This window comes from Streptomyces sp. NPDC101219 (genome assembly GCF_044767675.1).
Lineage (GTDB): Bacteria > Actinomycetota > Actinomycetes > Streptomycetales > Streptomycetaceae > Streptomyces.
In genome coordinates, this window is record NZ_JBIWOK010000008.1 from 327,167 (window position 1) to 384,070 (window position 56,904).

48 protein-coding genes, 10 tRNA genes and 1 other RNA gene (1 of these 59 running past the window's edge) are annotated in these 56,904 nt (G+C 72.7%); 27 read left to right on the plus strand and 32 right to left on the minus strand.

Going from position 1 to position 56,904, the window contains the following annotated elements:
• Positions 1-574, plus strand: partial view of a tyrosine-type recombinase/integrase gene (locus tag ACIRPP_RS18720; protein WP_403643777.1) — the 3' portion only. Its footprint begins 701 nt before the window's first position; 574 of the gene's 1,275 nt are visible here — the last part of the coding sequence; its start codon lies off the left edge, out of view; it ends in the stop codon at positions 572-574.
• Between the two features lie 37 nt (positions 575-611).
• Here the strand turns inward: ACIRPP_RS18720 and ACIRPP_RS18725 are convergent, their stop codons facing one another.
• The 5 genes from ACIRPP_RS18725 to ACIRPP_RS18745 form a co-directional block, all read right to left on the minus strand.
• Positions 612-1,352, minus strand: coding sequence for a TIGR02391 family protein (locus tag ACIRPP_RS18725; protein WP_403643780.1), 741 nt, complete (start codon positions 1,350-1,352; stop codon positions 612-614).
• Between the two features lie 129 nt (positions 1,353-1,481).
• Positions 1,482-1,566 (minus strand) — tRNA-Ser (locus tag ACIRPP_RS18730).
• Between the two features lie 45 nt (positions 1,567-1,611).
• Positions 1,612-2,043 (minus strand): tRNA adenosine(34) deaminase TadA, encoded by a 432-nt coding sequence (gene tadA / locus ACIRPP_RS18735; RefSeq protein WP_403643978.1) that lies wholly within the window; start codon positions 2,041-2,043, stop codon positions 1,612-1,614.
• Between the two features lie 56 nt (positions 2,044-2,099).
• Complete coding sequence (locus tag ACIRPP_RS18740; RefSeq protein WP_192231548.1) at positions 2,100-2,639, minus strand: hypothetical protein; 540 nt, start codon at positions 2,637-2,639, stop codon at positions 2,100-2,102.
• Between the two features lie 358 nt (positions 2,640-2,997).
• Positions 2,998-3,252, minus strand: a complete 255-nt coding sequence (locus ACIRPP_RS18745) for a hypothetical protein (protein ID WP_403643782.1) — start codon at positions 3,250-3,252, stop codon at positions 2,998-3,000.
• 135 nt (positions 3,253-3,387) lie between these two features.
• Between ACIRPP_RS18745 and upp the strand changes: the two genes are divergently transcribed.
• Complete coding sequence (upp, locus tag ACIRPP_RS18750) at positions 3,388-4,023, plus strand: uracil phosphoribosyltransferase (protein ID WP_403643786.1); 636 nt, start codon at positions 3,388-3,390, stop codon at positions 4,021-4,023.
• Positions 4,024-4,080: 57 nt separating this feature from the next.
• Here upp and ACIRPP_RS18755 read toward each other — a convergent pair whose 3' ends face one another.
• The gene (locus ACIRPP_RS18755; RefSeq protein ID WP_403643981.1) at positions 4,081-4,689 is read right to left on the minus strand and encodes a LytR C-terminal domain-containing protein; all 609 of its coding nucleotides are present in this window, start codon (positions 4,687-4,689) and stop codon (positions 4,081-4,083) included.
• A 165-nt stretch (positions 4,690-4,854) separates the two neighbouring features.
• Complete coding sequence (locus tag ACIRPP_RS18760; RefSeq protein ID WP_004943146.1) at positions 4,855-5,151, minus strand: type II toxin-antitoxin system VapB family antitoxin; 297 nt, start codon at positions 5,149-5,151, stop codon at positions 4,855-4,857.
• Positions 5,152-5,255: 104 nt separating this feature from the next.
• On the opposite strand from ACIRPP_RS18760, the gene ACIRPP_RS18765 reads away from it, so the two are divergent.
• Positions 5,256-6,923, plus strand: coding sequence for a helicase HerA-like domain-containing protein (locus tag ACIRPP_RS18765; RefSeq protein WP_403643789.1), 1,668 nt, complete (start codon positions 5,256-5,258; stop codon positions 6,921-6,923).
• 34 nt (positions 6,924-6,957) lie between these two features.
• Here the strand turns inward: ACIRPP_RS18765 and ACIRPP_RS18770 are convergent, their stop codons facing one another.
• Positions 6,958-7,578 (minus strand): HhH-GPD-type base excision DNA repair protein, encoded by a 621-nt coding sequence (locus tag ACIRPP_RS18770; RefSeq protein WP_403643792.1) that lies wholly within the window; start codon positions 7,576-7,578, stop codon positions 6,958-6,960.
• A 530-nt stretch (positions 7,579-8,108) separates the two neighbouring features.
• On the minus strand, positions 8,109-8,831 hold the full coding sequence (locus tag ACIRPP_RS18775) for a siderophore-interacting protein (protein WP_403643795.1): 723 nt from the start codon (positions 8,829-8,831) through the stop codon (positions 8,109-8,111).
• A gap of 77 nt (positions 8,832-8,908) precedes the next feature.
• Here ACIRPP_RS18775 and ACIRPP_RS18780 point away from each other — a divergent pair, with 77 nt between their 5' ends.
• The 3 genes from ACIRPP_RS18780 to ACIRPP_RS18790 all read left to right on the plus strand — a co-directional run bounded on the left by ACIRPP_RS18780 (position 8,909) and on the right by ACIRPP_RS18790 (position 13,811).
• Positions 8,909-11,047 carry a penicillin acylase family protein gene (locus ACIRPP_RS18780; protein WP_403643984.1) on the plus strand — a complete coding sequence of 713 codons (2,139 nt, stop codon included), beginning with the start codon at positions 8,909-8,911 and terminating at the stop codon, positions 11,045-11,047.
• A complete protein-coding gene (locus tag ACIRPP_RS18785; protein WP_403643798.1) occupies positions 11,040-11,645 on the plus strand; it encodes a GNAT family N-acetyltransferase in 606 nt (201 codons plus the stop codon). Before ACIRPP_RS18780 ends, ACIRPP_RS18785 begins: the two co-directional genes overlap by 8 nt.
• A gap of 225 nt (positions 11,646-11,870) precedes the next feature.
• Positions 11,871-13,811, plus strand: a complete 1,941-nt coding sequence (locus tag ACIRPP_RS18790; RefSeq protein ID WP_403643801.1) for a copper resistance protein CopC — start codon at positions 11,871-11,873, stop codon at positions 13,809-13,811.
• On the opposite strand, the gene ACIRPP_RS18795 is transcribed toward ACIRPP_RS18790, so the two are convergent.
• From ACIRPP_RS18795 to ACIRPP_RS18805, 3 genes are all read right to left on the minus strand, one after another.
• Positions 13,801-14,661 (minus strand): DUF72 domain-containing protein, encoded by an 861-nt coding sequence (locus ACIRPP_RS18795; protein ID WP_403643804.1) that lies wholly within the window; start codon positions 14,659-14,661, stop codon positions 13,801-13,803. The two genes, ACIRPP_RS18790 and ACIRPP_RS18795, sit on opposite strands and share 11 nt — an antisense overlap.
• 64 nt (positions 14,662-14,725) lie before the next feature.
• Complete coding sequence (locus ACIRPP_RS18800; RefSeq protein WP_403643807.1) at positions 14,726-16,450, minus strand: SpoIIE family protein phosphatase; 1,725 nt, start codon at positions 16,448-16,450, stop codon at positions 14,726-14,728.
• Positions 16,451-16,798: 348 nt separating this feature from the next.
• Positions 16,799-16,886 (minus strand) — tRNA-Ser (locus tag ACIRPP_RS18805).
• A gap of 72 nt (positions 16,887-16,958) precedes the next feature.
• Between ACIRPP_RS18805 and ffs the strand changes: the two genes are divergently transcribed.
• From ffs to ACIRPP_RS18835, 6 genes are all read left to right on the plus strand, one after another.
• An RNA gene (ffs, locus tag ACIRPP_RS18810) (signal recognition particle sRNA small type) lies at positions 16,959-17,057 on the plus strand.
• Between the two features lie 59 nt (positions 17,058-17,116).
• Complete coding sequence (locus tag ACIRPP_RS18815) at positions 17,117-19,396, plus strand: DNA polymerase III subunit gamma and tau (RefSeq protein ID WP_403643810.1); 2,280 nt, start codon at positions 17,117-17,119, stop codon at positions 19,394-19,396.
• 98 nt (positions 19,397-19,494) lie between these two features.
• Positions 19,495-20,814 (plus strand): phosphoribosylamine--glycine ligase, encoded by a 1,320-nt coding sequence (gene purD / locus ACIRPP_RS18820; protein ID WP_403643812.1) that lies wholly within the window; start codon positions 19,495-19,497, stop codon positions 20,812-20,814.
• 517 nt (positions 20,815-21,331) lie between these two features.
• Entirely contained in the window at positions 21,332-23,188 is a 1,857-nt protein-coding gene (locus ACIRPP_RS18825) for a hypothetical protein (protein ID WP_403643815.1), read from the plus strand.
• 272 nt (positions 23,189-23,460) lie between these two features.
• Positions 23,461-24,957, plus strand: coding sequence for a N,N-dimethylformamidase beta subunit family domain-containing protein (locus ACIRPP_RS18830; RefSeq protein ID WP_403643818.1), 1,497 nt, complete (start codon positions 23,461-23,463; stop codon positions 24,955-24,957).
• Positions 24,958-25,168: 211 nt separating this feature from the next.
• Complete coding sequence (locus ACIRPP_RS18835; RefSeq protein WP_403643821.1) at positions 25,169-26,068, plus strand: phosphoribosylaminoimidazolesuccinocarboxamide synthase; 900 nt, start codon at positions 25,169-25,171, stop codon at positions 26,066-26,068.
• 56 nt (positions 26,069-26,124) lie between these two features.
• Here the strand turns inward: ACIRPP_RS18835 and ACIRPP_RS18840 are convergent.
• From ACIRPP_RS18840 to ACIRPP_RS18875, 8 genes are all read right to left on the minus strand, one after another.
• A tRNA-Gly gene (locus tag ACIRPP_RS18840) sits at positions 26,125-26,197 on the minus strand.
• A 22-nt stretch (positions 26,198-26,219) separates the two neighbouring features.
• Positions 26,220-26,834: a response regulator transcription factor gene (locus ACIRPP_RS18845; protein ID WP_164334373.1), complete on the minus strand. Its 615-nt coding sequence runs from the start codon at positions 26,832-26,834 to the stop codon at positions 26,220-26,222.
• Positions 26,831-28,123, minus strand: coding sequence for a sensor histidine kinase (locus ACIRPP_RS18850; RefSeq protein WP_403643987.1), 1,293 nt, complete (start codon positions 28,121-28,123; stop codon positions 26,831-26,833). The genes ACIRPP_RS18845 and ACIRPP_RS18850 overlap by 4 nt, the downstream gene beginning before the upstream one ends.
• Before the next feature lie 38 nt (positions 28,124-28,161).
• The gene (locus ACIRPP_RS18855) at positions 28,162-28,977 is read right to left on the minus strand and encodes an ABC transporter permease (protein ID WP_403643824.1); all 816 of its coding nucleotides are present in this window, start codon (positions 28,975-28,977) and stop codon (positions 28,162-28,164) included.
• On the minus strand, positions 28,974-29,954 hold the full coding sequence (locus tag ACIRPP_RS18860) for an ABC transporter ATP-binding protein (protein WP_403643827.1): 981 nt from the start codon (positions 29,952-29,954) through the stop codon (positions 28,974-28,976). The genes ACIRPP_RS18855 and ACIRPP_RS18860 overlap by 4 nt, the downstream gene beginning before the upstream one ends.
• A gap of 148 nt (positions 29,955-30,102) precedes the next feature.
• Positions 30,103-30,178 (minus strand) — tRNA-Gly (locus ACIRPP_RS18865).
• 79 nt (positions 30,179-30,257) lie between these two features.
• Positions 30,258-30,329 (minus strand) — tRNA-Gly (locus tag ACIRPP_RS18870).
• A 224-nt stretch (positions 30,330-30,553) separates the two neighbouring features.
• Positions 30,554-30,871, minus strand: coding sequence for an Lsr2 family protein (locus ACIRPP_RS18875; RefSeq protein ID WP_164338824.1), 318 nt, complete (start codon positions 30,869-30,871; stop codon positions 30,554-30,556).
• A 365-nt stretch (positions 30,872-31,236) separates the two neighbouring features.
• On the opposite strand from ACIRPP_RS18875, the gene purS reads away from it, so the two are divergent.
• The 9 genes from purS to purM all read left to right on the plus strand — a co-directional run bounded on the left by purS (position 31,237) and on the right by purM (position 40,352).
• On the plus strand, positions 31,237-31,500 hold the full coding sequence (purS, locus tag ACIRPP_RS18880; protein WP_010045045.1) for a phosphoribosylformylglycinamidine synthase subunit PurS: 264 nt from the start codon (positions 31,237-31,239) through the stop codon (positions 31,498-31,500).
• Positions 31,497-32,177, plus strand: coding sequence for a phosphoribosylformylglycinamidine synthase subunit PurQ (gene purQ, locus ACIRPP_RS18885; protein ID WP_403643831.1), 681 nt, complete (start codon positions 31,497-31,499; stop codon positions 32,175-32,177). Before purS ends, purQ begins: the two co-directional genes overlap by 4 nt.
• A complete protein-coding gene (gene purL, locus ACIRPP_RS18890; RefSeq protein ID WP_403643834.1) occupies positions 32,174-34,432 on the plus strand; it encodes a phosphoribosylformylglycinamidine synthase subunit PurL in 2,259 nt (752 codons plus the stop codon). Before purQ ends, purL begins: the two co-directional genes overlap by 4 nt.
• A 150-nt stretch (positions 34,433-34,582) precedes the next feature.
• Entirely contained in the window at positions 34,583-35,083 is a 501-nt protein-coding gene (locus tag ACIRPP_RS18895; RefSeq protein WP_403643836.1) for an ArsR/SmtB family transcription factor, read from the plus strand.
• 42 nt (positions 35,084-35,125) lie between these two features.
• Positions 35,126-35,962, plus strand: coding sequence for a M23 family metallopeptidase (locus ACIRPP_RS18900; RefSeq protein WP_403643839.1), 837 nt, complete (start codon positions 35,126-35,128; stop codon positions 35,960-35,962).
• Between the two features lie 9 nt (positions 35,963-35,971).
• Positions 35,972-36,769, plus strand: a complete 798-nt coding sequence (locus tag ACIRPP_RS18905; protein WP_403643842.1) for a sterol carrier family protein — start codon at positions 35,972-35,974, stop codon at positions 36,767-36,769.
• 254 nt (positions 36,770-37,023) lie between these two features.
• Positions 37,024-37,650 carry an META domain-containing protein gene (locus ACIRPP_RS18910; RefSeq protein WP_403643845.1) on the plus strand — a complete coding sequence of 209 codons (627 nt, stop codon included), beginning with the start codon at positions 37,024-37,026 and terminating at the stop codon, positions 37,648-37,650.
• A 62-nt stretch (positions 37,651-37,712) separates the two neighbouring features.
• Positions 37,713-39,239 (plus strand): amidophosphoribosyltransferase, encoded by a 1,527-nt coding sequence (gene purF / locus ACIRPP_RS18915; RefSeq protein WP_164338831.1) that lies wholly within the window; start codon positions 37,713-37,715, stop codon positions 39,237-39,239.
• A 33-nt stretch (positions 39,240-39,272) separates the two neighbouring features.
• Entirely contained in the window at positions 39,273-40,352 is a 1,080-nt protein-coding gene (gene purM / locus ACIRPP_RS18920) for a phosphoribosylformylglycinamidine cyclo-ligase (protein WP_403643848.1), read from the plus strand.
• Between the two features lie 108 nt (positions 40,353-40,460).
• Here purM and ACIRPP_RS18925 read toward each other — a convergent pair whose 3' ends face one another.
• Together ACIRPP_RS18925 and ACIRPP_RS18930 are read right to left on the minus strand one after the other, a co-directional pair.
• Positions 40,461-40,712 carry a DUF3073 domain-containing protein gene (locus tag ACIRPP_RS18925; protein ID WP_164338833.1) on the minus strand — a complete coding sequence of 84 codons (252 nt, stop codon included), beginning with the start codon at positions 40,710-40,712 and terminating at the stop codon, positions 40,461-40,463.
• A 319-nt stretch (positions 40,713-41,031) separates the two neighbouring features.
• A complete protein-coding gene (locus ACIRPP_RS18930; protein ID WP_403643851.1) occupies positions 41,032-42,120 on the minus strand; it encodes a Leu/Phe/Val dehydrogenase in 1,089 nt (362 codons plus the stop codon).
• Between the two features lie 248 nt (positions 42,121-42,368).
• On the opposite strand from ACIRPP_RS18930, the gene ACIRPP_RS18935 reads away from it, so the two are divergent.
• Positions 42,369-43,211: a hypothetical protein gene (locus ACIRPP_RS18935; RefSeq protein WP_403643854.1), complete on the plus strand. Its 843-nt coding sequence runs from the start codon at positions 42,369-42,371 to the stop codon at positions 43,209-43,211.
• Positions 43,212-43,762: 551 nt separating this feature from the next.
• Positions 43,763-43,969, plus strand: coding sequence for a developmental transcriptional regulator BldC (gene bldC / locus ACIRPP_RS18940; RefSeq protein ID WP_003949541.1), 207 nt, complete (start codon positions 43,763-43,765; stop codon positions 43,967-43,969).
• Between the two features lie 491 nt (positions 43,970-44,460).
• On the opposite strand, the gene ACIRPP_RS18945 is transcribed toward bldC, so the two are convergent.
• The 7 genes from ACIRPP_RS18945 to ACIRPP_RS18975 all read right to left on the minus strand — a co-directional run bounded on the left by ACIRPP_RS18945 (position 44,461) and on the right by ACIRPP_RS18975 (position 51,295).
• Entirely contained in the window at positions 44,461-44,706 is a 246-nt protein-coding gene (locus ACIRPP_RS18945; RefSeq protein ID WP_403643857.1) for a DUF6274 family protein, read from the minus strand.
• 318 nt (positions 44,707-45,024) lie between these two features.
• A tRNA-Asp gene (locus ACIRPP_RS18950) sits at positions 45,025-45,099 on the minus strand.
• A 92-nt stretch (positions 45,100-45,191) separates the two neighbouring features.
• Complete coding sequence (gene hrpA, locus ACIRPP_RS18955; RefSeq protein ID WP_403643860.1) at positions 45,192-49,166, minus strand: ATP-dependent RNA helicase HrpA; 3,975 nt, start codon at positions 49,164-49,166, stop codon at positions 45,192-45,194.
• A gap of 116 nt (positions 49,167-49,282) precedes the next feature.
• Positions 49,283-49,356, minus strand: a tRNA-Phe gene (locus ACIRPP_RS18960).
• A gap of 24 nt (positions 49,357-49,380) precedes the next feature.
• Positions 49,381-49,455: transfer RNA gene (locus ACIRPP_RS18965), tRNA-Asp, on the minus strand.
• 37 nt (positions 49,456-49,492) lie between these two features.
• Positions 49,493-49,565: transfer RNA gene (locus tag ACIRPP_RS18970), tRNA-Glu, on the minus strand.
• A gap of 80 nt (positions 49,566-49,645) precedes the next feature.
• Complete coding sequence (locus ACIRPP_RS18975; RefSeq protein ID WP_403643863.1) at positions 49,646-51,295, minus strand: metallophosphoesterase; 1,650 nt, start codon at positions 51,293-51,295, stop codon at positions 49,646-49,648.
• An 84-nt stretch (positions 51,296-51,379) separates the two neighbouring features.
• Between ACIRPP_RS18975 and ACIRPP_RS18980 the strand changes: the two genes are divergently transcribed.
• From ACIRPP_RS18980 to ACIRPP_RS18995, 4 genes are all read left to right on the plus strand, one after another.
• On the plus strand, positions 51,380-51,730 hold the full coding sequence (locus ACIRPP_RS18980) for a metallopeptidase family protein (RefSeq protein ID WP_164333463.1): 351 nt from the start codon (positions 51,380-51,382) through the stop codon (positions 51,728-51,730).
• An 84-nt stretch (positions 51,731-51,814) separates the two neighbouring features.
• A complete protein-coding gene (locus ACIRPP_RS18985; RefSeq protein WP_403643866.1) occupies positions 51,815-52,357 on the plus strand; it encodes a hypothetical protein in 543 nt (180 codons plus the stop codon).
• A gap of 288 nt (positions 52,358-52,645) precedes the next feature.
• The gene (locus tag ACIRPP_RS18990; protein ID WP_403643869.1) at positions 52,646-54,829 is read left to right on the plus strand and encodes a DEAD/DEAH box helicase; all 2,184 of its coding nucleotides are present in this window, start codon (positions 52,646-52,648) and stop codon (positions 54,827-54,829) included.
• Between the two features lie 156 nt (positions 54,830-54,985).
• Positions 54,986-55,058, plus strand: a tRNA-Lys gene (locus ACIRPP_RS18995).
• A gap of 104 nt (positions 55,059-55,162) precedes the next feature.
• Here ACIRPP_RS18995 and ACIRPP_RS19000 read toward each other — a convergent pair.
• From ACIRPP_RS19000 to ACIRPP_RS19010, 3 genes are all read right to left on the minus strand, one after another.
• Complete coding sequence (locus ACIRPP_RS19000) at positions 55,163-55,840, minus strand: hypothetical protein (RefSeq protein ID WP_403643873.1); 678 nt, start codon at positions 55,838-55,840, stop codon at positions 55,163-55,165.
• A complete protein-coding gene (locus ACIRPP_RS19005; protein WP_403643876.1) occupies positions 55,837-56,121 on the minus strand; it encodes a hypothetical protein in 285 nt (94 codons plus the stop codon). Before ACIRPP_RS19005 ends, ACIRPP_RS19000 begins: the two co-directional genes overlap by 4 nt.
• Before the next feature lie 63 nt (positions 56,122-56,184).
• Positions 56,185-56,613, minus strand: a complete 429-nt coding sequence (locus ACIRPP_RS19010; protein ID WP_403643879.1) for a hypothetical protein — start codon at positions 56,611-56,613, stop codon at positions 56,185-56,187.
• Positions 56,614-56,904 lie beyond the last annotated feature (291 nt).

Consider the following 56,904-nt stretch of genomic DNA (forward strand, 5'->3'; position numbering starts at 1 on the left):
GGTTCGTCGCAGCCGTCGGCGCCCCCGCTACGCCCACGGGTGCGGTGACACCTGCCGCCGGAAGCCTGGCTACTGCCCGCAACGTCGGCGGACGAACCCCGAGACAGCCGACACCAAGTCCCGTGCGGGGCGGCGCGCGGTTGGCCTCCCCGCTCAACTTGTCGACCTGCTCAGGGTCCACCGCACCAAGCAGGAGGCCGAACGCGCGGCGGCCGGCGACGGTTGGGCCGACGAAGGATGGCTGTTCGCGACGCCGACCGGCAGGGGCACGTCACCCCGCACGGACTACGACGACTGGAAGGAGCTGCTCGAAGACGCGAAGGTGCGAGACGGCCGCCTGCACGACGCTCGCCACACCGCCGCCACGGTCCTGCTGATCCTCGGAGTCTCGGAGCGGGCCGTCATGGGGCTCATGGGGTGGTCCACCACGGCCATGGCCGCGCGATACCAGCACATGGTCGACTCTGTCCGAAACGACGTCGCCCGACAGGTCGACGGCCTCATCTGGAAGCCCATCGAAGGCGGGTCGACCGACGATGATGGCTCCGCTGGAACGCGAGTGCCAGCCACATGAGGGAAGGGGGCGGGCCGTCAGACCTGCCCCCGCTGCTTCAGGTGATCACGTGGCACTGGTCGACGAGCCGCGCAAACCCGCTGAATGTGGCCAACTGCTCAAGCGCCTCCTGCTCCGGCAGGTCACTCACTCCGTGTGCCGCAGGGTTTCGGAACGCGGAGTACGCCCCTTGTCCGAGCAGGAGCGCGCCACGCTGGCGGCTCTTTACGTCAGGGTCCCTGGGATCGCCCGGCATTCGGAGACGCGGCTTACCCGGCTCCGGAGCGTTAGCACTCAGCGCCTCCGCCACCAAAGCAGCGTCAGTGACGTCCCGACGGTCGAGTTTGTTCTGAAGATGATCACTGATCGAACTGGCAGCTGCATGCACTGCTGATCGGAAGTGCTTTGACTCCCAGAACGTACGGGCCGCATCCCACACCCAGGGGTGGAGCTGGTCGGCGCGCAGGGCAGGGGCGTCTGGCGTCAGACGGACTGCCCACTCGTCCATGTCAGCGAGCATTCCGAGAGCACGGCGCACTTGGTTTACAGCTACGTACTGTCCATGCCCGCTGTCGAGGTCAATGTCCTTCGTTAGCTCCGGGTCGAGGCAGCCAAGGATCTTCCTGATCGTGGGCTCGGCTTTGATCATCTCGGCACGAAGCGCCGGAAGCTCAGGATTAACCTGGCGTGGCCGATCGTCGACGGAGAGCACGTACGACCTAGGCGCCTTCGCCGCCAGGTACTTGGTCACAAGCGCATCGAACGCCTCTAGCCGTTGTCGCATCCAGTCACGATCCACACAAACAGAGTAGGGGTGGAAGTGTGGATCAACAGCCGATTTTCTGCTCAAGGTGACCAACTGAGACGGAAACTGAGACGGACGCGGAAGAGGCGCCCGGTTCGATGAACCGTGCGCCTCTTCTACCAGCGGTAGCGGTGGGATTTGAACCCACGGTGACTTGCGCCACACTCGCTTTCGAGGCGAGCTCCTTCGGCCGCTCGGACACGCTACCGAGGGAGACCTTACAGCACGGTGGGCAGTGGTCAGAAATCAGTATTCAGCGGTTCCGGAAGAACTCCGTGAGCAGCAGGGAGCACTCGTCGGCGAGGACACCCTCGATCACCTCGGGGCGGTGGTTCAGGCGCCGGTCGCGGACGACGTCCCACAGGGAGCCGACCGCGCCGGCCTTCTCGTCGCGGGCGCCGTAGACCACACGGTCCACCCGGGACTGCTGCACCGCGCCCCCGCACATCGTGCAGGGCTCCAGCGTCACCACCAGGGTGCAGCCGGTCAGCCGCCATGCGCCGAGCCGGGCCGCGCCCCGGCGCAGCGCGAGGACCTCGGCGTGCGCGGTGGGGTCGCCGGCGGCCTCCCGCTCGTTGTGGGCGGTGGCCAGCACGGTGGTGCCGTCCGGGCCGAGCAAAACGGCACCGACGGGAACGTCCCCGCCCCGGACGGCGCGTGCGGCCTCGTCCAGGGCGAGTCTCATCGCGGGCCGCCAGGGGTCCCGTACGGGGTCCGGCGGTCCTGGGGTGGTCGGCACGGTCAGCGGACGGTCTCCAGGACCTCCGAGGCGCCCAGCACCTCGGCGATCTCGTTGAGGGCGTCCGAGGACATCGAGCGCAGCTCCTTCTCGCTCACCCCGAGGTCCTCCAGGACCTGGGCGTCGCCGACCGGGCCGTGCGGTACCGCCTCGGCGGAGCCCGCGGCGGCGGGGCCGTCGGCGTCCTCGTCGTCGTCCGGTTCACCGTCCTCGGTGCCGTCGAGGTCGAGGGCGTCGAGGTCGGCGCCGTCGTCGCCGGGTTCCCGGCCGAGCAGCTCGTCGGTGAGCAGGATCTCGCCGTAGCTGCTGCGGGCGGCGGCAGCGGCGTCGGACACGTAGATGCGAGGGTCCTCCTCGCCGTCCACGCGGACGACACCGAACCAGCCGTCCTCCTGCTCGATCAGCACGAGCACCGTGTCCTCGTCCGGAGAGGCCTCCCGGGCCAGGTCGGCCAGATCGGACAGGGTCTCCACATCGTCGAGCTCCGTGTCGCTCGCTTCCCACCCGTCTTCGGTGCGCGCGAGCAGTGCGGCGAAGTACACCGTGACTCTCCCACTGGTCATAGGGCGTGCCGGTTGGGGGTCCCCCCGGCGGAGGTTGAGGGCGTGGAGTGCTCCGAGAGCCCCGCCCACTGGGAATCGTGGCAGAAACAAGGCCGTCAGGGGATGTCTTCGACTCCCTGTGTCCCGCAGTTTTGATCGGGTCTTGTCCGGGCGCCCGTGGAGTCACCGGCGCGCCGGTGAAGGCCACCGGCGGTCCGCCGCCACCGTGTGGGCCCTCAGGTCCGGATGGTACGCGGCCGGGTCGTCCCCGCGCGCGGGGCGCTTCGGCGGACGGGCGCGGTTCTTCCCGGTCCTCCCGGGCCGTCGCCCCTGTCCCGCGGGGGCGGCACCGGCCCGGCTACCAGCGGAACGTGCGCATGCGCATCGCGTGTCGCAGCCGGGCCGCCTTGGCGCGGCGCGGCTGGACCCGGTCGCGCAGGGCGCGCGCCTCGGCCAGTTCCCGCAGGAACCGGGCGCGTCGCCTGCGCCGCTCCGCCTCCGTCTCGGCGGCCCGCTCCGCGGCGGTGCGCGGGTCGGTGCGCGGCGCCGTGCCGTCGGCCCCGGCGCGGGCCGTGGGCCTCGACGGATCACGTCGGGCATCCTGCTCTGGCATCGTTCACCACCCCAGTCCGTCCCTCCCACCTTCCCCCGGACGGGCGGTTTGACGCCAGTGATCGGGTGGTGATGCCGCAGGTGGCTTGCCCTGCGGAGGGACACCGGGCCCTCCGCGCCCGGTTAGTGTGGGGGCATGCGTCTCCACGTCGTCGACCATCCGCTGGTCGCCCACAAGCTCACCACGCTGCGCGACCGGCGCACCGACTCCGCGACCTTCCGCCGTCTCGCCGACGAGCTGGTCACCCTGCTCGCCTACGAGGCCACGCGTGACGTGCGCACCGAGCAGGTCGACATCCAGACGCCGGTCGAGCGGACCACGGGCGTCAAGCTGTCCCACCCGCGCCCGCTGGTGGTGCCGATCCTGAGGGCCGGCCTGGGCATGCTGGACGGCATGGTCCGGCTGCTGCCGACCGCGGAGGTCGGCTTCCTCGGCATGATCCGCAACGAGGAGACGCTCCAGGCGTCCACGTACGCCACCCGGATGCCGGAGGACCTCTCCGGCCGTCAGGTGTACGTGCTGGACCCGATGCTGGCGACCGGCGGCACGCTGGTGGCGGCGATCCGGGAACTGATCGGGCGGGGCGCCGACGACGTGACCGCCGTGGTGCTGCTGGCCGCGCCGGAGGGCGTGGAGGTCATGGAGCGCGAGCTGGCCGGCACGCCGGTGACGGTGGTGACCGCCTCGGTCGACGAGCGGCTCAACGAGCACGGCTACATCGTGCCGGGCCTCGGGGACGCGGGCGACCGCATGTACGGGGCGGCCGAGTAGCCGTCCGTCATCCGGCGCACGCCGGGGGGCAGCACTTCTGTCCGGTGCCCGCCGGGGTCAGCACTTCTTCCCGGTGGGGGCCGGCTCGGGCTTGTTCAGCGCGGTCAGGGCCCGGTCGGCGGCCGCACGCTCCGTCAGCCGGGTGAAGCCGTCGCCGATGATGAGGTCCACCTCGGTGCCCTTGCGGGCCGCGTCCGTGCGGGGCTGGGCACCGGCGAGCTGCGTGCCGAGCACCGGCAGCGAGGTGTTGAGGGCGGCGGCGGGGCCGAGCAGCACACCGGTGCCCTTGACCTTCTTGTCGTACTCCTTGGTCGCGTTGCCGACCTCGCCGATCTTGAAGCCGCGCTTCTTCAGCTCGTCGGCGGTCTTCTTCGCCAGCCCGCTGCGGGTGGTGGCGTTGAGGACGTTGACCGTGATCCCGCTCGGCGCGGGGAGCGCCCTGGGGCTCGGTGAGGGGCTCGCCTTAGCGGCGCACGCCGCCTTGGTGCCGACTGCGGAGGCGGGGTTGCCGCCGCCGGTGAAGACGTCGATGAGCTGCAGGGTGCCCCAGCCCGCCACCCCGAGGACGGCGACGGAGGCGGTGCCCAGGACGACGAGCCTGCCGCGGCGCCGGGGCCTGCGCATCCGCGGGTACTTGTCACCCCTGATCCGGTACTGGCCGCCCATGCCCGGAGGAGTCAGCATGCTCATGGGCGCAGCGTAGTGCGCTCCGGCGGCAATGCCTACCAGATGATCATCCGACTGCGGGCATGAGCATGCGAAAGAACCCGAAAGGGCCAAACCGCTTTCGGGGTGGTGGGGTGCGAGGTGTTCCGGCCGGCTCGAGGACGGTCAGTCCAGCTCGAGGACGCGGGCGTGCAGGACCTGGCGCTGCTGCAGTGCCGCGCGGACGGCGCGGTGCAGGCCGTCCTCCAGGTACAGGTCGCCCTGCCACTTCACGACGTGCGCGAAGAGGTCGCCGTAGAACGTCGAGTCCTCGGCGAGCAGGGTCTCGAGGTCGAGTTGCTGCTTGGTCGTCACGAGCTGATCGAGGCGGACCGGGCGCGGCGCCACGTCCGCCCACTGCCGGGTGCTTTCCCGGCCGTGGTCGGGGTACGGCCGGCCGTTTCCGATGCGCTTGAAGATCACACGGAAAGCCTACCGGTCAAGAGCTTCCCGGCGCAGCCATGGCGCCCCAGTGCCACGCTGGAAATGACATCCGAAAGCAGGGCGTACCGGAAGAGAGGTCCGTTATGGGTGAGCGTGAGACGGCGCGGCCGGCCGTCACCCCCGAGGCCCCCGGCAGCGCCCCCGCCCTGCCCGGGCCGGCGCTGCGGATCGCCGCCGGTTACGCCTTCACCGGCCCCGCGCTCGACCTGGGCGCCCTGCTGTGGGACGGCCGGTGCCACGCCGACGCCGGGATCAGGGTGCCCCTGTCGATGCTCAGCCGGCACGGCCTGGTCGCGGGCGCCACGGGCACCGGCAAGACCAAGACGCTTCAGCTGATCACCGAACAGCTCTCCGCGCAGGGCGTGCCGGTGTTCCTCGCCGACATGAAGGGCGACCTGTCCGGGATCTGCGCGCCCGGCGAGCCCGGCCCGCGGATCGAGGAGCGCGCCCGTGACGTGCACCAGGAGTGGACGGCGACGGGTTTCCCGGCCGAGTTCTACGCCCTCGGGGGCATCGGGCACGGCATCCCGCTGCGGGCGACGATCACCAGCTTCGGCCCGCTGCTGCTGGCGAAGGTGCTGGAGCTCAACCCGACGCAGGAGCAGTCGCTCGGGCTGATCTTCCACTACGCCGACTCCAAAGGGCTGGAGCTCGTCGACCTCAAGGACCTGAGGGCCGTGGTGACGTTCCTGACCTCGGACGAGGGCAAGCAGGAGCTGAAGTCCATCGGCGGGCTGTCCACGGCCACCGCCGGGGTGATCCTGCGGTCGCTCACCGCCTTCGAGGCGCAGGGGGCCGGCGACTTCTTCGGGGAGCCGGAGTTCGACACGGCCGCGTTCCTGCGCACCGCCGAGGACGGGCGCGGTGTCGTCTCCGTGCTGGAGCTGCCCGCCGTGCAGGAGCGGCCGCGGCTGTTCTCGACGTTCCTGATGTGGCTGCTGGCCGACCTCTTCCACGACCTGCCGGAGGCCGGCGACATCGACCGGCCCAAGCTGGTCTTCTTCCTCGACGAGGCGCACCTGCTGTTCGACGACGCCTCCGAGGCGTTCCTGGACGCCCTCACCCGCACCGTCCGCCTGATCCGCTCGAAGGGCGTCGGCGTGTTCTTCGTGACGCAGACCCCGAAGGACGTGCCCGGTGACGTCCTGGCCCAGCTCGGCAACCGCGTCCAGCACGCCCTGCGGGCCTTCACCCCGGACGACCAGAAGGCCCTCAGGGCGACGGTGCGCACCTTCCCCGACTCCGCCTACGACCTGGAGGAGCTGCTCACCGGCCTCGGCACCGGGGAGGCCGTGGTGACCGTGCTCAGCGAGAAGGGCGCCCCGACGCCGGTCGCGGCCACGCGGCTGCGGGCGCCGGAGTCCCGGATGGGCCCGGTCGAGGAGGCGGAGCTGGAGCGCCGGGTCCGGGCCTCGGCGCTGCACGCACGTTATGCACAGGCTGTGGACCGCGAGTCGGCGTACGAACGCCTCGCCGAACGCCCCACGGGGGCCAAGGGGCCCGACGAGATGCGGGCGGCGGGGGAGGACACGCGGGAGCGGTCGTCCGCGAAGACCCGGGCGGCGGGGGAGGGCGGGAGGCCGGACGGAGGCGGGTCCCGCCGGTCCCGCGCGGAGGAGGAGAGGCCGTCGGTGGTGGAGCAGGTCACCGGCAGTGGGGTGTTCCGGTCCCTGGCGCGGTCCATGGGCACCCAGATCGGGCGGGAGATCAGCCGCTCGCTCTTCGGCACGGCCCGCCGGCGGAGGCGGTGACGGCGCCCGCACCGCCCCGGCGCCTCCCCGGCGGCTACGCGCCGCTGCCCCCGGCGGACTTCGGCGGCTTCGCGGCCTTGGCCGCCTTGGCGGCGGCCTTCATCTCCTGCTTGTGCGCCCGGACCTTGGCCAGCGACTCGGGGCCGGTGATGTCGGCGACCGAGCGGAAGGACTTCTCCTCGCCGTAGGAGCCCGCGGCCTCCCGCCAGCCGGCCGGGCGCACCCCGAGCTGCTTGCCCAGCAGGGCGAGGAAGATCTGGGCCTTCTGCTTGCCGAACCCGGGCAGTTCCTGCAGCCGCTTCAGCAGCTCCGCTCCCGTGTCGACACCGCGCCAGACGGCCTCGGCGTCACCGTCGTAGTGCTCGACCAGGTACTGGCACAGCTGCTGGATGCGGCCCGCCATGGACCCCGGGTAGCGGTGCACGGCCGGCTTCTCGGAGAGCAGGGCGGCGAACGCCTCGGGGTCGTGGGCGGCGATCTCGTGTGCGTCCAGGTCCTTTGACCCGAGCCGCCGGGCGATCGTCGCCGGGCCCTTGAACGCCCACTCCATCGGGACCTGCTGGTCGAGCAGCATCCCGGTCAGCGCGGCGAGCGGGCTGCGGCCGAGCAGCGCGTCGGCCTCGGGGTCCTGGGCGAGGTGCAGTGTGACGTCCATGCCCCGATGATCGCGCGTCCCGGCCCGGCTCGCGCGCCGGTGGCGTACGGGCCGGTGGCGTCCGGGCCGGGCGCGGGGGCGCGGCATGGACCGGGGCGCGTGCGGGTGCGGTGCGTGCGGGTGCGGTGCGTGTCCGGCGGGGAGGGCGCGGGCGGGGTCGCCGTCAGGCGGGTGGGCGTGCGGTGCACGGACCGGGGCGCGCGGATGCGGCGCTGGTCGGGCGGGGAGGTCGTGGACGGTTGCCGTCCTCACGCGGGTGGGCGTGTGCGGCGGGTCCGCCCGGGGCGCGGCGCGCGTGTGCGACGGCCCCGGCCTGCCGCCGTGGGTTCGCGGTGGCAGGGCGTGCACCGCCCGCCGTCGTGGGTTCGCGGTGGCAGGGCGTGCGCCGACCGCCGTCGTGGGTTCGCGGTGGCAGGGCGTGCGCCGACCGCCGTCGTGGGTTCGCGGTGGCAGGGCGTGCGCCGCCCGCCGCCGTGCGCCTCCGGTTGCAGGCGTGCGCCGGGCGGGCCGCCGGCTCCTCCCGCCCCGTGTCAGGTGGCGCGCCAGTACCCCAGGGCCTGCACCCGCTGCTTGGGCACCCCCAGTTCCTTGCGGGCGAAGGCGGTCAGCGCCCGGGTGGTCGCCGTGTCGCAGGCGATCCACAGGTACGGGTCGGGTGTGGCCCGCAGCAGTTCCGGCAGTTCCGCCCTGACCCGCTCGACCAGGTGGGCGCCCGCGTCGCGGCGCGGGACCTCCCGTACCTCGTGCCGCTCCGGGTCGGCCGCCCAGGGCAGACCGTCCCGGCTGCCCTCGAACCAGATGGTGGCCGGTGCCGAACCCAGGGCGCCCAGCAGGGAGTTGATGGCCGGCAGCGAGGCCGGGTCGCCGACCGCGAGGACGTGCGAGGGGGCGGGCGCGGGATGCTCGAACCCGGTGCCCTGGAGGGTCGCCTCGATGGTGTCGCCGGGCTTCGCCGCCCGCGCCCAGTCGCTGGCGCACCCCTCGTGCAGCGCGAACTCCAGGGCGAGGGTGCCCGCCTCGGGGTCGGGATCGACCAGGGTGTACGCCCGCTGGTGCGGCTTGCCCGCGTTGTCGAACCACAGCCGCGCCCACATCGTCGGGTGCACACCGGCCGCGGCCAGCATCCCGCCGTCGGTGAACCGCAGCCGCCGGTAGTCGTCGGTGACGTCCTCCGCACCCGTCACGGTGAACGTGAAGTCCTTCGCGCGCAGCAGTTTGAGGACCGCGCCCTCCCAACCCCGCCCCTGCCCCATCCGGACCTCACCCTTCGCGTACGATCCCCGTCACGGTTTACTTAGGGGAGCCTAACCTAAAGGGAATGAGGGGCACAGTGGCCGGCGAGATCTTTCGAGACGCCTGGGGCATCCCGCACCTGCGCGCCGACGGCGTGCGGCAACTCGCCCGTCTGCAGGGCCGCGTGACCGCCCGCGACCGGGCCTGGCAACTGGAGGTCGAACGGCACCGGGCCCAGGGCACCTCGGCGTCCTTCCTCGGCCCGGAGGCGCTGCCCTGGGACCGGCTGGCCCGCAGGGCCCGGCTGGCCGACACGGCCCGGCGCTGCTTCACCGCCCTGGAACGGCAGGACCCGGAGACGGCGGACTGGGTGCGCGCCTACGTGGACGGCGTCAACGAGGGCCTGGCCGCCCCGGGGGGCACCGGACGGGACGGCGCCGCCCCCGAGTTCGCCCGGGTGGGACTCGTCCCCGGCCGCTGGGAGCCGTGGACCCCGCTCGGCATCTGGCTCGCCACCCACATCCTGTTCGCCGGTTTCCCCGCCAAGCTGTGGCGCGCGCACGTCGCCGAACACCTCGGCCCGGACGCCGTCGGCCTGTTCGCCGCCGACGGCCCCGGCACCTCCGGCAGCAACGGCTGGCTCGTCTCCGGGGACCGCACCGTCACCGGGCAGGCGGTCATCGCCGGCGACCCGCACCGCTTCATCGAGGACCCCGGCGTCTACCAGCAGATCCACCTGTCCTGCCCGGAGTTCGACGTCGTCGGCCTCGCCGTGCCCGGCGTCCCCGGCATCGCCCACTTCGGCCACACCGGCACCGTCGCCTGGGCCATCACCAACGCCATGGCCGACTACCAGGACCTCTACCGCGAACGGCTGCGGCGCACCGGCGCGGGCGTCGAGGCGCTCGGCCCGGACGGGGCCTGGCACCGGGCGGCCCGGCACACCGAGTCCGTCGAGGTGGCGGGCGGGGAACCGGTGACCGTCGAGGTGATCGAGACCGACCGCGGCCCGGTCGTCATCGGCGGCCCCGAGGGCCTGGAGGACGGCGGCACCGCCTCCGGCACGCCCCCGGTCGCCCTCGCCCTGCGCCACCCGCCCCGGGTCACCGGTGACCTGGGCTTCTCCGCCCTGCTGCCCCTGCTGCGGGCCCGCAGGGTCGCCGATGTGGACCGGGCCGCCGACCGGTGGGCCGAGCCGGTCAACGTGCTGCAGGCCGCCGACACCGAGGGCGGCACCCTGCACCGGGTGGCCGGCCGGGTCCCGGTGCGGGCCGCGGCCAACCGGCTCGGGCCGGTGCCCGCCTGGGAGCCCGGGTACGCGTGGCAGGGGTGGCACGAGCCGCCACGTGCCGGACTCACCGACGGCGTCGCCGTGATGGCCAACCAGCGCGGCCCGTCCGCCCCGCTCGGCGTCGAGTTCGCCCCGCCGCACCGCGCCGACCGCATCACCGCCCTGCTGGCCGGACGGCGGCAGTGGTCGGCCGACGGCATGCCCGCGATCCACATGGACACCCACCTCGCCTCCGCCGCCCCCGTCCTGGACCTCCTCGCCACGCTCCCCGGTGACGGCGACGGTGACGGCTCCGGGGAGCCGCTCGGCGCCCCGGCCGCCGCCCTGCGCGACCGGCTCCTGCGCTGGGACCGCCGCATGGACGCCGACAGCGCCGACGCGGCGGCCTTCGCCGCCGTGCGGGGCGCACTCGTCCGGCGGCTCGCGGCGGAGCCCGCCCTCGCCCCGCTGACCACGCCGCCCGCCTACCCGGAGGTGTTCCTGCCCTGGCTCGCCCTGGTGCCGCGCGTCGGTCACGCCCTGGAACATCTCCTCACCACCGACGACCTGTTCGGCATCGACCGCCCGGCCGCCGCCCGCGCCGCACTGGAGGAGGTGGCCGCCCGGCCGCCCGCCGGCACCTGGGGCGACACCCACCGCCTCGCCCCCTGGCGGGCGCTGCCGCCCGAGCAGCCCGCGGACGAGCCCGGACTGTCCGGCGACCACGACTGCGTCCTGTGCACCTCCCCGGTGCCCGGCCTCACCGACCTCGCCGCGCGCGGGCCGGCCGCCCGCTACGTCTGGGACCTGGCCCGCCGCGAGGACAGCCGCTGGGTGGTGCCGCTCGGCGCGTCCGGCGTCCCCGGCTCACCCCACCACCGCGACCAGCAGCCCCTCTGGGCCGCCGGAGACCTCGTCCCGGTCGTCACCGACTGGGCCCGGATGCACAAGGAGACCGATGTCTGACCCCTACGCCGCCCGCCCGGCCGTCCACGAACAGGCCGTCGAGGGCTTCGGCCCGGTCCGGGTCCTGCCGCTGGACCCGGCCGCCGACGCGCCGCTGCTGCACCGCTGGGTGAGCGGGGAACGCGCCTCCTTCTGGGGCATGAACGGCCTCACCGAGGACCAGATCGCCGGGATCTACGCCCACATGGACACCCTCGACACCCACCACGCGTACCTCGTCCTCAAGGACGGCGTCCCGGCCGCCCTGCTCCAGACCTACGAACCCGGCGCCGACCGGGTCGGCGAGTGCTACCCCGTCGCACCCGGCGACATCGGCGTCCACCTGCTGCTCGCCCCCGCCGAAGGCCCGGGCACCCCCGGCTGGACCGCCGCCCTGCTCACCGCCGTCGCCGGGTACGTGCTGGAGGGGCTCGGCCGCACCCGCGTGGTGGTCGACCCGGACGTGGCCAACACGAAGGCGATCGCCCGTTTCCGCAGGCAGGGGTTCGTGCAGGGACCGACGGTCGTCCTCCCGGAGATCGACCTGCCCGACGTGTACCTGCCGGAGAAGAAGGCCCAACTGGCCTTCCTCACGCGCGAGGCGGCGGCCGGCCGGTGACCCCGGCGGCCTCCCTCCTTCGTCCCGGGGCCGGCCCTGCACCGGCGGCGGTGCGGCGCCCGGTGAGCAGACCGGGCCCGCCATCCGTACCTACTCCGGAGCCGGAAGGCCGGGAGGCGGTACGACGTGGAGCGACGGCGCAGTGAGTCGGTGGGCGACGGGAGGAACCGGACCGTTCCCGGTGCCCGGGCGGGAGGCTCCGGTGCCCGGCGGCTGAGGGCGCTGATGCTGCTGGGAGGCGCCCTCATCCTGCTCCTCCTCGGCAGCGCGTCCCCGGCCGGCGCGCACGCCGCCCTGCGCGGCTCCGACCCGGAGGACGGCAGCGTCGTCGAAACGGTGCCCGACCAGGTCACCCTCACCTTCACGGAGTCCGTCGCCCTCATGGACGACTCCTTCCGCGTCTACGGGCCCGACAACCGCCGCGTGCACGTCGAGGAACCCCGGCACGCGGACGGCAGGTCCGACACCGCCCTGGTCGACCTGCCGGACAAGCTGGCCGACGGCACGTACACGATCGCCTGGCGGGTGATCTCCGCCGACAGCCACCCGGCCTCCGGCGCCTTCACCTTCTCCATCGGCGAGCCCTCGCCCACCCCGCCCGCGGCCCCCACCGACCCGGGCGAGCACCCGGTCACCGCCAGCCTGTACAACACCGCCCGCTACCTCGCGTACGTCGCCGCCGTCCTGCTCGTCGGCGCGGCGGCGTTCGTGGCGCTGTGCCGTCCGACGGACACCGTCCCGCTGCGGCTGCCGCTGCTCACCGGCTGGTGGACGCTCCTCGTCTCCACCCTGGTGCTGCTGGTCCTGCGGGCGCCGTTCGAGTCGGCTGCGCCGCCGTCCGGCGTCTTCGACACCGCCGCCGTCAGCCGTGCGCTCAGCGGCCGCCCCGGCATCGCCCTGCTGGCCCGGCTCGCCCTCACCCTGGTGGCCGGCTTCGTCCTGCTCCGGCTCGCCCGGCGCCGGGAACCCGGCCGCACCCCCGCCGCGCACCTCGTCGTGGGCGGCGCCCTGTCCGTCGGGCTCGCCCTGACCTGGGCGGCGGCCGAGCACGCCTCCGCCGGGATCCAGGTGCCCGTGGCGATGACGTCGTCCGTCGTGCACCTGCTGGCGACGGCGTGCTGGCTCGGCGGTCTGGTGGCCCTCCTCGTCACCCTGTTCCGCGCGACGGCCCCGCCGCCCACCGCGACCGTCACCCGCTTCTCCCGCCTGGCCTTCCTCTCGGTGGTCGTCCTCGCCGTCACCGGCGTCTACCAGTCCTGGCGCGGTCTCGGCTCCTGGGACGCGCTCACCGGCACCCCGTACGGGAAGATCCTGACCGTGAAGCTGGCCGGCGTGGCCGTGCTGCTGGCGGCCGCCGCGCTGTCGCGCCGCTGGACGGGCCGCCTGGCGCGGGCGCAGGCCCCGGCGGAGGAGGCGGTGACCGTCCCGGACCGCGTGTCGGAGCTGGTGACCGCGGGCGGAGCGGGTGGCCCTGCCCTGCCCGCGGCAGCGTCCCCGAGCGGCCCGGACACCGCCCGCGCGACCGGGACCGCGGCGGACTGCGACCCGGAGAGCCCGGCTCCCGCCGACGGCCCGGGCACCCCCGACGAGCCGGAGTCCCCGCAGTCTCCGGAAGCGCCGGAATACACGGACGCCCCGGACTCCCCTGGTGCCCCGGACTCCCCCGAGGACCTGCACCGGCGCGCCCTGCGCCTGTCGGTCCTCGTCGAGGTCGCCGTGGCCGTCGTCGTCCTGCTCGTCACCACGGTCCTGACCAGCACCCTCCCCGCCCGCGCGCAGGCCGAGGCCGCGGCGGCAGGTGAGCCCCAGGTGGCCGGACTCCCGGCGGCGACGGCCGTCACCGTCCCCTACGACATCGGCGTCCCCGGCGGCAACGGCACGGTGCAGCTCACCCTGGACCCCGGCCGGGTGGGCGAGAACGGCGTCCAGGCGGTCACCTTCGGCCCCTCCGGAGCTCTGGCGATCGTCCCGGAGGTGCGCCTGTCCTTCACCCTCGAGGAGAAGGACATCGGTCCCATCGACGCACGCCTCACCGACCGCGGCGGCTACTGGGCCACCAGTGACCTCGTCCTCCCGCTGGAGGGCACCTGGACCATGAAGATCACCGTGCGGGTGTCGGAGGTGGACCAGGTGACCGAGACCCGGCGGATCCGGATCACCCGCTGACGGGTGCCGCGCCGAGCAGCCGGAGCATGTCCTGCGCCGCCCGCACGGCCGCGTCCCCGCAGCAGTTGTTGAACAGCACGTGCACCTGCTCGGCCCGCCCGGCGAGGCGCCGCAACCGCGGCACCCACCCGGCGAGTTCGCCCTCCCCGTACACGTGCCGGAACCGGTCCTCCTTGCTCCCTCTCCCCCAGGCGGTGCTGCGCCCGTGGAAGCGCACCACGGACAGCCGCGGCGAGGTCACGGGCGCGACCGGCGGGATCGACGACGGCAGCGACTGCGCCATGTCGACGCCCACGGCCGCCGCCCCGCACCGCGTGAGCAGCGCCGACGTCCGGTCCGCGCGCTCCTCCTCCCACCACGACGGATGCCGGAACTCCACGGCCACCGGCCACCCCCGCGCCCGCTCCACGCACTCCGACACGAACGCCTCGCCGCGCGCCCCCGCCCGCACCCACGGCGGGAACTGGAACAGCACGGAGCCCAGCCGCCCGCCCCGCCGCAACGGCGCGATCCCCTCGGCGAACCGCGCCCACACCTCGTCCAGCACCCGTGGATCCCGCCCGTCCGGCGGCAGCCCGGGCGGCATCACCGCGCTGCGTGTCGGATGCCCGGTGAGCAGCGAGAACGCCTTGACGTCGAACACGAAGCCCTCCGGCGTCCGTTCCACCCATAAGCGGCTGTTCCGCTCCGGGGGGAGCGCGTAGTACGACGCGTCGACCTCGACGACCGTGAACCGCTCCGCGTAGTACCGCAACCGCCCCTCGGCGCTGCGCCGCCCCGCCGGATACCATCCGCTCCCCAGCAGTGCCCGGTCGGTCCACGAACACGTCCCCACGAGAATCTGGCCCATGGGGCCCGGCTACCCCGGATCACCGCGGACGGACGTCCCGCAGCCCGGCACCGGCCCCAGGCCGCTACAGCCCGTCGCGTCCCGGGGTGCGCAGCGCCAGCAGGGCGACGTCGTCGTGGCCGGGCGGCTGGACGCGGCGCAGGAGCTGGTCGGTGAGGGACGGCAGCGGGCGGTGGGCGAGGGCGGCCGCGTGCCGGCGCAGCCGGTGCATGCCGTCGTCGAGGGTGTGACCGGGCGCTTCCACGAGACCGTCGGTGTACAGCAGCAGCGTGCTGCCCGGCGGCAGCACCACGGTCGCGTCGGTGCGGGGCGTGCGCACGCCGGTGCCGAGCAGGATGCCGTGGCCGTCGGTCAGGTACTCGGCGAGGCCGTCGCGGGTGACGAGGAGGGGCGGGGGATGGCCCGCGTTGGTCCACGTCAGCCGCCACCGGCCGTCGTCGGTCTCGGTCAGCCGGGCGAAGACCAGGGTGGCCATGGTGACGTCGGTGATCGGCATGATCGCCGCGTCCAGGCGCTCCACGACCAGGCTGGGCGGTTCCTGCTGGGACCAGCCGTAGGCGCGGAGCATGTTGCGCAGCTGCGCCATACCGGCGGCCGCCTCCAGGTCGTGGCCGACGACGTCGCCGATGGCGAGCGCCGTCGCGCCGTCCGAGAGGCTGAACGCGTCGTACCAGTCCCCGCCGACCTGGGAGGCGTCCGGGGCGGGCAGATAGCGCACGGTCAGCTGGAGGCCGGGCACCTGCGGCAGGTGGGGCAGCAGGTGGTTCTGCATCGTCTCGGCGACCTTGCGCTGGCGCTGGTAGAGACGCGCGTTGTCCAGGGCGAGACCGGCCCGGCGGGCGATGTCCTCCAGCAGGGGCAGGTCGGCGGCGGTGAAGGCGTCCCGCTTGACCCGGCCGAGGGTGAGGGCGCCCAGGACGGCCCGGGTGCTGCGCAGCGGGGCCATGACCGCGGAGTGGATGCCGGCCGTCTCGAACAGGCGCCGCTGCTCGACCATGATCCCGGAGTCCGGCTCGGTGCCCCGGTAGGTCTCGGCCCCGGCCAGCGCGGAGGCGATCCCGCGCAGCGCCCTCGACAGGGGCATCACCGACTCCTCCGGCACCGGAGGCATCGGCCCCTCCAGCTCCTCGTGACGCACCAGGGCGTCCCCGTCCGCCTGCACCACCACGGTGCGCCACACCTCGTCCCGCTCGGTGATCAGGTCGACGACGGCCCAGTCCGCCAGCCGCGGCAGCACCAGCCCCATCAGCCGGCGCAGCGCCTCGTCGACGTCCAGGGTGGACGTCAGCTGGGTCGTGGTCTCCGCGAGCAGGGCGAGGCGCTCGAAGTCGGAGAGCGTCTCGGCGCTCCGCTCCCCGCCCTCGTCCGCGTCCTCCGCCGGCCCCGGCGGGTGGAAGACGACGAGCGTGCCGGAACCGGTGTCCCCGAGCGCGTACGGCGTGAGCACCCACGAGACGCGCATCAGAGAACCGTCGCCCCGCTCGAAGTGCTCGTTGCGGCCCTGCGCCGGTGTCCCGCTGTGGAAGGACTGCCGCATCGCGCATTGCGTCGTCAGCAGGGGCTGGCCCTGGGGCCCGCGGTGCAGCAGGTCATGGGCGTCCTGCCCGACGAGCTCCGCGGCGGAGCGGCCCAGCAGCAGTTCGGCGTGGCTGTTCACGGCGACGATGCACCCCAGCTCGTCCGCGACGTAGGCCCCCGTCCCGATCGCCTCCAGCCCCGGCACGAGATGGGGGAGGGCCACTGTCGCGGACGGCTCCTGCTCGGCCTGCGTCCTCTCCTGTCCCACCATTTCCTCGCCTTCCTGGCAGCGGGCACGTCCCCCACGGCACGGTCACACGCGCACACGCCGGGTGCGCGCCTTCCTTCTCCCTATTCCCCCGATGCGGGGAGGGTCGGCAGCGATCCGGGTCACTAGTTGGTGGAGTGGGGGCGGGAGGGAGCGCGCGGGGGAGTCCGGGAGACATCCGGGGGGGAGTCCGGGAGAGGGCCTTCGCGGAGACACCGGACCGCGAGCCGGACCAACGTCCGGATACGAGTGGCGCGCCGGACAACGCGTCAGGACAACGTCGAAGGGCACAACGTCGAAGGGCCCCACCGCGAACGGTGGGGCCCTTCGACATCGTGCCCGGTGAGGCACTGGCGGAGGATACGAGATTCGAACTCGTGAGGGGTTGCCCCCAACACGCTTTCCAAGCGTGCGCCCTAGGCCTCTAGGCGAATCCTCCGCCGGAAACATTACATGACCCGGAGGCGTGCTCGCGAACTCGTTCCCCGGCCCCGGGATGGGGTAGCCTTTGCGCAGCCCCTCACGCGGCGCTATCTGACTGAACTCCCCCAGGGCCGGAAGGCAGCAAGGGTAGGTCGGCTCTGGCGGGTGCGTGGGGGGCGCTTGCGTGTGCGGGGCCGGTCGGGCGGGCGGGGCCGGATGTCGGTGGGCGCCTATAACCTCGTAGGCGTGTCGTCTCTCGCGCTGTACCGCCGCTATCGCCCGGAGTCGTTCGCCGAGGTCATCGGGCAGGAGCATGTCACCGACCCGTTGCAGCAGGCGCTGCGGAACAACCGGGTCAATCACGCGTACCTGTTCAGCGGCCCGCGCGGATGCGGCAAGACGACCAGCGCCCGGATCCTCGCCCGGTGCCTGAACTGCGAGCAGGGGCCGACGCCGACGCCGTGCGGTCAGTGCCAGTCGTGTCAGGACCTCGCCCGCAACGGGCCCGGCTCCATCGACGTGATCGAGATCGACGCCGCCTCCCACGGTGGTGTGGACGACGCCCGTGACCTGCGGGAGAAGGCGTTCTTCGGGCCCGCCCACAGCCGGTACAAGATCTACATCATCGACGAGGCCCACATGGTCTCCCCGCAGGGCTTCAACGCCCTGCTGAAGGTGGTGGAGGAGCCGCCGGAGCACCTCAAGTTCATCTTCGCCACCACCGAGCCGGAGAAGGTCATCGGGACCATCCGGTCGCGGACCCACCACTACCCGTTCCGGCTCGTGCCGCCGGGCACGCTCCGCGACTACCTCGGTGAGGTGTGCGGCCGGGAGGGCATCGCGGTCGAGGACGGTGTGCTGCCGCTCGTCGTGCGGGCGGGCGCGGGGTCCGTGCGGGACTCCATGTCCGTCATGGACCAGCTCCTCGCGGGCGCCGGCGAGGACGGTGTGACGTATGCCATGGCCACCTCCCTGCTCGGCTACACCGACGGTTCGCTCCTCGACTCCGTCGTGGAGGCCTTCGCCACCGGTGACGGGGCGGCGGCCTTCGAGGTCGTGGACCGCGTGATCGAGGGCGGCAACGACCCGCGGCGCTTCGTCACCGACCTGCTGGAGAGGCTGCGGGACCTGGTGATCCTCGCCGCCGTGCCCGACGCCGCCGACAAGGGACTCATCGACGCCCCCGCCGACGTCCTGGAGCGGATGCAGGCCCAGGCCGGCACCTTCGGCGCCGCCGAGCTGAGCCGTGCCGCCGACCTCGTCAACGAGGGGCTCAGCGAGATGCGCGGCGCCGCCTCGCCCCGCCTCCAGCTCGAACTGATCTGCGCGCGCGTGCTGCTTCCCGCCGCGTACGGCGACGAGCGGTCGGTCATGGCCCGCCTCGACCGGATCGAGCGGGGCGTGCAGTCCTCGGCCGGCGGCGGCGCCGCCGGGATGCCCCCCATGGGATACGTGCCGGGGCCCGAGGCCCACGGCGGCGCAGTGCAGGCCCCGCCGGCCGGGGCGGCCGTTCCGCCCGGCGGGGGTCCGGCCGCCGCCCGCGCGGCGGTGCGCGGCCCGGGCGCCGCCGAACAGCCCGCGGCCCCGGCGGCTCCCGCGCCGCAGGCGGCTCAGCAGGCCCCCGCGGCCCCCGCACCGGCCGCGGCTCCCACTCCCGCGCCGGCGGCGCAGCCCCCGGCCGCCCCCCAGGGGGGTGCCGACGCGCCCGGCGCCTGGCCCACCGCCGCCTCCGCCGGTTCCGGCGGCCGCCGTCCGGGCGGCTGGCCCACGGCCGCGCCGACGGGCGCGGCCCGGCCGCCCGCGGCCCCGGCCTCCCCGCCCGCCCCCGCTCCCGCTGCCCCCGCCGGCCCGCCGGCGGACCCGGCTCCGACGCCGTCGGGCGGCGGCGGGCTCGACCCGCGCGTGCTCTGGCCGAACATCCTGGAAGCGGTCAAGAACCGCCGCCGGTTCACCTGGATCCTGCTCAGCCAGAACGCCCAGGTGACCGGCTTCGACGGCACCACACTGCAGATCGGCTTCGTCAACGCGGGCGCCCGCGACAACTTCCTCAGCAGCGGCAGCGAGGACGTGCTGCGCCAGGCGCTGGGCGAGCAGTTCGGGGTCCAGTGGAAGATCGAGGCCGTCGTCGACCCCTCCGGCGGCGGTGGGGCGGCCCCCGCCCCGTCCGGCCCCTCCGGCGGGCGCAGCGGCGGCGGCACCGGTGGCCCCGGCCCGGGTGCCGGCCCCGGCGCGGGCCACGGCGGCGGGGGCGCCCCGCGTCCGCCCGCGGGCCGGCCGTCCGGTCCCGCCGGGTCCGGGGGCGGGCCCGTGCAGTCCGCCGCCGCCCCGGCCGCCCCCACGTCCGGCTACGCGGCCCCGGCCCCCGCACCCCGCCCCGCCGCCCCGGAACCGCCGCCCCCGGTCTCGCCCGAGGACGACATCCCCGAGGACGACGACCCCGACCTGGACGAATCCGCCCTCTCCGGGCAGGAACTGATCGTCCGTGAGCTGGGTGCCACCGTGGTCGAGGAGTTCAGCAACGACTGACCGGAGGCCCGCGGCTGGAGGAAGCTACGAACGTGTGCCGTGCGCTTCCTCGGAAGCCCGCACAAAGGGCACCCGCGTTCTGCCGTTAGGCTGATCCCGTGAAGGTCCTCGTCATCGGCAGCGGCGCCCGCGAACACGCCCTGTGCCGCTCCCTGTCCCTCGACCCCGCCGTCACCGCGCTGCACTGTGCCCCGGGCAACGCCGGTATCGCCGAGGTCGCCGAGCTGCACCAGGTCGACGCCCTGGACGGCGCGGCCGTCTCCGCCCTGGCCGCGCGCCTCGGCGCGGACCTCGTGGTGGTCGGCCCGGAGGCGCCCCTCGTGGCCGGCGTCTGCGACGCCGTGCGGGCCGCGGGCATCCCCGTCTTCGGCCCCTCCCGGGAGGCCGCGCAGCTGGAGGGCTCCAAGGCCTTCGCCAAGGACGTGATGGCGGCGGCGGGAGTGCCCACCGCCCGGTCGTACGTCTGCGTCACCCCCGAGGAGGCGAGCGCCGCCCTCGACGCGTTCGGAGCCCCGTACGTCGTCAAGGACGACGGGCTCGCCGCGGGCAAGGGCGTCGTCGTCACCGACGACCTCGAACTGGCCGCCGGGCACGCCGGGTCGTGCGACCGCGTCGTCATCGAGGAGTACCTCGACGGCCCCGAGGTCTCCCTCTTCGCGATCACCGACGGCGAGACCGTCGTGCCGCTCCAGCCCGCCCAGGACTTCAAGCGGGCCCTGGACGGCGACGAGGGCCCCAACACCGGGGGCATGGGCGCCTACTCGCCGCTGCCGTGGGCCGACCCGAAGCTGGTCGACGAGGTCATGGAGACGGTTCTCCAGCCGACCGTGGACGAGCTGCGGCGCCGCGGCACCCCCTTCTCCGGCCTGCTCTACGCCGGTCTCGCCATCACCTCGCGCGGGGTCCGCGTGATCGAGTTCAACGCCCGCTTCGGCGACCCGGAGACGCAGGTCGTCCTGGCCCGGCTGAAGACCCCGCTGTCCGGGGTGCTGATGGCCGCGGCCACCGGCGGGCTCGCCGACCTGGAGCCGCTGCGCTGGAGCGACGAGGCCGCGGTCACCGTCGTCGTCGCCTCGCACAACTACCCCGGCACCCCGCGCACCGGTGACCCGATCACCGGCCTCGACGAGGTCGCCGCCCAGGACGCCCCGGAGGCGTACGTGCTGCACGCCGGGACGCGCAGCGAGGGCGGCGCGGTCGTCAGCGCCGGCGGGCGCGTCCTGTCGGTCACGGCCACCGGCAAGGACCTCGCGGAGGCCCGCGACCGCGCCTACCGGGCGGTGGGGCGCATCCGGCTCGACGGGAGCCTGCACCGCACCGACATCGCGGCGAAGGCGGCCCAGGCCGTGGACGCGGTGCGCACGGCGCAGGTCGCGGCCCGGGCGGCCGCCGAGGCGGCCTCGCGGACCACGACGTAAGGACGCCGGCCGGGGCGCGCCCCCGGCGACGCCCCCGGAATCCTCGGCATGCCGGTCACGCCGGTCACGCCGGTCACGCCGGTCACGCCGGTCACGCCGGTCACGCCGGTCACGCCGGTCACGCCGGTCACACCCGGCGCACCCGGCACGGATCCTGCACCGGACCCGGTGGCCGGAAGGCTCCGGCCGTCCGCACCGCCCCCGTGGCCGGAAGGCTCCGCCCGCCCCGCCGTACCTGCGCCTCTTCCGGCCACCCGCACAACCCGGCAGGCCTCGCATCCGTCTCAGGAGCGGGGGCCTGATCCGCGCCGTCGTCAGCCACCTTTGCCCAAAGCCATTCCATCGAGTGAGCGATGTGCCATCCGGCTGACGGGGGACGGGGCCGCAACTATGGTGCCGCGCATGCCTTCCGGCACTTGGCCCACCGGCATTGCGATGTCAGTGACGGGTGCCACAGTGGGGGAATGAGCAACGCCAGGACAGCCGCGGCACCGACGGGAGGGGGCGAGGCCGGACCATGAGCGGAAGCGGGATGGGTGTGGAGGCGGGGGCGCAGGCCGCGCGTTCCCGGGCCGTCGCCGTGCTGCGGGTGCGCGGCCGGGCCCTGGCCCTCGCGCTCCTTCCGGCCGCCGCCGCGGTGATCCTCCTGGCCGGTGGTTCCACCGCCCATTTCGTGGGTCCGGGCTGGGACGCCGCCCGGCTGGTGCTCGTCCCCGTCGCGGTGCTCGCCCTGATCGCCGCCGCCGGTGTGGCCCTGCTGGTCGCCCGTGCCCGCCCCGCCATGAGCCCCACGGTCCCGGTCCCTGAGGACGCCGCCCCGGACCTGTACCGGATGGTGCGTGACCTGGCGGACCGGCTGGGCGTGCCCGCCCCGTCCGCGATAGCGCTCACCCCGGACTGCGACAGCTGGCTGGAGGACCGCACGCACCGGGCCCACGGTCTGCCGCCCGCCGAGGAGCACGACGACATAGCCGGCGCGGGCCGGTATCCGGCGCACCGGTCGGGTACGGCACCCGTGCTGGTCATCGGCTCGCCGTTCCTGTGGTGGATGCGGGTGGGGGAACTGCGCGCGGTGCTCGCGCCGGTCGTCGCCGGTACGGGACCGTCCGCGCACCCGGACATAGCCGCCGCCCGCCGCTTCGTGCGCGGGCTCGACGCCGCCGTCGCCGTCACCTCGGCACCGCACCGCGGCCCGGTGTTCCGCGGATCGCTGGCCGGTGTCGCCTGGGTGGCGCGGGCCCTGCTGCGCGGCTGCCGGGTGCATGCCACCGAGATGGAGCGCGGCGTGGCCGCGGCCGCCGCCGAGCGCGCGCAGGCCGTCGACTACGGGCTGCGGATCGTCGCCCAGGAGCAGGTGGGGCTGGCCTACGCGGGCTGGGACCGGCTGCTCACCCGGGTCGCGCTGCCCGCCTGGCGGATGGGCCGCTGGCCGTGCCATCTCAGTGCCGGCGTGGTGGCCGCGCTGACCGAACTGTCCCGCCGGGACCGCCTGGCGGAGGGGTTCGCCTCCCGCCTCGGTGAGCGCCCCGCCTGCGATCTGCTGGAGGAGCCGGGCGCGGTCGACGAAGCCGTCTCCCTGCTCGCCGCCCGCCTCTTCCACGGCGGCCCCGCCGAGACCGGACCGGACTGGTCGCCGGTCCACTGGAGCGACTATCCGGAGGAGGTGGTGGACCGCAAGTGGCGCACCGACGCGGCCCGCCTCCACCGGGTGCTGGACGCGCTCGGCGTGCGTCTCGCCACCGGGGGTGGATCCCCCGGCCCCGACGGCCCGACCCTCTCCCGCGTCCTGGACCACCTGACGGTCCCCCGCCCCGCGCCGCCGGGCCCGGCAGGGCCGCCGGACCGCCCGCCCGCCCCGCCGGAGCGCGTCACGGACGACACCGACACCGACACCGACGCCGACGACGACGACCTCTCCGGTACCACCGAACGCAGCGCGGCCCTGGCCGCCCGGCTCAGCGCCGAACTGGCCCGCGAGGAAGCCGCCGTGACCACCGCGCGGGCGGCCGCCACCGCCTCCGCCGCCCCGACGGGGACCGCCGCCGTCACCCCCGCCGGCACCGGCCCGTCCGACTCCGCCTCCTCCTGGGACGACGGGGCCCTGCCCCTGTTCCCGCTCCAGCCCCCGCGCACCGCCCGCGAACTCCTCTCCGACCACCTCACGGCGATGGTCTGCTGCGCGGCGATGGACACCGCGGGCGCGGCCCCCGGCCTGGACTGGCTCGACGGACCGGTCCTGCTCGTCGGCGGGGCGCGGAGCGCGGACCTGTCGGACTATGTTTTGAGCCTGATCGAGGACGGCGACCCCACCCCGCTCCGGGACTGGCTGGCCAGGCAGGGCATCCGGCCGGAGAAGCCGGTGCGCCTCGTCTGAACGGCGGCCCGGACCCGTCGTACCGCGCCGCATCCGCCCCTCGGCCGCCGCCGGCGTCCGCGCACCGCCGCGCCGCACCACCCCGGTCGCGCCCCGCACACCACCCCACGCCCCGGAGCTGACCCTTCCGCTTTCGGTCAATTCACAACGACCGGTGACGGGGTGCGTGCGTTATGTGATGTGCTGGGACCGTTCACACGCTCGTTGGCAGAGCTTGCGACATACGACAAGCACATACAGGGCGGGCCGGGTGCGCGAGGAGGGGAGCCACCATGAGTGCGGATCGGAACCGCCGGAAACCGGGTGCCGGGGCACACGCCGTCGGCGCCCCCTTCGCCGGAAGCCATCCCGGCCCCCTCCCGTGGTTACGCGGGGGTGAGCGGCACGACGGCGACACCGGCCGTGCCGTCCCCTGGTACCTGGCGCCCCCGGCGGCCGGACCCGGCGGCGACAGCACCCGCACCGCAGGCCCGGGCACCCTCGGCCCCCGGGTGGCCGACGACGTGCACCGGCAGATCAAGGGCTTCGCGTCGGCCGGCGGGGTCGCACCCGGCGAGGCGATCGACTTCCACATCACCGTCGACCCGCCCCAGGAGTTCGGCGTCGACGTCTACCGCATCGGCCACTACAACGGCCACGGCGGCACCAAGATCACGTCGAGCCCCCGCCTGTCGGGCATCGTGCAGCCCCCGCCGCTGACCGCCGACCGCACCGTCTCCTGCCACCACTGGTGGCTGTCCTGGCGGCTCCAGGTCCCGTCGTACTGGAGCGTCGGCGCGTACGTGGCCGTGCTTACCACCGCCGACGGCTACCGCTCGCACATCCCCTTCACGGTCCGCGACGACCGGCCGGCCGACCTGCTCCTCGTCCTGCCCGACGTGACCTGGCAGGCGTTCAACCTCTACCCCGAGGACGGCCGCACCGGCGCCAGCTTCCACCACGCCTGGGACGAGGACGGCCGGCTCCTCGGCGAGGCCGACGCCGCGACCACCGTCTCCTTCGACCGCCCCTACGCGGGCGACGGCTTCCCGCCGCACATCGGCCACGCCTACGACGTCATCCGCTGGGCCGAGCGCTACGGCTACGACCTCGCCTACGCCGACGCCCGCGACCTGCACGCCGGCCGCGTCGACCCGACCCGCCACCGGGGCCTGATCTTCCCCGGCCACGACGCGTACTGGTCGAAGCCGATGCGCGCAGCCGCGGAGGCCGCCCGCGAGCAGGGCACCTCCCTGGTGTTCCTCTCGGCGGGCACCCTGTACCGGCAGGTCGAGCTCGGCCCCTCGCCGTCCGGGGTCCCCGACCGCCTGCTGACCAGCCGCAAACGCCGCGGGCCGGGCAAGCCGGTGCTGTGGCGGGAGAACGACCGCGCGGAGCAGCACCTGCTCGGCATCCAGTACGGGGGCCCCGTGCCGGAACCGCAGCCGCTGATCGTGCGCAACGCGGACCACTGGCTGTGGGAGGCGACCGGCGCCGGGGACGGCGACCCGGTGGACGGGCTGGTCGCGGGCGAGGCCGACCGCTACTTCCCGCGCGCCCCGCTGCCCGCCCACGACGAGCGGGTGCTGCTCGCCCACTCCCCGTACACCGACGGCGAGGGGGCACGGCGGCACCAGGACACCTCGCTGTACCGCGCACCGTCCGGCGCCTGGGTGTTCGCCTCCGGCACCTCCGCCTGGTCGCCGGCCCTGGACCGCCCCGGCCACGTCGACCCCCGTATCCAGCGGGCCACCGCCAACCTCCTCGACCGGATCTGCAAGCGCGACTGACGAGGGACGGGCGCGCCCTCCCAGCCGACGGGCCCGCCCGGGCACGCCGACGGGCCCGCCCGGGCACGCCGACGGGCCCGGACCCCGGAACGGAACGGGCCCGCCTCCCCTCCCCGGCCGGCCGCCCCCGCCGCCCCCCGCCACCCGCGGCCGGAACCGATCCCCGCATACGGGAGAATCGAGCCATAGGACAGAACCACGGGGAGGAACCGTGTCCGGATTCGTAGAAAAGCCCGAGCCGACCCAGGTTCCCGGTCTGGTGCATCTGCACACCGGCAAGGTGCGCGAGCTGTACCGCGACGAGGCGGGCGACCTCGTGATGGTCGCCAGCGACCGCATCTCCGCCTACGACTGGGTGCTGCCCACCGAGATCCCCGACAAGGGCCGGATCCTCACCCAGCTGTCCCTGTGGTGGTTCGACCGGCTCTCGGACCTGGTCCCGCACCACGTGCTGAGCACGGAGCCGCCCGAGGGCGCCCCCGCGGACTGGGCTGGCCGCACCCTCGTCTGCAAGTCCCTGCGCATGGTCCCCGTGGAGTGCGTGGCCCGCGGCTATCTGACCGGCTCCGGCCTGGCCGAGTACCGGCAGACCCGCACCGTCTGCGGTCTCGCCCTCCCCGAGGGCCTGGTGGACGGCTCGGAGCTGCCCGCCCCGATCTTCACCCCGGCCACCAAGGCCGCCGTCGGCGAGCACGACGAGAACGTCTCCTACGAGGAGGTCGCCCGCCAGGTCGGCGCCGACACCGCCGCCCGGCTGCGCCAGGCGACCCTCGCGGCGTACTCCCGCGCCCGGGACATCGCCCGCGAGCGGGGCATCGTCCTCGCGGACACCAAGTTCGAGTTCGGCTTCGACGGCGACACCCTGGTGGTCGCCGACGAGGTGCTCACCCCGGACTCCTCCCGCTTCTGGCCGGCCGACCAGTGGGAGCCGGGCCGGGCGCAGCCGTCGTACGACAAGCAGTACGTGCGGGACTGGCTGACCTCCGCCGAGTCCGGCTGGGACCGTGCGGCCGAGCAGCCCCCGCCGCCGCTGCCGCGGCACGTCGTGGAGGCGACCCGCGCCAAGTACGTGGAGGCGTACGAGCGTCTCACCGGCGTGGACTGGGACTGAGGGAAGCGCCGGGAACGGCGAAGGCCCCGGTCGGTGACCGGGGCCTTCGGATGCGGAGCGGACGACGAGGTTCGAACTCGCGACCTCAACCTTGGCAAGGTTGCGCTCTACCAACTGAGCTACGTCCGCGTGCGCCGTGGCGCGGAAGCAACTATACCCAACCGCGCTCGCGCGCGAGGCGCACCGCCGCGTGCCGGTTCTCCGCCCCCAGCTTGGTCGCGGCCGACGACAGGTAGTTGCGCACCGTCCCCTGGGACAGCGCGGCCCGCTCCGCGATCTCCGCGACCGGTGCCCCGTCGGCGGCCAGTTCCAGGACCTCCGCCTCACGCACGGTCAGCGGGGAGTCGCCGGCGGCGATCGCGTCGGCGGCCAACTCGGGATCCACGTAACGGTTTCCCGCGTGCACGGTGCGGATGATCTCGGCGAGCCGCTGGGCGCTGACGGTCTTGGGGACGAAACCGCGCACCCCCGCCGCGAGCGCCCGCTTGAGGTGACCGGGCCGGCCGTGGCCGGTCACGATCAGCACCCGGCAGCCGGGCACCTCCGTGCGCAGGGATGTGGCGACCTTCACACCGTCGGCGCCGGGCATCTGGAGGTCCAGCACGGCGACGTCGGGGGTGTGCGCCCGCGCCATGGCCAGCGCCTCGGGGCCGGTGGCCGCCTCGGCGACCACCCTGAGGTCGTCCTCCAGGGCGAGCAGGGCGGCCAGCGCGCCGCGGATCAGGTGCTCGTCGTCGGCGAGCAGCACCCGTACGGCCTGCGTCACGAGGCAGCCTCCCCCACGGGCCCGTCGCCGGCGAGCGGCACCTCGGCGGTCAGCCGGAACCGGTCCTTGCCCACCCGGCCCGCCTCCAGCCGGCCGCCCACCGCGGCCAGCCGTTCCCGGAGCCCGGCCAGCCCGGAGCCGCCGGAGAGCGGAGCCCGGACGGTCCCGTCGGAGCCGCCGGCCGCCGGGTCGCCCCCGTCCCCCCCTCCGGCCCCGCTGCCCCGCCCGGCCCCGTCGTTCTCCACCGTCAGCACCACGCGTCCCTCCACCGTCCGTACCGTCACCGCACACCAGGCCGCATCGCCGTGCCGCAGCACGTTCGTGGTCGCCTCCCGCACCACCCAGCCGAGCGCCGACTGCACCCGCGGCGGCAGTCCGGCGGGGCGGCCGGTCACCTCGCAGTCGATGCCCGCGGCGGCGAGCACCCCGCGCGCACCGGCGAGTTCCGCCTCCAGGTCGGCCTCCCGGTAGCCGCGCACGACGTCGCGGACCTCCCGCTGGGACTCCTGGGCGATGCGCTGCACCTCGATCATCTGCTCCACCGCCTCGGGCCGTTCGCGCCGGGCGAGCTGGACGGCGAGCTCGCTCTTGAGGGCCATCACGGCCAGGTTCCGTCCGATCACGTCGTGCAGGTCCCGGCCGAACCGCAGCCGTTCCTCGGCGACGGCCAGCCGGGCCCTGGTCTCGCGGGCCTCGTCGAGTTCGAACACGGAGTTCAGCAGCCAGGCGGAGAACATCGAGGTGAAGGCGAGGAGTGCGGCACCGACGAGGATCCACAGGGCCGTGAAGAAGGCGGCTGCGGCGGGCATGCCGAGCAACACCGCCACGCAGCCGGTGCCCAGGCCGAAGCCGGCGACGAGCGCCCCCACCTTGCGCCGCTCGCGCATGCCGAGGGCGAGGGCCGCCGTGCCGAAGATCAGCACGGTGCCGGCCATCGAGACGCCGGCTCCCGCGATGTCCGAACCGCGTGGCTCGGTGGCGGTGAGCGCCAGGGCGCCGGCCGCCACCGCGGCGGACAGCGCGCCCAGCGCCCACATCAGCGGCACCGGCCGACCGCGGCGGCCACGGAGCCAGTCCAGGGCCCGCGAGGCGGTCAGCATGCTCAGGGCGGCGTGCGCGCACACGGCGGGCAGGAACACGGCCGAGGCCGCTGGGCCGGCCATACCGGCGGTGGCCAGCACGACGGTGGCGATCTCGATGAGCCCGAAGAAGTGGTACGACCACCGGGTGTAGGTCTCCACCTTCGCCGGTGTGCTCTTGCGCCGCCACCAGCCGCCCGGCCTGCGCATGCTCCGCCCGCCCCGCTTCCGCCGCTCGGCGCCGTCGATCAGCGTCGTGGCTCCCAGCGGAACCACCGCCGTACAGCAAACACCGACAGGGCGGTCCAGGCCACCGCGGTCACCAGGGCGGTCAGCGAGTCGGACGCCGACAGGTCGCCGCTCCAGCCGCCCCGGACGAGGGTGACGACCGGGGTCAGCGGCAGCAGCTCGCAGAACGTGGCGATCCGGTCGGGCAGCACCTCCAGGGGCACGGTCATGCCGGAGCCGAGCATCGAGACGATCAGCAGCGGCATCGGGGTGACCTGGGCGCTCTCCGTGGTGCGGGTGAAGGCGGCGGTGACCGCGCCGAGGGCGACGCAGATCACCAGCCCGAACAGCAGGCCGGCGACGATCAGGTGCGGCGCGGACGGGGCGGACATGTCCAGCAGCAGGGCGCAGCCGGTCATCAGCAGAAGGCTCTGCAGGAGCCCCGTGGCGGCGGCCGGCAGGGCCGAGCCGGCGAGGATCTCGGCGTCCCGCAGTTCCCCGGTGCGCAGTCGCTTGAGGACGAGTTCCTCGCGCCGGGTGACGAAGATGCCGACGAGCGCCGAGTACACCGCGAACAGCAGGGCGAAGCCGATCGCGGCGGGCAGCACCACGGTGCCCAGGGTCAGCCCGGCGCCCTTGAGGTCCATCTCGTCGGCCGCCTGGGCCACGCTGAGCGGGAGCAGCAGGGGCACGAACAGGGCGGCGAACAGGGTGCCCTTGCTGCGCCCGTACATGGTGAGCTCGGCGCGGGCGAGTGCGGCCATCCGGCCCGCCGGGGTGGTCAGGGGCCGCGCGGGGGCGGCCTGGGGGGTGGCGGTGGCCGGGGTGCCGCTCATGCCGCGAACTCCTTCGTCGTGCTGGTCCCCGCGAGGTCGGGGCCTTCGGCGGCCCCCTTCGCGATGCCGAGGAACGCCTCCTCCAGGGAGGCCGACCGCACGTCCAGGCGGCGCAGTTCGACCCCGGCGCGGTCGGCCCACACCAGGAGGGCGGTGGCCGTCCGCTGGAGTTCGCGGGTGCGCAGCCGGACGATGCGGCCGTCGGTCTCGTGCGCGGTGACGCCGAGTTCGTCGAGCGGGGGCAGGTCACCGACGAAGTAGCCCTCGGGCAGTTCGAAGGAGATCCGGGACGGCTGGGCGGCGGTCACCTCGGCCGGGGTGCCGGCGGCGGCGATGCGTCCCTGGTGCAGGATCGCGAGGCGGTCGGCGAGGTTCTCCGCCTCCTCCAGGTAGTGCGTGGTGAGGAGCACGGTGGTGCCGCGGTCGCGCAGGGCGCGTACCAACTCCCAGGTGGCCTGGCGGCCTTCGGCGTCCAGTCCGGTGGTGGGCTCGTCCAGGAAGAGCACCTCGGGGTCCCCGAGCAGGGCGAGCGCGAGGTCCAGGCGGCGCCGTTCGCCGCCGGAGAGCTGCTTGACCCGCACGGCGGTCTTGCCCTCCAGGCCGACCTGGGCGAGAGCCTCGGCCACGGGGCGGGCCCCGCTGACGCAGCCGGCCCACATGCGTGCGGTCTCCCCGACGGTCAGTTCCGACGGGAAGCCGCCCTCCTGGAGCATGACGCCGGTGCGGGGGCGGACCGCGGCCCGTTCGGTGTACGGGTCGTGCCCGAGGATGCGGATCCGGCCGTCGGCCGGTGCGGAGAGACCCTCCAGCAGTTCGACGGTGGAGGTCTTGCCGGCACCGTTGGTGCCCAGCAGTGCGAAGACTTCCCCGCGGCGCACGGAGAAGTCGATCCCGCGCACCGCCTCGAACCCGTCGCTGTACACCCGTCGCAGGCCGGTGACCTCGATCACGTGCTCGTCGTGCTCGTTACCTGACATGCCCCCATCCTCACCGCCTGGTCGGGCGCATGACAGTGCGGGGTGTCACGGGTCGGCATGACAAATGTCAGGGGCCGGATCCCGTCGGGGGCGGCCGGTACCGCGCGCACGAGAAAGCCCCGGTCCCTGGGGACCGGGGCTCTCCTCATGGAGCGGACGACGAGGTTCGAACTCGCGACCTCAACCTTGGCAAGGTTGCGCTCTACCAACTGAGCTACGTCCGCATTGCCCCCGACCAGCTTTCACCGGTCGGTGCGAGCACCAGCCTACCTGATCCACAAGGATGCTTGGTGGGCGGTGCAGAGCGGGTGACAGGAATTGCACACTGCGCCTTCCCCCTGGAAGGGGGATGTTCTACTACTGAACTACACCCGCATGTACTCCGTGAGCCGGACCATCGCGGTCCTGCCCGGCGGCGTGTCTCAGACTCTAGCTGATCACCAGGGGTGCTCCGCAAGTCGGTTGACGCGGGCCCCCGCTGACCGGCCGTCGGGGCGGGCGGGCGGCTGCGTGCCGGAGCGGTCCCGGGACGTCCCGCGCGGGTGTCGCGGGGCTCGGGGCGGCACGCGGTCGGTGTGCTCCCGCGGTGCGCGGCCCGGTCAGCGGGCGGCGGCGAACGCCTCGTAGACCCGCTTGGGGATGCGGCCGCGGGCGGGGACCTCCATGCGGTTCGCCTGGGCCCAGGCCCGTACGGCGGCCGGGTCGGGGGCGACCTCGGTCTGCCGGTACGCCCTGCCGGAGCGGGAGCGCTTGCGGCCGGCCTCGACGTAGGGCGCGAGCGCCCTGCGCAGTTCGCCGGCATTTGCTTCGTTCAGGTCGATCTCGTAGGACGTGCCGTCCAGTCCGAAGGCGATCGTCTCCGCCGCTTCCGAGCCGTCGATGTCGTCAAAGAGAGTGACCACGACCTTCTGCGCCACGAATATCGGTCCCTTCGTGCGACATCTTCGGCCGATGTCCGTCCATGACGTCGCAGATGACGTGCCGGGACGTCACCGGGATGTCGACTGTCGGCCCTGTAATAGGGCAAAGCATCCGCTAATGACAATTCATTTGTACAGCGCCGGGCAATGCATTGTGAAGCCCGACTAAATCTGCCCGCGTGTCCGGCGCGCAATAGCGTCGGGGGAGAGAAGGCGGATCTTTCCCGGATCTTTTCCATGCTGTCTCCCCGCGATGCCGAATCGTGATCGGGGTCACGTAGATTCCTCCAACTCTACCCGCGTAGAAATTTTGTACGGGTAGTCTGAAGGAACCTGCTCAGCACCACACACCGGGAGTGCCAGTGGCACGCGTCGTAGTCGACGTCATGCTCAAGCCGGAGATCCTCGACCCCCAGGGCCAGGCGGTGCAGCGCGCACTGCCGCGCCTGGGATTCGAAGGGATCTCGGACGTCCGTCAGGGAAAGCGATTCGAACTGGAAGTTGACGGGCCGGTCGACGAGGCCGCGCTCGCCCGCATCCACGATCTTGCGGAATCCTTCCTCGCCAACACCGTGATCGAGGACTTCACCGTCCGGGTCGAGGAAGTCGCGGAGGCCGTGAAGTGACCGCTCGTATTGGCGTCGTCACTTTCCCCGGCAGTCTCGACGACCGGGACAGCCGGCGCGCGATCCGTCTGGCCGGCGCCGAACCGGTGGCGCTCTGGCACAAGGACAAGGACCTCAAGCAGGTCGACGCCGTGGTGCTGTGCGGCGGGTTCTCCTACGGCGACTACCTGCGGGCCGGGGCCATCGCCCGTTTCTCGCCGGTCATGGACACCGTCATCGAGCAGGCGAAGGCGGGCCTGCCCGTCCTCGGCATCTGCAACGGCTTCCAGATCCTCACCGAGGCCCACCTGCTGCCCGGCGGCATGCTCGGCAACGACCACCTGCACTTCATCTGCCGCGACCAGAAGCTGCGGGTGGAGAACGCGGACACCGCCTGGACCGCCGACTACACGGCCGGCCAGGAGATCCACATCCCGCTGAAGAACATGGACGGCCGCTACGTGGCCGACCGGCGGACGCTGGACGAGCTGGAGGCCGAGGGCCGCGTGGCCTTCCGCTACATGGACTTCAATCCCAACGGCTCGCTCAACGACATCGCCGGCATCACCAACGCCGCGGGCAACGTCGTCGGCCTCATGCCGCACCCCGAGCACGCCGTCGAGCCGCTGATCGGTACGGGCCGTACCGACGGCCTGCCGTTCTTCACCTCGATCCTCAAGAAGCTGGTCAACGCATGAGCCGATCGCCTCTGGACACGGTCGAACACGCGGCCGCGACCCCCGACGTCGAGCTGCCCTGGGCCGAGCTGGGCCTGAAGAAGGACGAGTTCGAGCGGATCGTCGAGATCCTCGGCCGCCGCCCGACCGGCGCGGAGCTGGCCATGTACTCGGTGATGTGGTCCGAGCACTGCTCGTACAAGAGCAGCAAGGTCCACCTGCGCCAGTTCGGCGAGAAGGCCCCCGAGTCCGACGCCATGCTCGTCGGCATCGGCGAGAACGCCGGCGTGGTCGACGTCGGCCAGGGCTACGCGGTCACCTTCAAGGTCGAGTCCCACAACCACCCCTCCTACGTCGAGCCCTACCAGGGCGCGGCCACGGGTGTCGGCGGCATCGTCCGCGACATCATCGCGATGGGCGCCCGCCCGGTCGCCGTCGTGGACCCGCTGCGCTTCGGCGCCGCGGACCACCCGGACACCAAGCGCGTGCTGCCCGGCGTCGTGGCCGGCATCGGCGGCTACGGCAACTGCCTGGGCCTGCCCAACATCGGCGGCGAGGTCGTCTTCGACGCCTGCTACCAGGGCAACCCGCTGGTCAACGCCGGCGCGATCGGCGTCATGCGGCACGAGGACATCCACCTCGCCAAGGCGTCCGGCGCCGGTAACAAGGTCATCCTCTACGGCGCCCGCACCGGCGGCGACGGCATCGGCGGCGCCTCGATCCTCGCCTCCGAGACCTTCGACGACGCGAAGCCGTCGAAGCGGCCCGCCGTCCAGGTCGGCGACCCCTTCCAGGAGAAGCTGCTCATCGAGTGCACCCTGGAGGCGTTCCAGGAGAAGCTGGTCGTCGGCATCCAGGACCTCGGCGCGGCCGGCCTGTCCTGCGCCACCTCCGAACTGGCCTCCAACGGCTCCGGCGGCATGCGCGTCACCCTCGACGACGTCCCGCTGCGCGACTCCACGCTCTCGCCCGAGGAGATCCTCATGAGCGAGTCGCAGGAGCGCATGTGCGCGGTCGTGGAGCCCGGCAAGGTCGACCGGTTCCTGGAGATCTGCGAGAAGTGGGACGTCATCGCCACCGTCATCGGTGAGGTGACCGACGGCGACCGCCTGGAGATCTACTGGCACGGCGGCAAGATCGTCGACGTCGACCCGCGCACCGTCGCCCACGACGGCCCGGTCTACGAGCGCCCCTACGCCCGCCCCGAGTGGCAGGACGCGCTCCAGGCCGACGACGCGAACAAGCTGCCCCGCCCGGAGACCGGCGAGGAGCTGAAGGACCAGGTCCTGAAGCTGGTCGGTTCGCCGAACCAGGCGTCGAAGCAGTGGATCACCCAGCAGTACGACCACTTCGTGCAGGGCAACACCGTGCTGGCGATGCCGGAGGACTCCGGCATGATCCGCGTCGACGAGGAGACCGGGCTCGGCGTCGCCATCGCCACCGACGGCAACGGCCGCTACGCCAAGCTGGACCCGTACACGGGCGCCCAGCTGGCCCTCGCCGAGGCCTACCGCAATGTGGCGACGACCGGCGCCAAGCCGCTCGCCGTCTCCGACTGCCTGAACTTCGGCTCGCCCGAGGACCCGGCGGTCATGTGGCAGTTCGCCGAGGCGGTACGCGGTCTGGCGGACGGCTGCCGGCAGCTCGGCACCCCGGTGACCGGCGGCAACGTCTCGCTCTACAACCAGACCGGCGAGGCCGCCATCCACCCGACCCCGGTGGTCGCCGTCCTCGGCGTCATCGACGACGTGGCCCGCCGCACCCCGGCCGCCTTCCGCGAGGAGGGCCAGCTCATCCACCTCCTCGGCGACACCCGCGAGGAGTTCGGCGGCTCGGCCTGGTCCCAGGTCGTCCACGACCACCTCGGCGGCCTGCCCCCGGCGGTCGACCTGGAGCGGGAGCGCCTGCTCGCCGAGATCCTGATCTCCGCCTCCCGCGACGGCATGATCGACGCCGCGCACGACCTGTCCGACGGCGGTCTGATCCAGGCGGTCGTCGAGTCGGCGCTGCTGGGCGGGAAGGGCGCGCGTCTGATCGTCCCGGACGGCCTGGACGCCTTCACCTTCCTGTTCTCCGAGTCGGCCGGCCGCGCGATCGTCGCCGTCCCGCGCTCGGAGGAGCTGCGCTTCACCGACATGTGCGGCGCCCGCGGCCTGCCCACCACCCGCATCGGTGTCGTCGACGGCGACACGGTGGAGGTGCAGGGCCAGTTCGCGCTGACCCTGGCCGAGCTCCGCGAGACCCACGAGGCGACGATCCCGGCGCTGCTGGCCTGAGCCGCGGTACCCGTGCCGTACGAAGCCCCCGCCCTTTCCGGCGGGGGCTTCGTCGTGTCCGGACGCCGGGCCGGGGCGGTTGCCCGGCGTCTGTCCACAGGTGTGCACAGCCTCTTGCGTGAGATTACGTAGTTACGTAATCTCGAAGCTGTGGAACTGGAAGAGCGCATGACCGAGCTGGAGCGCCGTATCGCGGCGCTCGAATCTGCCGACCGCACGGCTCCCGGGATGGGGGAGGGCGACTTCTGGGCCCTGGAAGGGCTCAAGGAGCAGCTCGCCGAGCTGAAGGCCGCCGACGGAGGCGTGCTGTTCACGGGCGCGGTGCGGCTGCCGACCGGCGAGCGGTACGACTGGCAGCACGGCGCGCTCACCTCGGAGCTGCTCACCTACGAGTGGCCGGATGCGGCCGAGTCCTTCGCCGCGCTCGGCCACCCGGTCCGGCTCCGGCTGCTCCGCGAGATAGCGGGCGGCCGCCGCACCGCCGCCGAGCTGGCCGAACTGGACGGCGTCGGCACGACCGGCCAGATCTACCACCACCTGCGCCAGCTGACGGCCGCCGGCTGGCTGCACACCACCGGCCGGGGACGCCACGAGGTCCCGCCGGGCCGGGTCGTCCCGCTGCTGGTGGCGCTGTCGGCGGCCCGTCCCTGACCGGCCCGCGACCACCGCACCATCGACGAGACCGGGGGCACCATGTCCGCACGCAAGATCGCCATGACCGTCTTCCGCTGCCTGCTCCTGGGCTTCGTCGCCCTGGTGGCGGCCCACGTCGTCCTGGGCTGGGACCACCCGGTCTGGTGGAACTTCCTCCCGCTGGCCCTGGCGTATCTCCTGATCACCGTGGTCAACCGGTGGGGCGGCACACCCGACGCGCCCGGCGCGGCCCGGCCGCCCGTCGAGGTGGACCCGCCCGTGACCGGCCGCTGGTCCGCGCTGAACAGCCCGGCCGACCGCACCCCGAGCCACGGCGTCCACGCCTACGGCCAGACCTACGCCATCGACGTCCTCGCCGAACCGGAGCCGGGCGCCCGCCCCGGCTTCTCCGCGCTGTGGCCGCTCAGCCGCCGCCCCGGGGAGTACCCGGCGTTCGGCAGCCCGCTGCTCGCCGTGGCCGACGCCACGGTCGTCCGCGCGCACGGCACCCAGCGCGACCACCGCAGCCGCAGCTCCCTGCCCGCCCTGCTGTACCTGATGCTGATCGAGGGCTCGGTGCGCGAGATGGCGGGGGTCCGCAGGATCCTGGGCAACCACCTGGTGCTGGACCTCGGGGACGGCACCTACGCCGCCTACGCGCACCTGCGCCGCGGCTCCCTGGCCGTCCGCGAGGGGGACACGGTGCGCGCGGGCCAGGTCGTCGCCCGCTGCGGCAACTCCGGCAACTCCACCGAGCCCCACCTGCACTTCCAGCTCCAGGACGGACCCGACCCGGACACCGCGCGCGGTATACCGTTCACCTGGCGCGGCATCGGCGTCCCCCGCAACAACGAGGTCTTCGAGGTCCCGGCTCGGCCTGTCGGCGCCCGCCCGTAGGCTTCCGCCATGCCACCGGCCAGGAAACGCCCCCGCTCCTACGACCCCGCCAAGACCCGTGCCGCCGTCCTGGCCCAGTTCGCGGCCGTGCGGTCGGGGGTCCGCACCCTCGCCCCGGACCAGCTGGAACGGCCCACCCGGCTCGGTGACTGGACCGTGCGGGAGCTCGTCGTGCACATCGGGGCGGTACTGACGGCCGTGGGACGGCTGCTGGCCGAGCCGGAGCCCGCGCGCCAGGACGGGCGGCTGCTCGACTGGCCGTCCGCGATCGCCGCCGACGCGGACGCCATCGCCGGCACCGCCCGGGCCCTGGCCGCCGAACACCACGACCTGGAGGCGTACCTCGCCGGGGCGGAGGAGCGCTTCACCGCCGACCTAGACGCCCACCCGGGCTCCCGGCTCCTGCCCACCGGCGCCGGGGCGCTGCCGCTGGCGGACTACCTGGTCACCCGCACCGTGGAGCTCGTCGTGCACACCGACGACCTCAACGATGCCGTGCCGGGCCTCGGCCTCCCGTACGACCGTCAGGCCCTTGCGACCGCCACCCGGCTGCTGGCCGACACGCTCGCCGCCGAGGCCCCCGGCGGGTCGACCGAGGTGCGGATCCCGCCCCACGCGGTGGTGCAGTGCGTGGCGGGCCCCCGGCACACCCGGGGCACCCCGCCCCACGTCGTCGAGACCGACCCGCTGACCTGGATCCGGCTGGCCACCGGCCGGACGGCCTGGGCGGAGGCGGTGTCGGCCGGCGCGGTCCACGCGAGCGGGGAGCGCGCGGACCTCTCGCCGTACCTGCCGTTGCTGGCGTGAGCCGGGACGGCAGCTCTCGGAGCCCCCGGACCACCTGGAGCGGCCGGAGCGAGCGGGACAAGGGGAACCGATCCCTCCCGGCCCCCGTCGAACCGGCATGTACACACAGAGGTACAGGAACCGACTGCTCGGGGCGGCCGCCGTCACCGTGCTCGTGCCGTTCGCGGCCGCCTGCGGCGGCGAGCGGGCGGACGGGGGCGGCAGCGGGACGGGCGGCGCCGCCGGTGACCGGCGTCCGCTGGAGCGTCGACAGCGTGACGGACGACGGCAGCACCCTGCGCGCACCCTCCGACGCCCACCTGACCATCGACGACGGCGGTAAGGCCGAGGGCAACTACGGCTGCAACCGGTTCCGGGGCGAGGCTGCCTTCGAGGGCGACCGGGTCCGGTTCTCCGGCGCCGAGTCGACCGCCATGGCGTGCCCCGAGCCGCTGATGGAGTTCGAGAGCCGGCTCGCCGCGGTGCTGGAGGGCGGCGCGCTCGGCACCGACGTACGCGGGGGCCGGCTGACGCTCACCGGTGACGACGGCACGTCCGTCCGGCTCAGCCGGGCCGAGGACGCACCCCTGCACGGCACGCAGTGGACCGTCGTCCTCCCGGGCGCCGACGGCCGGGCCCACCTCACCTTCGACCGGGAGGAGGGCACCGTCTCCGGCAGCACGGGATGCAACAACGTGAGCGCCGAGGCCACCGTGCGCGACGGCCATATCACCCTCGGCACGCCCGCCACGACCCGAATGATGTGCGAAGACTCACTCATGGACGTCGAAAAGACGGTGCTGGGGCTGTTCGACAGCCGGGTCGGCTACCGGATCGAGTACCGCAATCTCACGCTGACCAGCGACAACGGCGTGGACGTCCCCGCGTTCGCCGCCAAGTGACCGACCGCTGATCCGGCATCCCCAATTCGGACCAGTGGTCGACCTCGCCTACACTCGGTTCCGTGCCACGTGGTGACGGACGACTCAACCACGACCTGCTCCCCGGAGAGAAGGGCCCCCAGGACGCCTGCGGCGTCTTCGGTGTCTGGGCTCCGGGCGAAGAGGTCGCCAAGCTCACGTACTTCGGGCTCTACGCCCTCCAGCATCGGGGCCAGGAATCCGCGGGTATCGCGGTCAGCAACGGCTCCCAGATCCTCGTCTTCAAGGACATGGGCCTGGTCTCCCAGGTCTTCGACGAGACCTCGCTCGGTTCCCTCCAGGGTCACATCGCGGTCGGTCACGCCCGCTACTCGACCACCGGTGCCTCGGTGTGGGAGAACGCCCAGCCGACGTTCCGCGCCACCGCGCACGGATCGATCGCGCTCGGCCACAACGGCAACCTGGTCAACACGGCGGAACTCGCCGAGCTGGTCGCCGAGCTCCCCAAGGAGAACGGCCGCGCCCCCAAGGTGGCGGCCACCAACGACACGGACCTGATCACCGCCCTGCTGGCCGGCCAGCGCGCCGCCGACGGCGAGCCGGTGACCGTGGAGCAGGCCGCCCACGTCGTCCTCCCCCTGGTCAAGGGCGCCTTCAGCCTCGTCTTCATGGACGAGGGCACGCTCTACGCGGCCCGTGACCCACAGGGCATCCGCCCGCTGGTCCTCGGCCGGCTGGAGCGCGGCTGGGTGGTGGCCTCCGAGTCCGCCGCCCTGGACATCTGCGGCGCCAGCTTCGTCCGGGAGATCGAGCCGGGCGAGTTCGTCGCCATCGACGAGAACGGCCTCCGCAGCTCGCGATTCGCTGAAGCAAAGCCCAAGGGCTGCGTCTTCGAGTACGTCTACCTGGCCCGCCCGGACACCGACATCGCCGGCCGGAACGTCTACCTGTCGCGCGTCGAGATGGGCCGCCGCCTCGCCGCGGAGGCGCCCGCCGAGGCCGACCTGGTGATACCGACCCCGGAGTCCGGCACCCCCGCCGCCATCGGCTACGCGGAGGCGTCCGGCATTCCGTTCGGGGCCGGTCTGGTGAAGAACGCCTACGTCGGACGCACCTTCATCCAGCCGTCGCAGACGATCCGGCAGCTCGGGATTCGCTTGAAGCTGAATCCGCTCAAGGAAGTGATCAAGGGCAAGCGGCTGGTCGTCGTCGACGACTCGATCGTCCGCGGCAACACCCAGCGCGCCCTCGTCCGTATGCTCCGCGAGGCGGGTGCGGCCGAGGTCCACATCCGGATCTCCTCGCCGCCCGTGAAGTGGCCCTGCTTCTTCGGCATCGACTTCGCCACCCGCGCCGAGCTCATCGCCAACGGCATGACGATCGACGAGATCGGCACCTCCCTGGGCGCCGACTCCCTGGCGTACATCTCCATCGACGGCATGATCGAGGCGACCACCATCGCCAAGCCGAACCTGTGCCGTGCCTGCTTCGACGGCGAGTACCCGATGGACCTGCCCGACCCGGAGCTCCTCGGCAAGCAGCTGCTGGAGACGGAACTGGCCGCCGGCACGGCCGCCCCGGCCGCGGTCGACGCGATCCGCCGCCCGTAAGCCCTGCCGTACGACACGAAAGCTCTCACCTCCATGTCCGAGACATCCCTTGCCGGGGGCGGCGCCAGTTACGCGGCCGCAGGCGTCGACATCGAAGCCGGCGACCGCGCGGTCGACCTGATGAAGGAGTGGGTGAAGAAGGCCCAGCGCCCCGAGGTCCTCGGCGGCCTCGGTGGTTTCGCCGGCCTCTTCGACGCCTCCGCCCTGAAGCGCTTCGAGCGCCCCCTGCTGGCCTCCGCCACCGACGGCGTGGGCACCAAGGTCGACATCGCCCGCCGCATGGGCGTCTACGACACCATCGGCCACGACCTGGTCGCCATGGTGATGGACGACATCGTCGTGTGCGGCGCCGAACCGCTGTTCATGACCGACTACATCTGCGTCGGCAAGGTCCACCCCGAGCGGGTCGCCGCCATCGTCAAGGGCATCGCCGAGGGGTGTGTGCTGGCCGGCTGCGCGCTGGTCGGCGGCGAGACCGCCGAACACCCGGGCCTGCTGGGCGAGGACGACTTCGACGTCGCCGGCGCCGGCACCGGCGTGGTGGAGGCCGACCTGCTGCTCGGCCCCGACCGCATCCGTTCGGGTGACGCCGTGATCGCGATGGCCGCCTCCGGTCTGCACTCCAACGGCTACTCCCTGGTCCGGCACGTGCTGCTGAACCAGGCCGGCCTGGACCTGGAGAGCCGTATCGAGGAGTTCGGCCGCACCCTCGGCGAGGAACTGCTGGAGCCGACCAAGATCTACTCGCTGGACTGCCTGGCGCTGCTGCGCACCACCGAGGTGCACGCCTTCAGCCACGTCACCGGCGGAGGGCTCGCGGCGAACCTGGCCCGGGTCGTGCCCGACGGACTGCACGCGGTGGTCGACCGCTCGACCTGGACGCCCGGCCCGGTGTTCGACCTCGTCGGCCGGACCGGTTCGGTGGAACGCCTGGAACTGGAGAAGACGCTGAACATGGGCGTCGGCATGATCGCGATCGTGCCGCAGGAGTCCACCGAGGTGGCCCTGGCGACACTGGGCGACCGCGGCGTGGACGCCTGGGTCGCCGGTGAGATCACCGAACGCGGCGACCGCCCGACGGGCGCCGCCCTGGTGAGTGACTACGCGACCTGAGCACCCGGGCGTGCTGCTCGCACGGAGTGTGCGGGCAGCACGGACCCGGGTAGCACAGAAGCCGGCCGGTGACTTCCGTCACCGACCGGTCTGCTGCTCAGTGCAAGGTCAAGCGCCGCGACGCTGCTGCGAGGACTGGCCGTCCTCGTCCTGCCCGTCGTCCTCATAGAGGTCGGCGTACCGTGCGTACAGGTCGTCGTCATGCTCATCGGCGTCGAAATGATCACCGTTGGTCGGTGATGTGCTCGATGTCGATGCGCCCAGCTCCTCGGCCAGGCGTGTGAGGTCCGTCCCACCGCTGTTGTACTTCAGCTGGCGGGCGACCTTCGTCTGCTTGGCCTTGGCCCGGCCGCGCCCCATGGCTCGACCCCCTCAACGACGGGGCTCGACGGCCCCAGAGTCTTGACACGCGTTCATGGTCCGGAACGGGCTCTCCTCGGAGAGACCGGTCCGTAGTGGCTTCCACGGTACCTGAGCCCGCGGCCATCCGGTACGTCGCCCGCATGACGGGCCCGCGCCCACGGCCTCCGAGGGACCTCGTCCTCGCTGGTCAAACGCGATTTTAGCCACTTATCGGCGCTCGACCCGCCGGAAGAAGTGAGAGTTCTCTCCAACTGCCTCCCGGCGGGTACCGCTCACTTGTGCGAGGCGGCCTCACCCGGTCGCCCGAGCGCACTCCTCACCGCGCCGCGCGCGCCTCCGCCATCCGCTGCTCGGCGATCCGGTCGGCCGCGGCGGCCGGCGGAATCCCGTCCGACTTCGCACGTGCGAATATTGCGAGTGTGGTGTCGAAGATCTTCGACGCCTTCTCCTTGCACCGGTCGAAGTCGAAGCCGTGGAGCTCGTCGGCGACCTGGATGACCCCGCCCGCGTTCACCACGTAGTCGGGCGCGTAGAGGATCCCGCGGTCGGCGAGGTCCTTCTCCACACCCGGGTGGGCGAGCTGGTTGTTGGCCGCGCCGCAGACCACCTTGGCGGTCAGGACGGGCACGGTGTCGTCGTCCAGCGCGCCGCCGAGCGCGCACGGGGCGTAGATGTCCAGACCCTCGGTCCGGATCAGCTCCCCGGTGTCGGCCACGGCGGTGACGCCCTGCGGGTGCGTGTCCAGGACGCGGCGCACCGCCTCCTCGCGCACATCGGTGATCACGACCTCGGCGCCCTCCGCGCGCAGGTGGTCCACCAGATGGTGGCCGACCTTGCCGACCCCGGCGACACCGACCTTGCGGTCCCGCAGCGAGGGGTCACCCCACAGGTGCTGGGCGGAGGCCCGCATGCCCTGGTAGACGCCGAAGGAGGTGAGCACGGACGAGTCGCCCGCGCCGCCGTTCTCGGGGGACCGGCCGGTCGTCCAGCGGCACTCCCGCGAGACGACGTCCATGTCCGAGACGTACGTGCCGACGTCGCACGCGGTCACGTACCGGCCGCCGAGGGAGGCCACGAAGCGGCCGTAGGCGAGAAGCAGTTCCTCGCTCTTGACCAGCTCCGGGTCGCCGATGATCACGGCCTTGCCACCGCCGTGTCCGAGCCCGGCCATGGCGTTCTTGTACGACATGCCGCGCGCGAGGTTCAGTGCGTCGGCGACGGCCTCCTCCTCGGAGGCGTACGGGTAGAAACGCGTGCCGCCCAGGGCGGGGCCCAGGGCGGTGGAGTGGATGGCGATGACGGCCTTGAGGCCGCTGGCACGGTCCTGACAGAGCACGACTTGCTCATGACCCCCCTGGTCCGAACGGAACAGGGTGTGCAGGACGCCGTCAGATACGTCGGTCACGGTGGTGACTCCTGAGTAAGTAGCGGCGGGTGGGACGGGACTCCCTGGGGTCCCCCCTTGCTTGTGGCAGCGGGGAGGCGGCGGGGGTCGTGAGCATGAGGTTAGAGCCTGTGGAGCGGTTCGGCGGCACCGTGGTCGGGATCACCTCCGACCGGAGTACCGCCGTGCGACGATTTGCTGGGATTTCCCGGCTGCGGAGGTGTCGTGTCCGAAGGTTTTCGGCGCAGTGCGCGGGGGAGGGACCAGGCGTGCCCAAGGTGACCTCGGTGATCGTCCCCTACGCGACCTACCTGCGCGTCTACGAACCCCTGGCCGCCTTTCCGGAGCCGGAACGCGACCACTGGGCCCGCTATGCGCGCCGGCCCGATCACCCCTCCTGCCAGGACGAGCTCCGCCGGGCGCTGACCGACCTGGTGCCCACCCCTCCGGTGCCCGTCCCCGTTCACGAGAGCGACGACGCGTTCGTGCTGGAGGTCGACGGGGTGATCTGCGTCTGCCCGTGGCGCACCCGGCTGCGCGGCTGGCAGGCCCTGGGCGAGCTCGCCGAGGACTTCCCGTTGCCCGTCCTGGACGCGCTGCTGCCCCCGGTGGTCCGCCACCAGGCGGTGCGGGACTACGAGCGCTGGCTCACCGACCACCCGGACGCCCGGCCCTGGATCCGCACCGCGACCTGGCAGGTACCGATCAACTGGTTCGTGCTGGTCTCCGACGAGGAGCGCGAGTACCTCAAGGGCACGGCCGACGAGGCCCCGGTGCTGCGGTACCGCACCCCCATGGTCGAGGCCCGGCGCCGGGTCGCCCGGGGGCTGCGGGCGCTGAAGGACGCCGTGGACGAGGGGCCGTTGATCGACGGGCTGGTCGACATCGGGCGCTGGCTGGAGGAGTTCCACCCGCGCTCCCTGGTCGAACTCGACTACGGCGGGCTGGTGCACGCCCTGCCGGCGGGCGCGCTGGAGGAGGACCACTCCGCGGCGGACGTGGCCGAGGGCATCGCGGCGCTCCGGCGCGGTGACGGGGTGCGGGCCGGTGCTGCCTACGCGCGGCTGGTGGAGCGGTGGCGGTCCGTGCGGGACCTGCGGTCCGCGAACTGACGTTTGACCTGACGCCCGTCTTGGGGTTTTGTCGTCGCCCTGAGGTGACGCCTCGTCGGCGTCCGGAGGAGTCAACGCGATCCGACATCGGACGTAGAGACCGATCCGGGCGTAAGTCCCAAGCGTGTCAAGCGTGACGGACCGCACGTACGGGGCCCTTGCGCCGCTTGCCCACCCTCATGCCAAAATAGGACAAGGAGTCCGGGGAGGACTCCTCCGTCCTGCTGTGCTCCATCATGGGCGGAATCTCAGCATTGCACGCACTTTGGGGGGTTTGGTGTCTCCTGATCGTCCTGTGACTGATCGTCACAGGGGCGTGACTGTCCGCTATGGCATGGTCCATCGGCTTCCGCGGCTGATGAACACCTGGGAGGGCAATTCCATCGGTTTGGCCGACGCGGCTGGACAGATGGTGTAGTTGTAGTGCCGAGGACAAGCCGTTCGTCCTATAACCGACTCGACTCGCGTCCGCCATTTCGGGCAACGCGGGTCAAGGTGCAGAATTTAGAGGAAAGAACCGAGAAGGTTCGGTTCTCCCGAGGAGGCCGCTCATGACCGCTCGCACCCCTGATGCCGAGCCGCTGCTGACCCCGGCTGAGGTCGCCACCATGTTCCGCGTCGACCCGAAGACGGTCACGCGCTGGGCGAAGGCCGGCAAGCTCACGTCGATCCGCACGCTCGGCGGGCACCGCCGCTACCGCGAAGCCGAGGTCCGCGCCCTGCTCGCGGGCATTCCGCAGCAGCGCAGCGAGGCCTGAACAACTGCATGACCTGGGCAATCCGGCTGGTCCCCAAACCCGCCGAGGCGCCCGGAACCACAGCTCCAAGCGACGCGGGGCCTGCCCCAACAGTCCCCTCGCCCAAGCCCTTCCGGGCTTCCCAGGCAACTGAACACGGGTGCGTCGTCGATCGCGCTGGACTCCCGCCGGGTCCAGCGCGATTTTTTTGTGCGCCCCTGTGCGGGTGTGTGCGCTCTCCGGTGCCTCCGGGCGGTGGTGGCGAGCCGCCAGCGCCGGGCGGGTGAGGTGCCCTGCGGGTGCCCCGTCCGTGGTCGGGGCGGGTGCCGGGAGGGCCTTGATCCACGTCGGCCCGGTGACGGAGCGCAGCGCCGCGCGCGGCTCCCGGGGTAGTGCAATTGCACATATTAAATCGACCCGTTGTAGGACGGGAGTAAGTGCCACGCTTCCCAAAACTCATGCGGTGACACCCGTCACATACCGACTGGCTTGTTGAGCCGCTGGCATATGCGCTAATGCGGCCGGGCCTTGGGCGCGTCGGTCGCCAACTCGGCGTCGGGGGAGGCGGAACGGGAGGTGTGCCGGTCCGCCGCCTCGGGCGGTGCCGGAGTCTCGGCGGCCCGGGGTGCGGAGTCCATCGCCAGCCGCAGCAGTCGATGGCAGATCGGACAGTGGCGGGTGATGTGCCGGTACCCCGACGCGGCCGACAGGTGCGCGCGGAGCAGGGCCCGCGTCTCGTGCCTCGCCGAAGCCGCCATGCGCCACCTCCACGGGCCGCAGGGGAAGCGGTCCCTGAGTTCTGGAGTACCGAGGGAAGAAGGCCCCGTCAAGACCGCCCAGAGGGCCGTACGCGGGCGTCAGGGCCTGTGGGCGGGAGAGGAGGCCGCCAGGGTGGGCGGCGAGGGCCCCAGGGGCGCCTGAGCGGCCCGGGCGGGCGCGCGTGGGGCGGTTCTGACGGGCCGTACGGGAGCCGCCGGCCCCGCCACCGGGACCCGGGGGTCCTCCTGCGGGGGAGACCGGGCCGGGCAACGCGGAAGGCCCGCGGTCCCTTGCGGGCGCGGGCCTTCTCAATGATGCGGTCCTGACGGGATTTGAACCCGCGGCCTCCACCTTGACAGGGTGGCGAGCACTCCAAACTGCTCCACAGGACCAGGTTTGCGGCGCCGTTACTGCCGTGCGCTGCGAAAAGAGACTGTACAGGAGGGTGGCCGCCGGGTCGAACTCACTTTAAGTGGCCGCCCCGTCACGGCACCAGTGCGTCGATCGCCTTCACGATCCGCTTGTCCGAGACCGGGTGGGCGGTGCCCAGCGCGTGCGCGAAGTAGCTGACCCGCAGCTCCTCGATCATCCACCGGACGTCCAGCACCTGCCGGGGCACCGGCCGGCCCTGCGGCATCTGCTCCAGCAGCCACGCGTACTCGTCCTGCATCTCGCGGACCTTCTCCATCCGCGTGGTGTCCCGCTGCACATTGGCCGGCATCTGCTGCAGCCGCCGGTCCGCGGCCACCAGATAGCGCATCAGGTCCGGCAGCCGGCGCAGGCCCGCGGCCGTCACGAAGCCCGGCCGCACCAGCGCGTCCAGCTGCTCCCGCACGTCCCGCAGGTTCGCCAGCAGGGCCGGGCTGCGGACCGCCTTCAGGCGCCGCTCACACGCCTGCCAGGCGGCGAGCACCTGCTGCACCTGCCCCACCGCGCGGACGGTGGTGTCCACGATCTCCGCCCGCACCTTGTCGAACAGCTTGCGGTAGGACTCCTCGTCCCACACCGGCCCGCCGAAGTCGGCGATCAGCCGGTCGGCCGCCGCCATGGCGCAGTCGTCGAACAGCGCCTGCATCGAACCGTGCGGATTCGCCGACAGCGCCAGCTTCTGCTGGTTGGTCAGCTTTTCGGATGCGAACTTCGCAGGGTTCACCGGGATGTTCCGCAGGATGAGCCGACGGGTGCCCTTCCACATCGCCTCCTGCTGCTCCGCCTCGGTGTCGAACAGCCGCACCGACACGGTGTCACCGTCGTCCACCAGCGCCGGGTACGCCTTCACCGGCTGGCCGGCCCGGCGGGTCTCGAAGACCTGCGTGAGCGTGCCCATGGTCCAGTCGGTCAGCCCGGTGCGTTCCAGCGACTCGCCGCCGCTGCGCTCGGCGGTGGCCGCCGCTGCCCGGCTCAGCGCCTTGCGGGCCCGCGGCTTCAGCCGCAGCCGCAGCGCCTGAAGGTCCTTGTCCTCGGCGAGCGTGCGGCGCCGTTCGTCGACGATGCGGAAGGTGATCCGCAGATGCTCGGGGACCCTCGACCAGTCGAAGTCCTCCGCGTCGAAGGGGACGCCCACCATGCGCTTCAGCTCGCGGGCCATCGTCACGGTCAGCGGCTCCTGCAACGGGACCGCCCGCTCCAGGAACGCCTTCGCGTAGTTGGGCGCCGGGACGTAGTGCCGGCGCACCGGCTTGGGCAGGGAGCGGATCAGCTCGGTGACGACCTGCTCGCGCAGACCCGGGATCTGCCAGTCGAAGCCCTCGTCGGTCACCTGGTTCAGCACCTGGAGCGGGATGTGCACGGTGACACCGTCGGCGTCCGCCCCCGGCTCGAACTGGTACGTCACCCGGAACTTCAGCGGGCCCTGCCGCCAGGAGTCCGGGTAGTCGGCCTTGGTGACCGCCTCCGCCGACTCCCGGATGAGCATCTCCCGCTCGAAGTCGAGGAAGTCCGGCTGCTCGTGGCGCTTGTGCTTCCACCAGGAGTCGAAGTGGGCGCCCGACACGACGTGTTCGGGGATCCGCTGCTCGTAGAAGTCGAACAGCGTCTCGTCGTCGACCAGGATGTCCCGCCGCCGGGCGCGGTGCTCCAGCTCCTCCACCTCGGTGAGCAGCCGGCGGTTGTCGGCGAAGAACTTGTGGTGGGTGCGCCAGTCGCCCTCGACCAGGGCGTGGCGGATGAACAGCTCGCGGGAGACCTCCGGATCGATCCGGCCGTAGTTCACCTTGCGGTGCGCCACGATCGGCACGCCGTACAGCGTGACCTTCTCGTAGGCCATCACCGCCGCCTGGTCCTTCTCCCAGTGCGGCTCGCTGTAGGTGCGCTTGAGCAGGTGCTCCGCGAGCGGCTCCACCCACTCCGGCTCGATCTTCGCGTTGACCCGGGCCCACAGCCGGGAGGTCTCCACCAGCTCCGCCGACATCACGAACCGCGGCGGCTTCTTGAAGAGGGCCGACCCCGGGAAGATCGCGAACTTGGCGTTGCGCGCGCCGAGATACTCGTTGCGTCCGCCGTCCTTGCGGCCGAGGCCGGAGTCCTTGGACTCCTTCACGTCCTTCATGCCGATGTGCGACAGCAGCCCGGCCAGCAGCGAGACGTGGATCCGGTCCGCGGGGGCGTCCTGGTCGTTGAGGTGGATGCCCATCTGCTTGGCGACCGTGCGCAGCTGGGTGTAGATGTCCTGCCACTCCCGGATGCGCAGGAAGTTGAGGTACTCCTGCTTGCACATGCGGCGGAAGGACGAGGAACCGCGCTCCTTCTGCTGCTCGCGCACATAGCGCCACAGGTTCAGGTAGGCGAGGAAGTCGCTGGTCTCGTCGCGGAAGCGGGCGTGCTGCTGGTCGGCCTGGGTCTGCTTGTCGGCCGGGCGCTCGCGCGGGTCCTGGATGGACAGTGCGGCGGCGATGACCATGACCTCGCGGACGCAGCCGTTGCGGTCCGCCTCCAGCACCATGCGGGCCAGCCGCGGGTCCACCGGCAGCTGGGCCAGCTTGCGGCCGGTCTGCGTGAGCCGTTTGCGCGGGTCCTTCTGCGTCGCGTCGAGTGCGCCCAGTTCCTGGAGGAGCTGCACGCCGTCGCGGATGTTGCGGTGGTCGGGCGGGTCGATGAAGGGGAACTTCTCGATGTCGCCCAGGCCGGCCGCGGTCATCTGCAGGATGACGGACGCCAGGTTGGTGCGCAGGATCTCCGCGTCCGTGAACTCCGGGCGGGACAGGAAGTCGTCCTCGCTGTACAGCCGGATGCAGATGCCGTCGGACGTACGGCCGCACCGGCCTTTACGCTGGTTGGCGCTGGCCTGCGAGACGGGTTCGATGGGCAGCCGCTGCACCTTGGTGCGGTGGCTGTAGCGGGAGATGCGCGCGAATCCCGGGTCGATGACGTACTTGATGCCGGGGACGGTCAGGGAGGTCTCGGCCACGTTGGTGGCCAGGACGATTCTGCGGCCGCTGTGCTGCTGGAACACGCGGTGCTGCTCGGCATGGGAGAGCCGCGCGTACAGGGGCAGCACCTCCGTCGACCGGTACCGCTTCTTGGTCAGGGCGTCCGCCGTGTCCCGGATCTCGCGTTCGCCGGAGAGGAAGACCAGGATGTCCCCGGGCCCCTCGGCCATCAGTTCCTCGACCGCGTCCGTGATCGCCGTGATCTGGTCCCGGTCCGCGTCGTCGGAGTCCTCCTCCAGCAGCGGGCGGTACCGCACCTCCACCGGGTACGTCCGGCCGCTGACCTCGATGATCGGGGCGTCACCGAAGTGCCGGGAGAAGCGCTCCGGGTCGATGGTCGCCGAGGTGATGACGACCTTCAGGTCCGGGCGCTTCGGCAGCAGCTGGGCCAGGTAGCCGAGCAGGAAGTCGATGTTCAGGGACCGCTCGTGCGCCTCGTCGATGATGATCGTGTCGTAGGCGCGCAGTTCGCGGTCGGTCTGGATCTCCGCGAGGAGGATGCCGTCCGTCATCAGCTTGATGAAGGTGGCGTCCTGGTTCACCTGGTCGGTGAAGCGGACCTTCCAGCCGACGGCCTCCCCGAGCGGGGTCCCCAGTTCGTCGGCCACGCGCTCGGCCACCGTGCGGGCGGCGATCCGGCGGGGCTGGGTGTGGCCGATCATGCCCCGGACGCCGCGGCCCAGCTCCAGACAGATCTTCGGGATCTGCGTGGTCTTGCCGGACCCGGTCTCGCCCGCGACGATCACGACCTGGTGATCGCGGATGGCCTCGGCGATCGTGTCCTTCTTCTGGCTGACCGGCAGCTGCTCCGGATAGCGCACCTCCGGTACGCGCGAGCGGCGTGCCGTCATGCGCTCCTCGGCCCCGGTGACCTCCGTCTCGATCTCGGCGAGCACGGCGGCGCGGGCCTCCGGCTTGCGGATCTTGCGGGCACCCTCGAGCCGCCGTCCCAGCCGGTGCGCGTCGCGCAGCGACAGGTCGGTCAGGCGGGAGGCGAGGGAGCCGAGAGCGGGGGCAGAGTGCGTAGACATACGGACTCCAGGATCTCATCCCACGGAAATTCGGGGCCAACGGATTTGCCGGGCCACGGGGCGCAGGACATCGAGGGACACAACAAGGCCCCGATCAGTGATCGGGGCCTTTGCTGTGGCTGGGGCCGGGGTCGAACCGGCGACCTTCCGCTTTTCAGGCGGACGCTCGTACCAACTGAGCTACCCAGCCGCGGTGTTTCACGTGAAACACCAGCGGTCCTGACGGGATTTGAACCCGCGGCCTCCACCTTGACAGGGTGGCGAGCACTCCAAACTGCTCCACAGGACCAAGCGTGTCGTACGACAGTGTCGCACAAGGTGATGCGTGCCCCCAACGGGATTCGAACCCGTGCTACCGCCTTGAAAGGGCGGCGTCCTAGGCCGCTAGACGATGAGGGCTATCGGCCCGCCTGGGCGCTTCTCAGCGCGTCGGGGACGTGAGAAGCATATGGGATGGCGGGACCTATCGCCAAAACGGTTTACGGGGTAGGCGTCGGGCGGGTCGCGGGCAGGGACGGACGGGACGGCGAGGGCGCCGGGGTGGGGGCCGGTGAGGGGGTGGACGAGGGTGAGGACGAGGGTGAGCCCGACGGTGACGGGGAGTCCGCACCGGGCTGGTTCTCCTCGGGCAGGTGACGGCTCACCTCGGCCGTCGTCAGGCCGAGACCGCCCAGCTTGATGGCGTCCCACGCCTGGAGCCGACGGGTGTCGCGGTCGAAGTAGAGGATCGACGCCTCGATCGGGTCCGGGTGCTTGCCCTCGACGGCGCGCAGTCCGCTGCCGCCGGTCGAGCCCTCGATCCGCAGACGCGTGCCGTACTCCATGACGTCCGTCTCCTGACGGTGGAGATGGCCCGAGAGGACCAGCGGGACGGTGCCGTCCACCTCGCGCGCCGCCGACGGCTCGTGGACGAGGGCCACGTCGACCGGGGTGCCGGCCGCCGCCTGGTCGCGCAGCGCGGACGCGAGCCGGGCGCCCGCCAGCTCCTGGGACTCCTCGGCGCCCCGCGTCTTGGAGCGGTCGGGCGTGAACTGCGGGTCGCCGATGCCGGCGAAGCGCAGCCCGGCGATGGTGACGGCCCGGCCGTCGTCCAGGACGTGGACGTTCTTCAGGTCCTCCAGATAGCGCTGGGTGACCAGCGAGTCGTGGTTGCCGCGGACCCAGACATAGGGGGCGCCGAGGTCTTCGACGGGGTCGAGGAAGGCGTTCTCGGCGGCCGTGCCGTGGTCCATGGTGTCGCCGGTGTCGACGATGACGTCCACCTGGTACTGCTTCACCAGCGAGGTGATGATCGTCCAGCTCGCCGGGTTGAGGTGGACGTCGGAGACGTGCAGTACGCGGATGGTCGTCGGGTCCGGCTGGTAGGTCGGCAGGGTGGAGGTGGCGTCGTAGAGCTTGGTCACGTTGGTGACCAGGCGGGCCAGTTCCTGCTGGTAGACGTCGAACTCGGTGACGATGCTGCGGGCGTCGCCGACCAGGGACGGTGCCGAGGAGAGCAGGCCCGAGAACTTCGGCTCCAGCACGGAGTCCGGGTTCCAGGTGGCGTAGGCGGTCCCGCCGGACGCGGCCAGCAGGGCGAGCGCGAGGCCCCCGGCGGCCAGGGCGCGCCGCGGGCGGCGGTAGACGACCAGGCCCAGCGCGGTGGCGCCGGTGACGACGGCGACGCACGAGCGGACGGCGAGGTCGGCGGTGCCGTGGCTGACGTCCCGGGTGACCTCGTCCTGGAGTCCCGAGATGCGCTCCGGGCGGTCGACGAGGGCCTGGGCGCGCTGCGGGTCGAGCTGGTCCACGTTGACGTCGAGGCGCACGGGGGCGGTGTGACTGTCGAGCTGCAGGGCGCCCAACGGCGAGACGTTGATCTTCGTGCCGCCGGTGAACGACGGGCGCAGGGTCATCGTGGTGTCCATGGGCCCGACGGGCACCCGCACATTGCCGACGACGAGCAGGCCGAGCCAGGCGCCGACGAGGACCACCACGATGAGCCCGAGGGCGCGCGTCCAGGGCCGGTGGCGCGGGGCGAGGTCGGCCGGCCCGGCACCCGCAGGGCGGCGGGGACGGCGGAGCAGCCGGCGTGGCGCGCTCCGGGCGCGGCGGCGGGCGGACGACACGGCGGCGGGGACGCGGGCCATTGATCCCGTATGCCCAAGTCCGCCGCCGGATATGCGAGGTGCGGGAGTGACTCGTACGGACGGGTCGTGGACCACAATGGCTGTGTGCTGGAGATGACACGCGAGGAGTTCGAGGAGCTGGTCGCCGAGGCGCTGGACCGGATCCCGCCGGAGCTGACGCGCCTGATGGACAACGTGGCGGTGTTCGTCGAGGACGAGCCCCCGGCGGACGACCCGGAGCTGCTCGGTCTCTACGAGGGCACCCCGCTCACCGAGCGCGGCGAGTGGTACGCCGGGGTGCTGCCCGACCGGATCACCATCTACCGGGGGCCGACGCTGCGGATGTGCGAGTCCCGGGACGACGTGGTCGCCGAGGCCGAGATCACGGTGGTGCACGAGATCGCGCACCACTTCGGGATCGACGACGCCCGGCTGCACGCCCTCGGCTACGGATAGGTCACTCGTGCCCCGCGCGCGTGTCCTCTTGCGGGCGGCGGGAGTTGGGCTTGTCGACCCAGTACTCCCATCGGAGGTGGCCCCGTGCGCCGCTTGTACGTACCCGTCCGCCTGGCCGCCACGCTGGTCGCCGTCGCCGCTGCCGCGGGCTGCATGAGTGTCGGCGCGGACGGTGCCGACGGGAGCGCCGGGCCGTCCCGGTCGGCCGGGGAGCGGGGTGACGAGGCGCCGGGCGGCGGGCGCGCGGGGTCGGGCGGCGGTCCCGCCGGCCACGGTGCGGCCTCGGCCGACGGCTCCCGCGGCGGGGCGGACGACGACCGGGACAAGAAGAAGGGCGCGAAGGGCGAGACCGGGGAGTCCCCCGGCGCCGAGGAGTCGCCGTCGGCGCGGGCCACCCGGCCGGGCCAGGGGGACGCCGGTCCCGGCGGCCCGGCGCGGCCCACCCCGGACGGCCCCCTGCCGCCCGCGCCCACCCGCTCCCCGGAGCCGCAGCCGACCCCTCCGCCGCCCGAGCCGTCCCAGCCGCCGGAGCCCACGGCCGCGGAACCCTCGTCGTCGGCGCACGAACCGCCTGACACCCAGCTGGAGCACCGGGAACCAGCACCGCGGGCCGGTGCGCCCGCCTAGGGGCCCGGCACGTGCCTGCAACCGTCGGATGGTGGACGTTCCGCGAGGTTGACGGGCTGACCTGCGGTTCCTTTCCGCAAGGGGGTACCGGTTTGCTTTCGGGGTCCCCGGGTGCGTATGGTGGCAGATCGTTTGATCCTATTTGCCCGGCGCCACTGCAGAGCGCGCCGTGTGGCGCGTACTCTCCTTTGCCGTGGTGGACCGCATCGAGGCGGTCGTAATTGCGAAGCGCGAATCACGGAGTTGACGGGCGCGTGCCGAAGAGACTCCGGAAGGTTTCGCATTCGTATGCCCATCGCCAGTACTGATCACGTCGTCGTGCCCGAGAACGTCGAGGACCTCGACACCCTCGCGAGCATCGAGGACACCGACACCGACGCCGGCACCGACGTCACGACCGACCCCGCCGACCAGGCCCCCGAGCTGACCTTCGCGGACCTCGGCCTGCCCGAGGGCGTCGTGCGCAAGCTGGCCCAGAACGGCGTGACCAGCCCCTTCCCCATCCAGGCCGCGACCATCCCGGACGCCCTGGCCGGCAAGGACATCCTCGGCCGGGGCCGCACCGGCTCCGGCAAGACCCTCTCCTTCGGACTGCCGACCCTGGCCACCCTGGCCGGCGGCCGCACCGAGAAGCACAAGCCGCGCGCCGTCATCCTGACGCCCACGCGTGAACTGGCCATGCAGGTCGCCGACGCGCTCCAGCCGTACGGGGACGTCATGGGCCTGAAGATGAAGGTCGTCTGCGGCGGCACCTCCATGGGCAACCAGATCTACGCCCTGGAACGCGGCGTCGACATCCTGGTCGCCACCCCGGGCCGCCTGCGCGACATCATCAACCGCGGTGCGTGCTCCCTGGAGAACGTGCAGATCACCGTCCTCGACGAGGCCGACCAGATGTCCGACCTGGGCTTCCTGCCCGAGGTCACCGAACTCCTCGACCAGGTCCCGGCGGGCGGCCAGCGGATGCTGTTCTCCGCGACCATGGAGAACGAGATCAAGACCCTCGTCGACCGTTACCTCAACGCCCCGGCGACCCACGAGGTCGACGCGGCGCAGGGCGCGGTCACGACCATGTCGCACCACATCCTCGTCGTGAAGCCCAAGGACAAGGCGCCGGTCACCGCGGCCATCGCCTCCCGCAAGGGCCGCACCATCATCTTCGTCCGCACCCAGCTCGGCGCCGACCGCGTCGCCGACCAGCTGCGCGAGGCGGGCGTGAAGGCGGACGCCCTGCACGGCGGCATGACGCAGGGCGCGCGGACCCGGACCCTGGCCGACTTCAAGGACGGCTACGTCAACGTCCTGGTCGCCACGGACGTCGCGGCCCGCGGCATCCACGTCGACGGCATCGACCTCGTCCTGAACGTCGACCCGGCCGGCGACCACAAGGACTACCTGCACCGTGCGGGCCGCACGGCGCGCGCCGGCCGCACCGGCACCGTCGTCTCCCTCTCCCTGCCGCACCAGCGGCGCCAGATCTTCCGGCTGATGGAGGACGCGGGCGTCGACGCCACGCGCCACATCATCCAGGGCGGCGCCGCCTTCGACCCGGAGGTCGCCGAGATCACCGGCGCCCGGTCCATGACCGAGGTGCAGGCGGAGTCCGCCGGCAACGCGGCCCAGCAGGCCGAGCGCGAGGTCGCCCAGCTCACCAAGGAGCTGGAGCGGGCCCAGCGCCGGGCGACGGAGCTCCGCGAGGAGTCAGACCGGCTGCTCGCGCGGGCCGCGCGGGAGCGGGGCGAGGACCCGGAGGCCGCGGTCGCCGAGGCCGCCGCCCAGCTGTCGGCCGAGGCCGAGGTGGTCGTGCCGGAGCAGCCGACCGCACGCGACGTCGAGCGGACCGAGCGCTCCGAGCCGTCCGCCCCGTACGAGCGGCGCGAGCGCCGTGACGACCGCGGCGGTGACCGTGGCGGCTTCCGCCGCGACGACCGGGGCGACCGTGGTGGCCGTTCCTTCGAGCGTCGTGACGACCGTGGTGGCTTCAACCGCGACCGTGACCGTGACCGTGACCGTGACCGCGGCGACCGTGGCGGCTTCCGCCGCGACGACCGCGCGGACCGGGGCGACCGTGGCGGCCGTTCCTTCGAGCGTCGTGACGACCGTGGTGGCTTCAACCGCGACCGTGACCGAGACCGCGGCGACCGTAACGGCTTCCGCCGCGACGACCGCCCCGGCCGGTCCTTCGACCGTGACCGCGCGGACCGTGGCGGGCGCTCCTTCGAGCGTCGTGACGACCGTGGTGGCTTCAACCGCGACCGCGACCGTGACCGCGGCGACCGTGGCGGCTTCCGCCGCGACGAGCGAGGCGGCCACCGCGGCAGCGACCGCCCCTACAACCGCGACCGCCAGGGCGACCGCCCCGGCTACCGCTCCAGCGGCCACGACCGCCCCTACGGCCGTCGTGACGACCACCGCAGCGGCGGTTCCTTCGGCCGCCGCGAGGACAAGCCGCGCTGGAAGCGCAACGGCTGACACGCCCCGCCCGGGCTGAACGCCGTGAGGGCCCGCACGACTTCGGTCGCGCGGGCCCTCCCGCTTTCCCGCGGTACATCTCACGCCCCGCCGGGGGCAATACCCGATCGGAGAGGTGCCCACGTCCCGCTATGCTCGGGGAGGCAACATCGCCAGGGGCCCTTAGCTCAATTGGCAGAGCAGTGGACTTTTAATCCATTGGTTGTGGGTTCGAGTCCCACAGGGCCTACCGGCACGGGGGAAGCACACACCCTCTGACCTGCTGCGCAGCGCCCGACCGGATCCCGGTCGGGCGCTGCGGCGCGTTCGGAGCGCTGCCTCCGGCGGATTTCATCAGCCTTCGGGCGCGCACCACGTCTTCCGCAGTCCCGGTAGGTAGGACCTCACTACTCCGCCCCAGGTGTGATAGTCCATCTTCGCCTCCCAGGCCGCCTTGCTCTGCGCGTCGTCGGCGTCCACGGTCAGGCCCTGGTAGCGGGCTTCCTCCCGGAAGCCGATGGTGTGCCCGGCCGCTCTCCAGCTCCACTGCGCTCCGCCCTCCCCGGTGTTGATGTCGTGGACGATCTCGCGGTTGATGGAGTCCTGCAGCGTCAGGTAGGAGAACCGGTCGCGTGAGATCTGCTTCGCCACTTCGAGGACGTCGGTGCGGCTCAGCGGGCTGAGTGAGTTGTGCTGGGCGCTCGTTGTGTCGTGCACCGTGTCCCCGTGGTTGCCCATGATCACGGCCATGGGCGTACGCAGACTGGGCGGGAAGTCGTTGCCCTCTGCGGCCAGGTGCTTCAGGGAGTCCTTGAAGACGCGGTTGTTCGCGTCGAAGTGCTCGACGTAGCCGCCGTCCGCATGGCTCGGGTCGATGCCCGTGGTACCCGCGATCAGTGCCGCGAAGGGCGTCCCCCATGGGGCCGCCCTTCGCGGCACCGACGGCCGGCTCCTTGCTCGTGTCGACGTGGGCTCTGCCTTGGTGTCGATGTGGATGTGGGCCTTCTTGGCCTCCTCCACCAGGTTCTTCACGGCTTGGATGCGCTCGGTGAACTGCGCGTGGATGTTGCGCAGGACGCCATGGCCCTGGCCTCGACCGCGGCGGCACTGAACTGCTTCCGTGTCGAGGTGAATCGCGTCTTGGCCGCGTCGGCGGGCATTCCGACCCACTGACCGTCCGAGGCCACAGCCTGGACGGAGGAGCCGTACGCCTCGCCGAGATCGTCGAAGCCCTCGGCCATCTTGCTCCAGGAACGGGCCGCGGTGGTCAGCGGACCGAGCCGGATGGTCATGGCGTCCTGGTAGGTGAGCATGCGCACTTCCTTGGTTCCGGCGCCGGGTCCGCCTGCGGGCCCGACGACCGTGGGAGGCCGGTATCAGGCGTTGCGGAGCGGGTCCGGGCCGGGTGTACTGATGTGCCGCAGGGAGCTCTCCACCTCGTGCTCGACGTACTGGAAGTCCCGCCGCGTCTTACTGAGATCCGCCTGGTCCCGGGCCAGCCGCGCCTTGAGGCTGTTGACCTGAAGCGCCCACTCCTCGTGCGCGTCCTTCAGCCCCGCGCCCGTCGCCCACCCCGCGAACTCCCGCTCGGCGGCGTCCGTGTCCTCGTCGGCGTGGATGGCGACCTCGTCGAGACCGGGAAGAATCCTGTCGATCAGCACCTTGACCGCTCCGCACTTGCCCTGGCTGTTCGTCCTCAGATCGGGCGCGGCACCCCCTTTGCCACCGGGGCCGTTGAGCTGCGCGGAGCTGCCGCGCCGGTCGGCGACGTCGGCCTTGATCTGCTCCCACTCGTCCCAAGTCAATGCTGTCGTCCCCCGTGGTCGATCGCGTAGAGCGGGTGCGCTGCCGCACCAACTTTCATACCGATCCGGGGAGTCCCGCCCTTCCCAAAGCAACTGACCGCGCCCGGGCGTCACGTTCGGCGGAGCGCGGTGTCCCGCTCAGGAGTGAAAGCGGTGGTCTCCTGGTGGCTGGAAGGAGTCGTCGGCGGGACGGGCGGGTGCCGGAGCGGGCGGAGTCGGGTGACGCGGTGGCTCGTGGCCAATGCTTTTTGCACGGCTGTGCATGTGCGACTTTCAGCCATGCACCCGATT

Excerpts from the sequence above, each read along its gene's own strand:
- tadA (WP_403643978.1), bottom strand. The coding sequence starts at position 2,043 with ATGAGACTCGCCCTGGACGAGGCCGCACGCGCCGTCCGGGGCGGGGAC.
- ACIRPP_RS18745 (WP_403643782.1), bottom strand. The coding sequence starts at position 3,252 with ATGCCAGAGCAGGATGCCCGACGTGATCCGTCGAGGCCCACGGCCCGC.
- upp (WP_403643786.1), top strand. The coding sequence starts at position 3,388 with ATGCGTCTCCACGTCGTCGACCATCCGCTGGTCGCCCACAAGCTCACC.
- ACIRPP_RS18755 (WP_403643981.1), bottom strand. The coding sequence starts at position 4,689 with ATGGGCGGCCAGTACCGGATCAGGGGTGACAAGTACCCGCGGATGCGC.
- ACIRPP_RS18765 (WP_403643789.1), top strand. The coding sequence starts at position 5,256 with ATGGGTGAGCGTGAGACGGCGCGGCCGGCCGTCACCCCCGAGGCCCCC.
- ACIRPP_RS18770 (WP_403643792.1), bottom strand. The coding sequence starts at position 7,578 with ATGGACGTCACACTGCACCTCGCCCAGGACCCCGAGGCCGACGCGCTG.
- ACIRPP_RS18775 (WP_403643795.1), bottom strand. The coding sequence starts at position 8,831 with ATGGGGCAGGGGCGGGGTTGGGAGGGCGCGGTCCTCAAACTGCTGCGC.
- ACIRPP_RS18785 (WP_403643798.1), top strand. The coding sequence starts at position 11,040 with ATGTCTGACCCCTACGCCGCCCGCCCGGCCGTCCACGAACAGGCCGTC.
- ACIRPP_RS18790 (WP_403643801.1), top strand. The coding sequence starts at position 11,871 with ATGCTGCTGGGAGGCGCCCTCATCCTGCTCCTCCTCGGCAGCGCGTCC.
- ACIRPP_RS18795 (WP_403643804.1), bottom strand. The coding sequence starts at position 14,661 with ATGGGCCAGATTCTCGTGGGGACGTGTTCGTGGACCGACCGGGCACTG.
- ACIRPP_RS18800 (WP_403643807.1), bottom strand. The coding sequence starts at position 16,450 with ATGGTGGGACAGGAGAGGACGCAGGCCGAGCAGGAGCCGTCCGCGACA.
- ACIRPP_RS18825 (WP_403643815.1), top strand. The coding sequence starts at position 21,332 with ATGAGCGGAAGCGGGATGGGTGTGGAGGCGGGGGCGCAGGCCGCGCGT.
- ACIRPP_RS18830 (WP_403643818.1), top strand. The coding sequence starts at position 23,461 with ATGAGTGCGGATCGGAACCGCCGGAAACCGGGTGCCGGGGCACACGCC.
- ACIRPP_RS18850 (WP_403643987.1), bottom strand. The coding sequence starts at position 28,123 with ATGCGCAGGCCGGGCGGCTGGTGGCGGCGCAAGAGCACACCGGCGAAG.
- ACIRPP_RS18855 (WP_403643824.1), bottom strand. The coding sequence starts at position 28,977 with ATGAGCGGCACCCCGGCCACCGCCACCCCCCAGGCCGCCCCCGCGCGG.
- ACIRPP_RS18860 (WP_403643827.1), bottom strand. The coding sequence starts at position 29,954 with ATGTCAGGTAACGAGCACGACGAGCACGTGATCGAGGTCACCGGCCTG.
- purL (WP_403643834.1), top strand. The coding sequence starts at position 32,174 with ATGAGCCGATCGCCTCTGGACACGGTCGAACACGCGGCCGCGACCCCC.
- ACIRPP_RS18900 (WP_403643839.1), top strand. The coding sequence starts at position 35,126 with ATGTCCGCACGCAAGATCGCCATGACCGTCTTCCGCTGCCTGCTCCTG.
- ACIRPP_RS18905 (WP_403643842.1), top strand. The coding sequence starts at position 35,972 with ATGCCACCGGCCAGGAAACGCCCCCGCTCCTACGACCCCGCCAAGACC.
- purM (WP_403643848.1), top strand. The coding sequence starts at position 39,273 with ATGTCCGAGACATCCCTTGCCGGGGGCGGCGCCAGTTACGCGGCCGCA.
- ACIRPP_RS18925 (WP_164338833.1), bottom strand. The coding sequence starts at position 40,712 with ATGGGGCGCGGCCGGGCCAAGGCCAAGCAGACGAAGGTCGCCCGCCAG.
- bldC (WP_003949541.1), top strand. The coding sequence starts at position 43,763 with ATGACCGCTCGCACCCCTGATGCCGAGCCGCTGCTGACCCCGGCTGAG.
- ACIRPP_RS18945 (WP_403643857.1), bottom strand. The coding sequence starts at position 44,706 with ATGGCGGCTTCGGCGAGGCACGAGACGCGGGCCCTGCTCCGCGCGCAC.
- hrpA (WP_403643860.1), bottom strand. The coding sequence starts at position 49,166 with ATGTCTACGCACTCTGCCCCCGCTCTCGGCTCCCTCGCCTCCCGCCTG.
- ACIRPP_RS18975 (WP_403643863.1), bottom strand. The coding sequence starts at position 51,295 with ATGGCCCGCGTCCCCGCCGCCGTGTCGTCCGCCCGCCGCCGCGCCCGG.
- ACIRPP_RS18990 (WP_403643869.1), top strand. The coding sequence starts at position 52,646 with ATGCCCATCGCCAGTACTGATCACGTCGTCGTGCCCGAGAACGTCGAG.
- ACIRPP_RS19005 (WP_403643876.1), bottom strand. The coding sequence starts at position 56,121 with ATGCTCACCTACCAGGACGCCATGACCATCCGGCTCGGTCCGCTGACC.